Origin of the sequence: Acidovorax sp. KKS102 (genome assembly GCF_000302535.1) — a bacterium.
GTDB lineage: Bacteria > Pseudomonadota > Gammaproteobacteria > Burkholderiales > Burkholderiaceae_C > Acidovorax.
Genome location: NC_018708.1, coordinates 4,705,164 through 4,758,458, shown reverse-complemented (window position 1 = coordinate 4,758,458; position 53,295 = coordinate 4,705,164). Strand labels below are relative to the sequence as shown.

Annotated in this window: 63 protein-coding genes, 1 tRNA gene and 1 riboswitch; of the genes, 36 read left to right on the top strand and 28 right to left on the bottom strand. The window is 65.5% G+C overall.

Annotated features, from left to right (window positions below):
* Positions 1-108: 108 nt before the first annotated feature.
* From rplN to C380_RS21790, 18 genes are all read left to right on the top strand, one after another.
* The gene (rplN, locus tag C380_RS21875; RefSeq protein ID WP_007861702.1) at positions 109-477 is read left to right on the top strand and encodes a 50S ribosomal protein L14; all 369 of its coding nucleotides are present in this window, start codon (positions 109-111) and stop codon (positions 475-477) included.
* A 9-nt stretch (positions 478-486) separates the two neighbouring features.
* Positions 487-807, top strand: a complete 321-nt coding sequence (gene rplX / locus C380_RS21870; RefSeq protein ID WP_015016019.1) for a 50S ribosomal protein L24 — start codon at positions 487-489, stop codon at positions 805-807.
* Positions 808-816: 9 nt separating this feature from the next.
* A complete protein-coding gene (gene rplE / locus C380_RS21865; protein ID WP_015016018.1) occupies positions 817-1,356 on the top strand; it encodes a 50S ribosomal protein L5 in 540 nt (179 codons plus the stop codon).
* Between the two features lie 8 nt (positions 1,357-1,364).
* Positions 1,365-1,670, top strand: a complete 306-nt coding sequence (rpsN, locus tag C380_RS21860; RefSeq protein ID WP_015016017.1) for a 30S ribosomal protein S14 — start codon at positions 1,365-1,367, stop codon at positions 1,668-1,670.
* Between the two features lie 20 nt (positions 1,671-1,690).
* Positions 1,691-2,086 (top strand): 30S ribosomal protein S8, encoded by a 396-nt coding sequence (gene rpsH / locus C380_RS21855; protein WP_005793636.1) that lies wholly within the window; start codon positions 1,691-1,693, stop codon positions 2,084-2,086.
* 25 nt (positions 2,087-2,111) lie between these two features.
* Entirely contained in the window at positions 2,112-2,645 is a 534-nt protein-coding gene (gene rplF / locus C380_RS21850; RefSeq protein ID WP_015016016.1) for a 50S ribosomal protein L6, read from the top strand.
* A gap of 11 nt (positions 2,646-2,656) precedes the next feature.
* Positions 2,657-3,022, top strand: coding sequence for a 50S ribosomal protein L18 (gene rplR / locus C380_RS21845; RefSeq protein ID WP_015016015.1), 366 nt, complete (start codon positions 2,657-2,659; stop codon positions 3,020-3,022).
* A 17-nt stretch (positions 3,023-3,039) separates the two neighbouring features.
* Complete coding sequence (rpsE, locus tag C380_RS21840; RefSeq protein ID WP_015016014.1) at positions 3,040-3,558, top strand: 30S ribosomal protein S5; 519 nt, start codon at positions 3,040-3,042, stop codon at positions 3,556-3,558.
* Between the two features lie 14 nt (positions 3,559-3,572).
* The gene (rpmD, locus tag C380_RS21835) at positions 3,573-3,755 is read left to right on the top strand and encodes a 50S ribosomal protein L30 (RefSeq protein WP_005793644.1); all 183 of its coding nucleotides are present in this window, start codon (positions 3,573-3,575) and stop codon (positions 3,753-3,755) included.
* Positions 3,756-3,765: 10 nt separating this feature from the next.
* On the top strand, positions 3,766-4,197 hold the full coding sequence (rplO, locus tag C380_RS21830) for a 50S ribosomal protein L15 (protein ID WP_015016013.1): 432 nt from the start codon (positions 3,766-3,768) through the stop codon (positions 4,195-4,197).
* 24 nt (positions 4,198-4,221) lie between these two features.
* Positions 4,222-5,541 (top strand): preprotein translocase subunit SecY, encoded by a 1,320-nt coding sequence (gene secY / locus C380_RS21825; protein WP_015016012.1) that lies wholly within the window; start codon positions 4,222-4,224, stop codon positions 5,539-5,541.
* 136 nt (positions 5,542-5,677) lie between these two features.
* On the top strand, positions 5,678-5,791 hold the full coding sequence (gene rpmJ, locus C380_RS21820) for a 50S ribosomal protein L36 (protein WP_005793651.1): 114 nt from the start codon (positions 5,678-5,680) through the stop codon (positions 5,789-5,791).
* Between the two features lie 23 nt (positions 5,792-5,814).
* The gene (gene rpsM, locus C380_RS21815; protein ID WP_008906516.1) at positions 5,815-6,180 is read left to right on the top strand and encodes a 30S ribosomal protein S13; all 366 of its coding nucleotides are present in this window, start codon (positions 5,815-5,817) and stop codon (positions 6,178-6,180) included.
* Positions 6,181-6,196: 16 nt separating this feature from the next.
* Positions 6,197-6,601, top strand: a complete 405-nt coding sequence (gene rpsK / locus C380_RS21810; protein ID WP_005793662.1) for a 30S ribosomal protein S11 — start codon at positions 6,197-6,199, stop codon at positions 6,599-6,601.
* A gap of 92 nt (positions 6,602-6,693) precedes the next feature.
* Positions 6,694-7,317: a 30S ribosomal protein S4 gene (gene rpsD, locus C380_RS21805; RefSeq protein ID WP_015016011.1), complete on the top strand. Its 624-nt coding sequence runs from the start codon at positions 6,694-6,696 to the stop codon at positions 7,315-7,317.
* A gap of 117 nt (positions 7,318-7,434) precedes the next feature.
* Positions 7,435-8,427 carry a DNA-directed RNA polymerase subunit alpha gene (gene rpoA / locus C380_RS21800; RefSeq protein ID WP_005793666.1) on the top strand — a complete coding sequence of 331 codons (993 nt, stop codon included), beginning with the start codon at positions 7,435-7,437 and terminating at the stop codon, positions 8,425-8,427.
* 154 nt (positions 8,428-8,581) lie between these two features.
* On the top strand, positions 8,582-8,974 hold the full coding sequence (rplQ, locus tag C380_RS21795) for a 50S ribosomal protein L17 (RefSeq protein ID WP_008906513.1): 393 nt from the start codon (positions 8,582-8,584) through the stop codon (positions 8,972-8,974).
* A gap of 22 nt (positions 8,975-8,996) precedes the next feature.
* A tRNA-Met gene (locus C380_RS21790) sits at positions 8,997-9,073 on the top strand.
* 166 nt (positions 9,074-9,239) lie between these two features.
* On the opposite strand, the gene nhaR is transcribed toward C380_RS21790, so the two are convergent.
* Positions 9,240-10,136 (bottom strand): transcriptional activator NhaR, encoded by an 897-nt coding sequence (nhaR, locus tag C380_RS21785; protein WP_015016010.1) that lies wholly within the window; start codon positions 10,134-10,136, stop codon positions 9,240-9,242.
* Positions 10,137-10,287: 151 nt separating this feature from the next.
* Between nhaR and C380_RS21780 the strand changes: the two genes are divergently transcribed.
* Positions 10,288-10,836 (top strand): Rrf2 family transcriptional regulator, encoded by a 549-nt coding sequence (locus tag C380_RS21780; protein ID WP_015016009.1) that lies wholly within the window; start codon positions 10,288-10,290, stop codon positions 10,834-10,836.
* A gap of 96 nt (positions 10,837-10,932) precedes the next feature.
* Here the strand turns inward: C380_RS21780 and C380_RS21775 are convergent, their stop codons facing one another.
* The 5 genes from C380_RS21775 to C380_RS21755 form a co-directional block, all read right to left on the bottom strand.
* Positions 10,933-11,526, bottom strand: coding sequence for a MarC family protein (locus tag C380_RS21775; RefSeq protein ID WP_015016008.1), 594 nt, complete (start codon positions 11,524-11,526; stop codon positions 10,933-10,935).
* Positions 11,523-11,936, bottom strand: coding sequence for a VOC family protein (locus C380_RS21770; RefSeq protein WP_015016007.1), 414 nt, complete (start codon positions 11,934-11,936; stop codon positions 11,523-11,525). Before C380_RS21770 ends, C380_RS21775 begins: the two co-directional genes overlap by 4 nt.
* Before the next feature lie 51 nt (positions 11,937-11,987).
* The gene (locus C380_RS21765; RefSeq protein ID WP_015016006.1) at positions 11,988-12,362 is read right to left on the bottom strand and encodes a hypothetical protein; all 375 of its coding nucleotides are present in this window, start codon (positions 12,360-12,362) and stop codon (positions 11,988-11,990) included.
* Between the two features lie 62 nt (positions 12,363-12,424).
* Entirely contained in the window at positions 12,425-12,796 is a 372-nt protein-coding gene (locus tag C380_RS21760) for a TraR/DksA family transcriptional regulator (RefSeq protein ID WP_015016005.1), read from the bottom strand.
* Between the two features lie 123 nt (positions 12,797-12,919).
* Positions 12,920-13,567 (bottom strand): glutathione S-transferase, encoded by a 648-nt coding sequence (locus C380_RS21755; RefSeq protein WP_015016004.1) that lies wholly within the window; start codon positions 13,565-13,567, stop codon positions 12,920-12,922.
* Between the two features lie 122 nt (positions 13,568-13,689).
* Here C380_RS21755 and C380_RS21750 point away from each other — a divergent pair, with 122 nt between their 5' ends.
* The 6 genes from C380_RS21750 to C380_RS21725 all read left to right on the top strand — a co-directional run bounded on the left by C380_RS21750 (position 13,690) and on the right by C380_RS21725 (position 19,985).
* Positions 13,690-14,061 (top strand): DUF2946 family protein, encoded by a 372-nt coding sequence (locus tag C380_RS21750; protein ID WP_015016003.1) that lies wholly within the window; start codon positions 13,690-13,692, stop codon positions 14,059-14,061.
* 80 nt (positions 14,062-14,141) lie between these two features.
* Positions 14,142-16,472, top strand: a complete 2,331-nt coding sequence (locus C380_RS21745; protein WP_015016002.1) for a TonB-dependent receptor — start codon at positions 14,142-14,144, stop codon at positions 16,470-16,472.
* A gap of 14 nt (positions 16,473-16,486) precedes the next feature.
* Complete coding sequence (locus tag C380_RS21740) at positions 16,487-17,047, top strand: YcnI family protein (protein WP_015016001.1); 561 nt, start codon at positions 16,487-16,489, stop codon at positions 17,045-17,047.
* Positions 17,048-17,110: 63 nt separating this feature from the next.
* Entirely contained in the window at positions 17,111-17,596 is a 486-nt protein-coding gene (locus tag C380_RS21735; RefSeq protein WP_015016000.1) for a copper chaperone PCu(A)C, read from the top strand.
* 105 nt (positions 17,597-17,701) lie between these two features.
* Entirely contained in the window at positions 17,702-18,571 is an 870-nt protein-coding gene (locus C380_RS21730) for a PhaM family polyhydroxyalkanoate granule multifunctional regulatory protein (protein WP_015015999.1), read from the top strand.
* Between the two features lie 79 nt (positions 18,572-18,650).
* Positions 18,651-19,985 carry an FIST N-terminal domain-containing protein gene (locus C380_RS21725; protein WP_015015998.1) on the top strand — a complete coding sequence of 445 codons (1,335 nt, stop codon included), beginning with the start codon at positions 18,651-18,653 and terminating at the stop codon, positions 19,983-19,985.
* 54 nt (positions 19,986-20,039) lie between these two features.
* Here C380_RS21725 and C380_RS21720 read toward each other — a convergent pair whose 3' ends face one another.
* Positions 20,040-21,365: a hemolysin family protein gene (locus C380_RS21720; protein WP_015015997.1), complete on the bottom strand. Its 1,326-nt coding sequence runs from the start codon at positions 21,363-21,365 to the stop codon at positions 20,040-20,042.
* A gap of 81 nt (positions 21,366-21,446) precedes the next feature.
* Positions 21,447-22,622 (bottom strand): rhodanese-like domain-containing protein, encoded by a 1,176-nt coding sequence (locus tag C380_RS21715; RefSeq protein ID WP_015015996.1) that lies wholly within the window; start codon positions 22,620-22,622, stop codon positions 21,447-21,449.
* A 219-nt stretch (positions 22,623-22,841) separates the two neighbouring features.
* Between C380_RS21715 and C380_RS21710 the strand changes: the two genes are divergently transcribed.
* Together C380_RS21710 and C380_RS21705 are read left to right on the top strand one after the other, a co-directional pair.
* Complete coding sequence (locus C380_RS21710) at positions 22,842-24,056, top strand: sulfite oxidase (protein ID WP_015015995.1); 1,215 nt, start codon at positions 22,842-22,844, stop codon at positions 24,054-24,056.
* 1 nt (position 24,057) lies between these two features.
* Complete coding sequence (locus tag C380_RS21705; RefSeq protein WP_015015994.1) at positions 24,058-24,396, top strand: cytochrome c; 339 nt, start codon at positions 24,058-24,060, stop codon at positions 24,394-24,396.
* A gap of 63 nt (positions 24,397-24,459) precedes the next feature.
* Here the strand turns inward: C380_RS21705 and C380_RS21700 are convergent, their stop codons facing one another.
* Positions 24,460-25,776 carry a D-amino acid dehydrogenase gene (locus C380_RS21700; RefSeq protein ID WP_015015993.1) on the bottom strand — a complete coding sequence of 439 codons (1,317 nt, stop codon included), beginning with the start codon at positions 25,774-25,776 and terminating at the stop codon, positions 24,460-24,462.
* Between the two features lie 95 nt (positions 25,777-25,871).
* Positions 25,872-25,983: riboswitch (glycine riboswitch) on the bottom strand.
* Positions 25,984-26,214: 231 nt separating this feature from the next.
* Here C380_RS21700 and C380_RS21695 point away from each other — a divergent pair.
* Positions 26,215-26,997, top strand: a complete 783-nt coding sequence (locus tag C380_RS21695) for a 2-keto-4-pentenoate hydratase (protein ID WP_015015992.1) — start codon at positions 26,215-26,217, stop codon at positions 26,995-26,997.
* 49 nt (positions 26,998-27,046) lie between these two features.
* On the opposite strand, the gene C380_RS21690 is transcribed toward C380_RS21695, so the two are convergent.
* The 7 genes from C380_RS21690 to C380_RS21660 form a co-directional block, all read right to left on the bottom strand.
* The gene (locus C380_RS21690; RefSeq protein ID WP_015015991.1) at positions 27,047-27,505 is read right to left on the bottom strand and encodes a YXWGXW repeat-containing protein; all 459 of its coding nucleotides are present in this window, start codon (positions 27,503-27,505) and stop codon (positions 27,047-27,049) included.
* A 156-nt stretch (positions 27,506-27,661) separates the two neighbouring features.
* A complete protein-coding gene (locus C380_RS21685) occupies positions 27,662-28,114 on the bottom strand; it encodes a YXWGXW repeat-containing protein (RefSeq protein WP_015015990.1) in 453 nt (150 codons plus the stop codon).
* 203 nt (positions 28,115-28,317) lie between these two features.
* On the bottom strand, positions 28,318-28,719 hold the full coding sequence (locus C380_RS21680; RefSeq protein ID WP_015015989.1) for a hypothetical protein: 402 nt from the start codon (positions 28,717-28,719) through the stop codon (positions 28,318-28,320).
* Positions 28,716-30,047, bottom strand: coding sequence for an AarF/ABC1/UbiB kinase family protein (locus C380_RS21675; protein ID WP_015015988.1), 1,332 nt, complete (start codon positions 30,045-30,047; stop codon positions 28,716-28,718). Before C380_RS21675 ends, C380_RS21680 begins: the two co-directional genes overlap by 4 nt.
* Complete coding sequence (locus C380_RS21670) at positions 30,034-30,609, bottom strand: DUF2867 domain-containing protein (protein WP_015015987.1); 576 nt, start codon at positions 30,607-30,609, stop codon at positions 30,034-30,036. The genes C380_RS21675 and C380_RS21670 overlap by 14 nt, the downstream gene beginning before the upstream one ends.
* The gene (locus tag C380_RS21665) at positions 30,606-31,505 is read right to left on the bottom strand and encodes a TetR/AcrR family transcriptional regulator (protein ID WP_015015986.1); all 900 of its coding nucleotides are present in this window, start codon (positions 31,503-31,505) and stop codon (positions 30,606-30,608) included. Before C380_RS21665 ends, C380_RS21670 begins: the two co-directional genes overlap by 4 nt.
* 289 nt (positions 31,506-31,794) lie before the next feature.
* Positions 31,795-32,526 carry a helix-turn-helix transcriptional regulator gene (locus C380_RS21660; RefSeq protein ID WP_015015985.1) on the bottom strand — a complete coding sequence of 244 codons (732 nt, stop codon included), beginning with the start codon at positions 32,524-32,526 and terminating at the stop codon, positions 31,795-31,797.
* A 133-nt stretch (positions 32,527-32,659) separates the two neighbouring features.
* Between C380_RS21660 and C380_RS21655 the strand changes: the two genes are divergently transcribed.
* Entirely contained in the window at positions 32,660-33,547 is an 888-nt protein-coding gene (locus C380_RS21655; RefSeq protein WP_238544055.1) for a hypothetical protein, read from the top strand.
* A gap of 55 nt (positions 33,548-33,602) precedes the next feature.
* Positions 33,603-35,543 (top strand): MFS transporter, encoded by a 1,941-nt coding sequence (locus C380_RS21650; RefSeq protein ID WP_015015983.1) that lies wholly within the window; start codon positions 33,603-33,605, stop codon positions 35,541-35,543.
* A gap of 36 nt (positions 35,544-35,579) precedes the next feature.
* Here C380_RS21650 and C380_RS21645 read toward each other — a convergent pair whose 3' ends face one another.
* On the bottom strand, positions 35,580-36,578 hold the full coding sequence (locus C380_RS21645; protein WP_015015982.1) for a tripartite tricarboxylate transporter substrate binding protein: 999 nt from the start codon (positions 36,576-36,578) through the stop codon (positions 35,580-35,582).
* Positions 36,579-36,702: 124 nt separating this feature from the next.
* Complete coding sequence (locus C380_RS21640; RefSeq protein ID WP_015015981.1) at positions 36,703-37,719, bottom strand: 1-aminocyclopropane-1-carboxylate deaminase; 1,017 nt, start codon at positions 37,717-37,719, stop codon at positions 36,703-36,705.
* 161 nt (positions 37,720-37,880) lie between these two features.
* Between C380_RS21640 and C380_RS21635 the strand changes: the two genes are divergently transcribed.
* Positions 37,881-38,396: an Lrp/AsnC family transcriptional regulator gene (locus C380_RS21635; RefSeq protein ID WP_015015980.1), complete on the top strand. Its 516-nt coding sequence runs from the start codon at positions 37,881-37,883 to the stop codon at positions 38,394-38,396.
* An 18-nt stretch (positions 38,397-38,414) separates the two neighbouring features.
* Here the strand turns inward: C380_RS21635 and C380_RS21630 are convergent, their stop codons facing one another.
* Together C380_RS21630 and C380_RS21625 are read right to left on the bottom strand one after the other, a co-directional pair.
* Positions 38,415-39,329, bottom strand: coding sequence for an O-acetylserine/cysteine exporter (locus C380_RS21630; RefSeq protein WP_015015979.1), 915 nt, complete (start codon positions 39,327-39,329; stop codon positions 38,415-38,417).
* A 97-nt stretch (positions 39,330-39,426) separates the two neighbouring features.
* A complete protein-coding gene (locus tag C380_RS21625; RefSeq protein ID WP_015015978.1) occupies positions 39,427-40,608 on the bottom strand; it encodes a trans-acting enoyl reductase family protein in 1,182 nt (393 codons plus the stop codon).
* Positions 40,609-40,901: 293 nt separating this feature from the next.
* Here C380_RS21625 and C380_RS21620 point away from each other — a divergent pair, with 293 nt between their 5' ends.
* The 4 genes from C380_RS21620 (at position 40,902) to C380_RS21605 (ending at position 44,045) form a co-directional block, all read left to right on the top strand.
* The gene (locus tag C380_RS21620; RefSeq protein ID WP_043565745.1) at positions 40,902-41,390 is read left to right on the top strand and encodes a YiaA/YiaB family inner membrane protein; all 489 of its coding nucleotides are present in this window, start codon (positions 40,902-40,904) and stop codon (positions 41,388-41,390) included.
* Positions 41,391-41,522: 132 nt separating this feature from the next.
* Positions 41,523-42,008, top strand: coding sequence for a hypothetical protein (locus C380_RS21615; protein ID WP_015015976.1), 486 nt, complete (start codon positions 41,523-41,525; stop codon positions 42,006-42,008).
* 14 nt (positions 42,009-42,022) lie between these two features.
* A complete protein-coding gene (locus tag C380_RS21610) occupies positions 42,023-42,874 on the top strand; it encodes a DUF2145 domain-containing protein (protein WP_083871693.1) in 852 nt (283 codons plus the stop codon).
* A 118-nt stretch (positions 42,875-42,992) separates the two neighbouring features.
* Complete coding sequence (locus C380_RS21605; protein WP_015015974.1) at positions 42,993-44,045, top strand: zinc ribbon domain-containing protein; 1,053 nt, start codon at positions 42,993-42,995, stop codon at positions 44,043-44,045.
* A 34-nt stretch (positions 44,046-44,079) separates the two neighbouring features.
* On the opposite strand, the gene C380_RS21600 is transcribed toward C380_RS21605, so the two are convergent.
* The 4 genes from C380_RS21600 to tgt all read right to left on the bottom strand — a co-directional run bounded on the left by C380_RS21600 (position 44,080) and on the right by tgt (position 47,948).
* A complete protein-coding gene (locus C380_RS21600) occupies positions 44,080-45,489 on the bottom strand; it encodes a diguanylate cyclase (protein ID WP_015015973.1) in 1,410 nt (469 codons plus the stop codon).
* A 74-nt stretch (positions 45,490-45,563) separates the two neighbouring features.
* Complete coding sequence (locus C380_RS21595; RefSeq protein WP_015015972.1) at positions 45,564-46,133, bottom strand: PAS and helix-turn-helix domain-containing protein; 570 nt, start codon at positions 46,131-46,133, stop codon at positions 45,564-45,566.
* 51 nt (positions 46,134-46,184) lie between these two features.
* A complete protein-coding gene (locus C380_RS21590; RefSeq protein ID WP_015015971.1) occupies positions 46,185-46,583 on the bottom strand; it encodes a hypothetical protein in 399 nt (132 codons plus the stop codon).
* Positions 46,584-46,775: 192 nt separating this feature from the next.
* Entirely contained in the window at positions 46,776-47,948 is a 1,173-nt protein-coding gene (gene tgt / locus C380_RS21585) for a tRNA guanosine(34) transglycosylase Tgt (protein WP_015015970.1), read from the bottom strand.
* A 109-nt stretch (positions 47,949-48,057) separates the two neighbouring features.
* Between tgt and C380_RS21580 the strand changes: the two genes are divergently transcribed.
* On the top strand, positions 48,058-48,537 hold the full coding sequence (locus tag C380_RS21580; protein ID WP_015015969.1) for a universal stress protein: 480 nt from the start codon (positions 48,058-48,060) through the stop codon (positions 48,535-48,537).
* Positions 48,538-48,633: 96 nt separating this feature from the next.
* On the opposite strand, the gene C380_RS21575 is transcribed toward C380_RS21580, so the two are convergent.
* The 4 genes from C380_RS21575 to C380_RS21560 all read right to left on the bottom strand — a co-directional run bounded on the left by C380_RS21575 (position 48,634) and on the right by C380_RS21560 (position 53,257).
* Positions 48,634-49,020 (bottom strand): hypothetical protein, encoded by a 387-nt coding sequence (locus C380_RS21575; RefSeq protein WP_015015968.1) that lies wholly within the window; start codon positions 49,018-49,020, stop codon positions 48,634-48,636.
* 371 nt (positions 49,021-49,391) lie between these two features.
* On the bottom strand, positions 49,392-50,627 hold the full coding sequence (locus C380_RS21570) for a phospholipase A (protein WP_015015967.1): 1,236 nt from the start codon (positions 50,625-50,627) through the stop codon (positions 49,392-49,394).
* The gene (locus tag C380_RS21565) at positions 50,624-50,977 is read right to left on the bottom strand and encodes a hypothetical protein (protein ID WP_015015966.1); all 354 of its coding nucleotides are present in this window, start codon (positions 50,975-50,977) and stop codon (positions 50,624-50,626) included. The genes C380_RS21570 and C380_RS21565 overlap by 4 nt, the downstream gene beginning before the upstream one ends.
* Positions 50,978-51,157: 180 nt before the next feature.
* Positions 51,158-53,257 (bottom strand): ATP-dependent helicase, encoded by a 2,100-nt coding sequence (locus tag C380_RS21560; protein ID WP_015015965.1) that lies wholly within the window; start codon positions 53,255-53,257, stop codon positions 51,158-51,160.
* Positions 53,258-53,295 lie beyond the last annotated feature (38 nt).

Below are 53,295 nucleotides of genomic sequence, written 5' to 3'. Positions count from 1 at the left end.
CAAATGGTTTGCGGTGCGGACGACGGGCCCAAGACTGACTGGCTGATTTGCAGCCCTTGAGAAGTTCTCTGGGGCTGTTGTCTTCTGGTGCAAGTTGGGAATATTGAAATGATCCAGACAGAATCTCGGTTAGAGGTTGCCGACAATACCGGCGCCAAGTCCGTCCTTTGCATCAAGGTGCTGGGTGGCTCGAAGCGTCGCTATGCAAGCGTTGGCGACATCATCAAGGTGAGCATCAAAGAAGCCGCTCCACGTGGCCGCGTCAAAAAAGGCGAGGTTTACAGCGCAGTGGTGGTTCGCACGGCGAAGGGTATTCGTCGCGGCGACGGTTCGCTCGTCAAATTCGACGGCAATGCTGCAGTGTTGCTGAATGCAAAGTTGGAGCCTATCGGCACCCGCATCTTTGGACCCGTGACGCGTGAACTGCGTACCGAGAAGTTCATGAAGATCGTGTCCCTGGCTCCTGAAGTTCTCTAAGGACGCGCCATGAACAAGATTCGCAAGGGCGACGAAGTCATCGTGCTGACCGGCCGTGACAAGGGTAAGCGTGGCACTGTCACGCTGCGCAAGGATGATTCCCACCTCGTCATCGACGGCATCAACCTGGTCAAGAAGCATGCCAAGCCGAACCCCATGAAGGGTACGACCGGCGGCATCATCGAAAAGGCCATGCCGATTCACCAGTCCAATGTGGCCATCTTCAATGCCGCTACTGGCAAGGCTGATCGCGTGGGCATCAAGGTGCAGGCTGACGGTTCGCGCGTTCGCGTGTTCAAGTCCAGCGGCGCTGAAATCAAGGCGGCCTAAGGGGTAAACATGGCACGACTCCAAGACATTTACCGCGACAAGATCGCTCCCGAACTGACCAAGCAGTTCGGTTACACCTCGCCGATGCAGGTTCCCCGTCTGACCAAGATCACCCTGAATATGGGCGTGAGCGAAGCAGTCTCGGACAAGAAGGTGATGGATAACGCCGTGGCCGACCTGACCAAGATTGCCGGTCAGAAGCCTGTGGTGACCAAGGCCAAGAAGGCTATCGCCGGTTTCAAGATCCGCGAAGGCCAGGCCATCGGTTGCATGGTCACGCTGCGTGGCGTGCAGATGTATGAGTTCCTGGACCGTTTCGTGACCGTGGCTCTGCCCCGCGTTCGTGACTTCCGTGGTATCTCCGGTCGCGCTTTCGACGGCCGTGGCAACTACAACATCGGCGTCAAAGAACAGATCATCTTCCCTGAAATTGAGTACGACAAGGTTGACGCTTTGCGCGGTCTCAATATCAGCATCACCACGACGGCCAAGTCTGACGAAGAAGCCAAGGCGCTTCTCGCTGGTTTCCGTTTCCCGTTCAAGAACTGAGGCGAAGCATGGCTAAAGTAGCTTTGATCCAGCGCGAACTGAAGCGCGAAAAACTGGCAGCCAAGTACGCAACCAAGTATGCGGAACTGAAGGCAATCGCTGGCGATGCCAAGCGCAGCGACGAAGAGCGTGATGCAGCCCGCCTGGGCCTGCAAAAGCTCCCCCGCAATGCCAACCCCACGCGTCAGCGCAACCGTTGCGAAATCACCGGTCGTCCACGCGGCACCTTCCGTCAATTCGGTCTGGCTCGCGCCAAGATCCGCGAACTGGCTTTCAATGGCGACATCCCCGGTGTCACCAAGGCCAGCTGGTAAGCAGGCAGGAGAGATTAAACATGAGCATGAGTGATCCCATCGCTGACTTGCTGACCCGCATCCGTAATGCACAGATGGTCTCCAAGGCCACGGTTCTGGTGCCTTCTTCCAAAGTGAAGATCGCCATCGCCCAAGTGCTGAAGGACGAAGGTTATATCGACGGCTTCCAGGTCAAGACCGAAGCTGGCAAGTCCGAACTCGAAATTGCCCTGAAGTACTACGCAGGCCGTCCCGTGATTGAGCGCATCGAGCGCGTCAGCCGCCCTGGTCTGCGTGTCTACAAAGGCCGTGATTCCATTCCACAAGTCATGAACGGTCTGGGTGTGGCAATTGTCACGACGCCCAAGGGCGTGATGACCGATCGCAAGGCGCGCGCTACCGGTGTCGGTGGCGAAGTGCTCTGCTACGTGGCCTAACCCGCGGCATTGAGGAGAAACTGAAATGTCCCGAGTAGGAAAAATGCCCGTGACCATCCCCGCAGGTGTGGATGTGTCCGTGAAGAGCGACCAGATCTCCGTCAAGGGTTCTGGCGGCACCCTGTCGCTGGCGCAAAACGCGCTGGTGAAGGTGTCCAGCAATGACGGCAAGCTCAGCTTTGAGCCTGCCAATGATTCCCGCGAAGCCAATGCCATGAGCGGCACGATTCGCCAGTTGGTCAACAACATGGTGGTCGGTGTCAGCAAGGGCTTTGAAAAGAAGCTGAGCCTGGTGGGCGTGGGTTACAAGGCTGCTGCAGCCGGTTCCAAGCTCAATCTGGCCGTCGGTTATTCGCACCCGGTCAACATCGAGATGCCCGCTGGTATCACGGTTGCCACCCCCACGCCCACAGAAGTGGTGATCAAGGGTGCCGATCGTCAACGCGTCGGTCAGATCGCTGCTGAGATCCGTGCTGTTCGTCCACCCGAGCCCTACAAGGGCAAGGGCATCCGCTATGCGGACGAAAAGATCACGATCAAAGAGACCAAGAAGAAATAAGGAGCTGCAACATGTTGACCAAGAAAGAGCAGCGTCTTCGTCGTTCGCGTCAGACCCGCATCCGCATTGCACAGCAAGGCGTGGCGCGTCTCACCGTGAACCGTACGAACCTCCATATCTACGCCAGTGTGATTTCCGGCGACGGCAGCAAGGTGCTGGCAAGCGCTTCGACGGCAGAAGCCGACGTGCGCAAGTCGCTCGGCGGTTCGGGCAAGGGTGGCAACGCCGCTGCAGCCCAGGTCATCGGCAAGCGTATCGCTGAAAAGGCGAAGGCTGCAGGTGTCGAGAAGGTTGCATTTGATCGCGCAGGCTTTGCCTACCACGGTCGCGTCAAGGCTCTGGCCGACGCAGCCCGTGAAGCCGGCCTGCAGTTCTAAGCGGAGCGGAATACAAAATGGCTAAATTTCAACCCAAAGTGCAAGACGAAGGTCGTGACGACGGTCTGCGCGAAAAAATGATCGCGGTCAACCGCGTGACCAAAGTCGTGAAGGGTGGCCGTATCCTCGGTTTCGCTGCACTGACGGTGGTTGGCGACGGTGATGGCCGCGTGGGCATGGGCAAGGGCAAGTCCAAGGAAGTGCCTGCTGCTGTGCAAAAGGCGATGGAAGAAGCTCGCCGCAACATGGTCAAGGTGTCCCTGAAGAACGGCACCATCTATCACAACGTGACCGGCCACCACGGCGCGGCTGTCGTGATGATGGCTCCCGCTCCCAAGGGTACCGGTATCATCGCCGGCGGCCCGATGCGCGCAGTCTTTGAAGTGCTGGGTGTGACCGACATCGTGGCCAAGAGCCATGGTTCGTCCAATCCCTACAACATGGTCCGTGCTACCTTTGATGCGCTCGTCAATTCGACGACTCCGTCGAACGTTGCAGCCAAGCGCGGCAAGACAGTCGAAGACATCTTCGCCTGAACCGGAGCCTGAATATGACAACGCAACAAACCGTCAAGATTCAACTGGTGCGCAGCCCGATTGGCACCAAGGAATCGCACCGCGCCACCGTCCGTGGCCTGGGTCTGCGCAAGCTGAACAGCGTCAGCGAATTGAAGGATTCGCCCGAAGTTCGCGGCATGATTAACAAGATCAGCTACCTGGTCAAAATCGTCTGAGAGATAGATCATGGAACTCAATAGCATCAAGCCCGCAGACGGCGCCAAGCATGCCAAGCGCCGCGTAGGCCGTGGTATCGGCTCCGGCCTGGGCAAGACCGCTGGCCGTGGTCACAAGGGCCAAAAGTCCCGCTCCGGTGGCTACCACAAGGTGGGCTTCGAAGGCGGTCAAATGCCTCTGCAACGTCGCTTGCCCAAGCGCGGCTTCAAGTCGCACCTGCTCAAGTTCAATGCGGAAGTGACGCTGACAGCCCTGGACCAACTGGGTCTGGCTGAAGTGGACGTTCTGGCACTGAAGCAAGCTGGTCTGGTGGGCGAGCTGGCCAAGGTGGTCAAGGTCATCAAGAGCGGTTCCCTGACCAAGGCAGTCAAGCTGTCTGGCGTGGGCGCTACGGCAGGTGCCAAGGCAGCCATCGAAGCTGCTGGCGGCAGCGTCGCCTGAGTGTGGCACTGAAGGAAGGCATCTGTGGCTACTAGCGCGGCTCAAATTGCAAAGACCGGAAAATTCGGCGACCTGCGTCGGCGTCTGGTTTTTCTGTTGCTGGCGCTGGTCGTGTATCGCATCGGGGCGCATATCCCTGTGCCAGGCATCGATCCAGCCCAACTTCAGCAGCTGTTCAGTGGCCAGCAGGGCGGCATCCTGAACTTGTTCAACATGTTCTCGGGTGGCGCGCTGTCGCGTTTCACGGTGTTTGCTTTGGGGATCATGCCGTACATCTCGGCATCGATCATCATGCAGCTGATGACGTACGTGCTGCCCGCCTTCGAGCAGTTGAAGAAGGAAGGCGAAGCCGGCCGCCGGAAGATCACGCAGTACACCCGTTATGGGACCCTGGGCTTGGCCCTGTTCCAGTCGCTGGGTATTGCAGTAGCCCTTGAAAGCTCTGCAGGTCTGGTACTGAGCCCCGGTTTTGGCTTCCGCCTGACGGCAGTGGTCAGCCTGACCGCAGGAACGATGTTTCTGATGTGGCTGGGTGAGCAGATCACGGAGCGTGGTCTGGGTAACGGGATCTCGATCCTGATCTTCGGCGGTATCGCTGCCGGTCTGCCCAGCTCTATCGGTGGCCTTCTGGAACTGGTACGCACCGGTGCAATGAGCATCCTTGCAGCGATCTTCATCGTCATCGTGGTGGGTCTCGTGACTTACTTCGTGGTGTTCGTGGAGCGTGGTCAGCGCAAGATCTTGGTGAATTACGCACGACGACAAGTCGGCAACAAGGTGTATGGCGGCCAGTCGTCGCACTTGCCCTTGAAGCTGAACATGGCGGGTGTGATTCCTCCGATCTTCGCATCGTCGATCATCCTGCTGCCTGCAACCGTGGTGAACTGGTTCAGCGCTGGCGAATCGATGCGTTGGCTCAAGGACATCTCGGGTGCACTGACGCCAGGTCAGCCGATCTATGTGATGTTCTACGCTGCAGCGATCGTCTTCTTCTGCTTCTTCTACACGGCTTTGGTGTTCAACAGCCGCGAGACAGCAGACAACCTGAAGAAGAGCGGCGCGTTCATTCCGGGCATTCGTCCAGGTGAGCAAACTGCACGCTACATCGACAAGATCCTGGTTCGCCTGACGTTGGCGGGCGCGGTGTACATCACTTTTGTGTGTCTGCTGCCCGAGTTCCTGATCCTGAAGTACAACGTTCCGTTTTACTTTGGCGGAACCTCGCTGCTGATCATCGTGGTGGTGACCATGGACTTCATGGCCCAGGTTCAGAACTACATGATGTCGCAACAGTACGAATCGCTGCTCAAGAAGGCGAACTTCAAGGGCGGTGCAGGCGGTTGATGGCACCAAGGCGGCGCGCGGCGCTGTCTACAAAGAGTTGGATATCGGTTGAATTGGCGCCCCACGATTTTCGCGGGCACAAATTGTGTTCCGTGCGAAGCAGCCGGGACGGATGGAAAAGTTTTAGGAGAATGCAATGAGAGTTTCGGCTTCGGTCAAAAAAATCTGCCGCAACTGCAAGATCATCCGCCGCAAGGGTGTGGTGCGTGTGATCTGCACGGATCTGCGTCACAAGCAGCGCCAAGGTTGATTGGAAAGTATTAGAGGACGCATATGGCACGTATCGCTGGCATTAACATTCCGCCGCACAAGCACGCGGAAATCGGTTTGACCGCCATTTTTGGCATCGGTCGCACCCGCGCTCGCAAGATTTGCGAAGCAACTGGTATCGCTTACTCCAAGAAGATCAAGGATCTGACGGACGGCGATCTGGAAAAAATTCGCGAGCAAATCGAGCAGTTCACCATTGAAGGTGACCTGCGCCGCGAAACCACGATGAACATCAAGCGTTTGATGGACATCGGCTGCTATCGTGGCTTCCGCCATCGCCGCGGTCTGCCAATGCGTGGTCAGCGCACTCGTACCAATGCACGCACTCGCAAGGGTCCGCGCAAGGGTGCTGCTGCACTGAAGAAATAAAGATTGAAAGATCATCATGGCTAAGTCTCCTGCCAATAACGCAGCTCAGCGCGTCCGCAAGAAGGTCCGGAAGAACGTTTCGGACGGCATTGCCCACGTGCACGCCTCGTTCAACAACACCATCATCACGATCACCGATCGCCAGGGCAACGCTCTGTCGTGGGCTTCGTCCGGTGGCCAAGGTTTCAAGGGCTCGCGCAAGTCCACCCCCTTTGCAGCCCAGGTGGCTTCCGAAGTGGCCGGCCGCGCTGCCATCGATCAAGGTATCAAGAACCTTGATGTGGAAATCAAGGGCCCAGGTCCTGGTCGTGAGTCGTCGGTGCGCGCACTGGGCGCACTGGGCATCCGCATCACATCGATCTCCGATGTGACCCCGGTGCCTCACAACGGCTGCCGCCCTCAAAAGCGCCGTCGTATCTAATTTCTCTCTAAGCCCACCGCCGCCTGTGAACGCGCAAGCGCCTCAGGCGGCTCCCGCAATGGATTGCGGCAGATGACACAAAGGAAGCTCAAGTGGCACGTTACCTCGGCCCCAAGGCCAAACTCTCCCGCCGTGAAGGCACCGACCTGTTCCTGAAGAGCGCACGTCGCTCCATCGCAGACAAGTCCAAGTTCGACTCCAAGCCCGGCCAACACGGTCGCACTTCGGGCGCCCGCACCTCTGACTACGGTCTGCAACTGCGTGAAAAGCAGAAGGTCAAGCGCATGTACGGCGTGCTGGAAAAGCAGTTCCGCCGTTACTTCGAAGCCGCCGACGGCAAGAAGGGCAACACCGGCGCCAACCTGCTGTTCCTGCTGGAATCGCGTCTGGACAACGTCGTGTACCGCATGGGTTTCGGCTCCACCCGCGCTGAAGCGCGCCAGCTGGTGTCCCACAAGGCCATCACGGTGAACGGCAAGTCGGTGAACATCGCTTCGTACCTGGTCAAGGTGGGCGACGTGGTGGCTGTTCGCGAAAAGTCCAAGAAGCAAGCTCGCGTGGTCGAGGCTCTGCAACTGGCAGCCCAAGTGGGCATGCCTGCCTGGGTGGAAGTGAACGCCGACAAGGCTGAAGGCGTGTTCAAGAAGGTGCCTGACCGCGACGAGTTCGGCGCTGACATCAACGAATCGCTGATCGTTGAGTTGTACTCGCGTTAATCCGTAGAGTACGGAAGTATTTCAAGCAAACCGTCCCTGAACCGCGAGGCATCGCGGTTTAGGTGCTTCACCAGCCTTACCGGTGTAACGAGCTGGGGGTATTGAGAGGAAGTCTGAATGCAAACCAATTTGCTGAAACCCAAGGCGATCAATGTCGAGCAGCTTGGCCACAACCGTGCCAAGGTCGCACTGGAGCCGTTCGAGCGTGGGTACGGCCACACGCTGGGCAATGCCATCCGGCGCGTCCTGCTCTCGTCCATGGTGGGTTACGCAGCGACGGAAGTCACGATTGCAGGCGTTCTGCACGAGTATTCGTCCATCGACGGCGTTCAAGAGGACGTGGTCAACATCCTGTTGAACCTCAAGGGCGTGGTTTTCAAGCTCCACAACCGTGACGAAGTGACACTGAGCCTGCGCAAAGACGGCGAAGGTGTGGTCACTGCCCGTGATATCCAGACCCCTCACGATGTGGAAATCGTCAACCCTGATCACGTGATCGCCAACCTGTCTGCCGGCGGGAAGCTGGACATGCAGATCAAGGTGGAGAAGGGTCGCGGCTACGTGCCCGGTAACCTGCGCCGCTATGCCGACGAATCGACCAAGTCGATTGGCCGCATTGTGCTGGACGCATCGTTCTCCCCCGTGAAGCGCGTGAGCTACACCGTGGAAAGCGCCCGTGTGGAGCAGCGTACCGACCTGGACAAGCTGGTGGTCGAGATCGAAACCAACGGTGCGATCACTGCCGAAGACGCTGTGCGCGCATCGGCCAAGATTCTGGTGGAGCAGCTGGCGGTATTCGCACAGCTCGAAGGCGGCGAACTGGCTGCGTTCGATGCGCCTGCAGGCCCACGTGGCAATGCGACGTTCGATCCGATCCTGCTGCGTCCCGTGGACGAGCTGGAACTGACCGTGCGTTCTGCCAACTGCTTGAAGGCGGAGAACATCTATTACATCGGTGACCTGATCCAGCGCACCGAGAACGAGCTGCTCAAGACGCCTAATCTGGGCCGCAAGTCGCTCAACGAAATCAAGGAAGTGCTGGCATCGCGCGGCCTCACCTTGGGCATGAAGCTTGAGAACTGGCCTCCAGCAGGTCTGGACAAGCGTTAAGCCAAAGCTATAATCGAAGGCTGCCCAAAGTTTGGGCGCCCGGTTTGATGTACCCCGAAAGGGGGACTTTTCGTTCCCCATGGGGAACAGTGCCTCGGACAGTACCTGATCCGGCTGCCCGATTTAATTACATAGACAGTAGAAAGAAAGCACCATGCGCCACGGACACGGCCTTCGCAAACTCAACCGCACCAGCTCGCACCGCCTCGCGATGCTGCAGAACATGATGAACTCGCTCATCGAGCACGAAGTCATCAAGACCACCGTTCCCAAGGCCAAGGAACTGCGCCGCGTGATCGAGCCCATGATCACCCTGGCCAAGGAAGACTCCGTGGCCAACCGCCGCCTGGCTTTCAACCGTCTGCGCGACCGTGACAGCGTGACCAAGCTGTTCAACGACCTGGGCCCCCGTTTCAAGGTGCGTCCTGGCGGCTACACCCGCATCCTGAAGATGGGCTTCCGCGTGGGCGACAATGCGCCCATGGCCCTGGTCGAACTGGTCGACCGTGCTGCAGAAACCGAAAATAATTCGGCAGCAGCTGAATAATAGGGTATAATTTACTTCTTACCGCGCGATGGAGCAGTCTGGTAGCTCGTTGGGCTCATAACCCAAAGGTCGGAGGTTCAAATCCTTCTCGCGCAACCAAAATAGAGCAGTTCCTGCTAAAGCAAAACGCCCACTATCCAGTGGGCGTTTTTGTTTGTGCACCCGGTGGTTGACGCGCTGGGCGCTGCCAAGGGTGGATTGCCTTCGCGATCTCCTGCCCAGACTGCCGTGGAGGTGCCTAACTACCGCGACATTTCCGGCGGGCTCAATGCGCAAAAAAATCCGCCTTTGCGGCTTTGGTGATGGCCACCACACAAGGGTGGGTGATGCGCCTTTCGACGGAGATGGCAAAGAACTCCTCCACCAGTTCGGAGGAGCGCCCGATGACTTCGACGCCAAACTGGGCCGTGGTTTCCTCGTCCAGTACGGAGGGAGAGGTGAAGATGCCCCGGCCTTCACGTCCAAATGCATTCATCAACGCGCTGTCATCGAACTCACCGACCAGGCGGGGCTGCAGTTGGTGCTTGTTCAGCCAATGGTCGAGCTGTTGGCGCACGGACGACATTGGGCCCTGAATGAGCATGGGCGCGCCGTGCAGGCACTGTGGGAATGGTCCCTCCAGCTGCGCCCGCAAGGCAGGGGCGCACAGAAAACTCATGCCGCTGGTCCCCAGCGGGTGGTTGAAGGCCTTGACGCCAATTTTGTTGGACACCGGCTCATCGGCCAGCACCAGGTCCAGCCGATGCAGGCTCAATTGCGCAATCAGTTCGGGAAACTTGCCCTCATGGCAGGTCATGTGCACGCGCTGCGGCATCCCCAGCGCGGGCTCCAGCAGGTGGTAGGCGACTGATTTGGCAATCGAGTCGGCCACGCCCACCCGGAACTCCAGGGGCTTCTCCTGCCCGCGCGCCAGCCGGATGGACTTCTCCAACTCGTCCCCCAGTGCAAAGATCTGCTCGGCATAGCCCAGTGCCACGCGGCCCTCGCTGGTCAGCTCCAGGCCGCGCCCCCGCTTACGGAACAGGTCGTGGCCTAGCCATTCTTCCAGCTGCTTGATCTGGCCAGACAGCGTTTGCGGTGTGGTGTTCAGCTGCTCACCCGCCCGCATCACGCCGCCTGCCTTGGCCACCGTCCAGAAGTAACGCAGGTGCTTGAAATTCATGAAGACCTCAAAGCTTCGAAAAAATCGAAGAAAAAAACACGATAAAACGAATATACGCGAAGTATGAAACTCTCTACATTGACGTTTGGCAGCTTCCGTGGCGATCTGCGCCGCGGCCTAGAGCTGCCTGTGTTCACAAGGAGTAGCAACGATGCGTATCACGACCCGAGGACAGCTGGCGGTATCCGCCATGACCGACCTGGCCCTGCGCCAGAAGATGCGGCCCGTGCCCTTGTCCACCATCAGCGCGCGGCAGGGCATTTCCCTTTCATACCTGGAGCAGCTGTTCAGCGCGCTGCGCCGTGCCGGTCTCGTGGACAGCACCCGCGGACCAGGCGGCGGCTACACGCTGGCGCGGCGGGCCGAGCAGGTGTCGGTGGCAGAAATCATCCTGGCCGTAGAGAACCTCAAGAACGACGAGCTGCAGAACCTGGGCGCAGGCCAGGCTGCGCAGGTCAAATCCATGACGGGCGAGCTGTGGACCAGCTTCAACTCCCGCGTGATGGAATACCTGCAGTCGGTGACGCTGCAGGACCTGGTGGAGCAGGCCCTGAAGCAGGGCACGGTGGTGGAAGAAAAGGCCCCCGCTGCCCGGACCAAGCTGCCCCTGGCGCCCAAGCCCCGTCCGCTGATGGCGCGGGTCAATGTGCCCAACTCGGTGTTTGCGTTGGGGAGCATGCCAATCCTGCAGCGCCGCTGAGTCGGAGGAAGCACGCGGTGGTGCGAGGCGCCGGGTGCGGCGCCAAGCCCTCCGACGCTGGCGCAGGGGCAGGCTGCCCGGCGGCTGGCGACTACGCTACAACTGGTGCGCGAGCTGCTTGATGCCCCGGATCAGCATCTCGACCGAGATCGCGACCAGGATCAGACCCATCAGGCGTTCAAACGCCATCACCACGCGTTCGCCCACCAGACGCTGGATGCGTTCGGCCAGCAAGAGCACCACGGCGCACACGGCCATGGTGACGCACAGCGCGCCCACCCATTCCCATCGCCGCTCCGGCGCCTGGGCCACCAGCAGCATGACGGTGGCCAGTGCCGAAGGGCCTGCCAGCGCAGGAATGGCTAGCGGCACGATCAGCGGCTCGCCTGGCAGCTCCGCCTGCGGGCCGTCTGCCGACGGAAAGATCATGCGCAGCGCGATCAGAAACAGCACCACGGCGCCGGCAATCTGCAGCGACAGGTCGCTCAGGTTCATCACCCGCAGAAACTCCGCCCCGAAGAACAGGAACACCAGCAGCAGGGCAAACGCAATCAACACCTCCCGCAGGATCACCCGCGCCCGGCGCTCGGGCGCCACGCCCCGCAGGGCATTGGCAAAGATGGGGATGTTGCCCAGCGGATCGGTGATCAGCAGGAGCAGGATGGTGGCTGAGGCGAAGGTGTAGCTCACGTTGCGTACACCGCGTCCAGCGAGCGAAAGCCCTTGATCTCGATCGGATTGCCGCTGGGATCGTGGAAAAACATCGTCCACTGCTCGCCGGGCTGGCCTTCAAAGCGCACCTGCGGCTCCAGCACGAAGGCGGTGTCGGCGGCCTTCAACCGCGCGGCCAGTGCATGCCAGTCGGGCAGTTCCAGAATGGCGCCGAAATGCGGCATGGGGACCAGGTGGTCTCCCACATGCCCGGTGCGGGCGCTGGCAAACGGTGTGCCCAGGTGCAACGAGATCTGATGGCCAAAGAAATCGAAGTCCACCCAGGTGTCGGTGCTTCGGCCTTCCTGGCAGCCCAGCAAGCCGCCATAAAAGTGGCGGGCGGCGTCCAGGTCGGTGACGTGAAAGGCGAGGTGAAAGAGGCTGCGCATCCCGCGGAGGATAGCAGCCAGGGGCCACGCCGTGGGGGGCCGATCCGTCGGTCAGGCGACCGACGGATCGGCGGCCATGTTGTCAAACTTCTTGAAGTACTGGCGCGCCATGGCCACCAGCTGGGCGTCTGTCGGATGGTCGGCGGCCACCGAGTCCACCACCACGCTGGCCACGGCCGCATGGTGTTTGGCGGCCCAGTCGCGGAACTGATTGCGCACCAGGCCTGGGCCGGCCAGCAGCACCTCGCGGGTGTGGCCCAGGGCCTGGGCCACTTCGGCAAAAAACGGCGCGAGGTCCTCGGCCTTGCCCTGGTGCTTGTGGTGGCTGCGGGACTTGATGCGCTGGGCTTCGGCGTGTTCGCGGTCGAACATCACCACATGGGCTTCGGATTGGTCCATCCAGACAACGGCGTGAAAAGTGCTCATGAATCGGCTTTCTTGAAGTGATGACAAAACGGGAAGGAAGAGGGCGGAGCGGGCGAACCTGCTCACGCATCACGCGGGTGTTGCTCGGCCTTTTCCTGGCAATGCACGCAGCGCGCTGCCTCGGGTTGGGCGTGCAGGCGTGCAGCCGTGATGTGGGCGCCGCAGTCCGTGCACTCGCCATAGGTGCCCGCTTCGATGCGGGCGAGGGCGGCTTCGACAGCGGCCAGGTGCGCGGTTTCGCGTTCGCCCAGGGCAAATTCCAGTTCGCGCTCGGTGGCCACCTGGGCGCGTGGGTCTTCCGGTTGCCCAAAGTGTTCAGCGGCCACTTCGGCGCGCCCGATGACGCCGCCGCGCTGTGCGGCCAGCTGGGCCAGCAACTCGGACTGCTGGGTCAGCAACTGCTGGCGAAATGGGGCGGCTTGGGTCTTGTCCATGCGGGGTCTCCTCGGGGTGATCGGATACCTGCATGGTGCGCCTGTGCCCGCCGCGATGGGTTGACCAAGGTCAAGGGATGGCGCGCGGTGTCACTGCCCGGTTGACACCGCTGCGGAGCGGGCTCAGCGCTTGGGCGGGCGCGCCAGCATTTCGGCGGTGTTGGTCTTGCGGTCCACGTTCACGCGCTGCACATGGGGGCGCTCGGCCATGCGGGCCAGGTAGTCGCGCACGGGCAGGTCGGCCAGGTAGTCCTTGCCGTAGATGATCTTGGTGGCCGAGCTGACCAGCGGCAGGTGCACGATGGCCGCGCAGTCGGCCATGGTGAAGGTGTCGCCGCCCACGTAGGGGCTGAACTGGGCCAGCTGGCCGAAGGCGGCAATGTTCTTCTGCAGCTGTGCGCCGACCTTTTCCTTGGCCGTCTCGCTCACGGTGCCGCCAAAGAAGGCCTGGGGATACAGGTTGCGCGCGACCAGCTCCAGGTGCAGTTCCAGGAATGTGATCAGCTCGCGCACCTTGGCGGCTTGGTAGGGGTCGGCCGGGATCAGCGGGTGCTCGGGATGGGCGGCTTCGATGTAGTCGGCCATCACGGCAGACTCACACAGCGGTCCCTGCGGCGTGCGCAGGTAGGGCACCTTGCCCAGCGGGCTGGCGCTGCGGTCGGTTTCGCCCACCCAGGCCAGCTCTTCGGTGAACGGCAGGCCCTTTTCGAGCAGGGCCAGCTTGACCTTGTTGTAGTAGTTGCTGGCCGAAAAGCCGCAGAGTGTGAGCATGGTGTGTCTCCGATGTGTTGTAGGGGCAAACGCACATCCTAGGCCCGCACCTGGTGCGGGGCGGTCACGCAGATGACCCGTGCGCTGGCTGGCGCGGACTGCGCACCTACAATGGCGCCTCCATGTCGTTGCCGTCCCTCCAAACCATCCGCAGCCTTCGCTGGCTCGCCCGCTGTGTGCTGGCGTGGTTTGTGTTGTCGATCGGCGTGGCCGTTGCGTCGCCGCTGGTGCACCCGCAGGCCATGGAGCTGATCTGCTCAGGCTCGGGGGCGATCAAGGTGCTGGTCAAGACCGACGACGGCGCCAAGGAGCTGCCCAGCCACACGCTGGACTGCCCGCTGTGCGCGCATGTGGGCGCTCCCCCTCCCGCATCGCAGGCCCAGCTGCCTGTGGTTCACCCGCTGGCGCATGCCCTGCGCCCCATCCCTGCCGCGCACATTGCAGCGCGCACCGCCGCGCCCCTGCCGCCGCGCGGGCCCCCATCGCTCTCCTGAAATCGCTATTGATTCGATAGCTGCTGGCGCATGATTCACTTGCGCTTGCGGCCTATTTGGTTTGATTTTCAGGAGTTTCCATGCGCAACAGCCGCATGGCGCTGGCCGTGGCCAGTGCCTTTCCCCTCGCCCTTGGCATCGCGTCCGCTGGGGCTTCATCCGCTTTCGCCCAGACCGCTGACAGCACCAGCACCACCAGCCATGCCCCGGTCAAGGAACTGGGCGTGGTCACCATCACCGGCGGCCAGCCCACCTCGCTGCCCACGCAGATCCCCACCACCATCGAGGGCGTGACGCGCGAGCAGATCGAGCACTCGATCAACGCCACCGACAGCGAAGACGCCCTCAAGTACCTGCCCAGTCTGCTGGTGCGCAAGCGCTATATCGGCGACTACAACCACGCCGTGCTGTCCACCCGCGCCTCGGGCACGGGCAACCCGGCGCGGTCCATGGTGTTTGCCGATGGCATTTTGCTGAGCAACTACCTGGGCAACGGCCCCACCAACGCGCCACGCTGGATGCTGGTCACGCCCGAAGAGATCGAGCGCGTGGACGTGCTCTACGGCCCGTTTTCGGCCGCCTACGCAGGCAACTCGGTGGGCGCGGTGGTGGACTACGTCACGCGCATGCCGACGAAGTTTGAGGCGCACGGGCAGGTCAGCACCCAGCACCAGCCGTTTGACCTGTACAACACCAACGGCACCTACGGCGGCAAGCAGGTGAGCGCCTCGGTGGGCAACAAGAACGGCGACTGGTCCTGGTTCCTGAACTTCAACAAGACCGATAGCGAAGGCCAGCCGCTCACCTTCCCCACGCGCCTGGTGTCCGCTGGCACCGTGGGTAACGCGGGCACACCCGTGACGGGCGCCGTGCTGGGCAACAACCGCAGCAACCAGCCCTGGTACCTGCTGGGCACGGCCACGCAGTACCACACCCAGCAAGACCACCTCAAGGCCAAGATCGCCTATGACTTCTCGCCCACGGTGCGGGCCGCCTACACCTTTGGCTGGTGGCACAACGAGTCAGAAGGCCGGCCCACCAGCTACCTGCGCGACGCCAATGGCAATGCGGTCTACAGCGGCACCGTGAACATCAACGGACGCTCTTTTGCGCTCACGCCGACGGATTTCAACGTGTCCAACGAAGACCTCACGCATTTCATGCACGGTCTGTCGGTCAAGAGCCGCACGCAAGGCGTTTTTGACTGGGAGGTGGCCGCCAGCGTGTACGACTACCAGACCGACACCTTGCGCGCCGCCACCGTCGCACTGCCTGCGGCGCTGAACGGCGGGGCAGGGCGTATCGTCAACAGCAAGGGCACGGGCTGGAACACGCTGGCTGCCAAGGGCACCTGGCGGCCTGATGGCATGCAGGGCGCGCACATTGTGGACTTTGGTTTGCAGCGCGACAGCTACCAGTTGCGCACGGTGGAGAACGCTACGACGAACTGGATCAGCGGCGATGCAGGTGCCCGCAACCAGGCCTTCAACGGCGACACTCAACTGCTGGGCCTGTGGGCGCAAGACACCTGGAAGATCGCCCCCCAGTGGAAGGCCGTGCTGGGTGCCCGCGCCGAGCGCTGGAGCGCCAGCAATGGTCAGACGGGCAACGCCACCACGATCGTGAGCCACCCCGAGCGCAACGAGACCTACCTCTCACCCAAGGCGGCCGTGGCCTACCAAGCCAATGATCTGTGGGTGCTGAAGGCATCGACCGGCCGCGCCGTGCGCATGCCCACGGTGGCCGAGCTGTACCAGGGTGGCATCAGCGGCAGCGGCACGCTCATCAACAACGACCCCAACCTCAAGCCCGAAAAGAGCTGGACCACCGAGCTGACGGCCGAGCGGGACCTAGGCAACGGGCTGCTGCGCCTGACCGCATTCTTCGAGCGCACCAAGGACGCGCTGTACTCGCAGACCAATGTGCTCGTCACGCCCAACGTGACCAATGTGCAGAACGTGGACGCCATCCGTACCAAGGGCCTGGAGCTGTCGTACCAGGGCTCCAACGTCTTCGTGCGCGGGCTGGAGCTGGGCAGCAGCCTGACTTGGACAGACTCCAAGATCACGCGCAACGACAAGTTTCCGGCCAGCGTGGGCAAATGGCAGCCGCGCATCCCCGAGTGGCGCGCTACGGCCGTGGCCACTTACCGGCCCGATGCCACCTGGTCATACACCCTGGGCGCGCGCTACAGCGGCAAACAGTACAGCACGCTCGACAACACCGACCCCAACGGCTTTGCCTACCAGGGTGCCAGTCGCTACTTCACCACCGATGTGCGCGTGCGCTACCAGATCACCAAAGCGGTCAGCGCCGCCGTGGGCATCGACAACTTGAACAACTACCAGTTCTGGAACTTCCATCCCTACCCGCAGCGCAGCTACATGGCTGAGTTGAAGGTCTCCCTCTGAAAGGAATACGCTCCATGTCGTTGATTACTATGAAAAAGATAGCTGCTGCCGCATGTTTGACTGGCGCTACCGCCCTGTTCGGCACTGCATCGGCCCATGTGGTGCTTGAATACCAGGTCGCTCCGGCCGGCGCCAGCTACAAGGCCGCGTTCAAGGTGGGCCACGGCTGCGGCGCATCGCCCACGCGGCAGGTGGTGGTGGACATTCCCGCAGGCATGCGCGGCGCGCGCCCCATGCCCAAGCCGGGCTGGACGCTCGACGTGCAGCGCGACAAGCTGGCCCAGCCCTACACCAGCCACGGCCGCAGCATCACCGAAGACGTGGTGCGCATCACCTGGACGGCCAAGACGCCGGACGACATGTTGCAGAGCGCGCACTACGACGAGTTTGTGCTGGTGGCCCAGGCGCCGGAGCAGGCGGGCACCGTGTACTGGCCGGTGCGCCAGGTCTGCACCGAGGGCCGCAACGATTGGACCGAGGTGCCCAAGGCGGGCCAGCAGCTGTCGGACCTGAAGTCCCCTGCCGCTGCGCTGGAGATTCTGCCCACCGGTGGCTCCGCTGCCCACAATCACTGACAGTCGGGCCCAGAGCCTGTTGCTGCTTCCCTTTCTTCTCTCGCAAACCGAAAGACATTCACCATGAAAAAACTGTTTCACACCGCTGCCGTCTTTGCCGCACTGCTGAGTGCCCCTGCATGGGCCCAGACCGCCGCCGTCAAGGTCGAAGGCGCCTGGGCGCGTGCCAGCGTGCAGGGCCAGAAGGCCACGGGCGCATTCATGCGCCTGACCGCCAAGGACGGTGCTCGCCTGGTACGTGCCGAGTCGCCCGCTGCCGGCCTTGCCGAGGTGCACGAGATGAAGATGGAAGGCGACATCATGAAGATGCGTGCGGTGCCTACGCTGGACCTGCCCGCAGGCAAGACAGTGGAACTCAAGCCCGGGGGCTACCACATCATGCTGCTGGACCTGAAGGCGCCCCTGGCCAAGGACAGCGCGGTGCCCATCACCCTGGTGTTCCAGGACGCCAAAGGCGTGGAAAGCAAGCTCAACCTCACGCTGCCCGTGGGCACGGCTGCGCCCGGTGGCGCCACGGCGGGCAGCATGATGGATGGGCATAAACACTGAGGTGACAGCCGCCGCAGCGCCTTCGCGGGCGCAACGCATTGGAGTAAGCTGTGACTCCTCAGAACCTTCAGCAGGTTCTCACGACCCACCTCTTGCGGAGCGGCCATGAGCGACACATCCAACTTCGGTTTCGGCAAATTCGTCCCCGGTTTTGATTTTCTGCAAAGCCTTGCCAAAGGGGCGTCCAGCAGCATTCCGCAGTTGCCCAACCTCAGCAATTGGGTGGCGCCCACCATCAGCGTCGAAGAGCTGGAAAAGCGCATCGACGAGCTCAAGGCCGTGCAGTTCTGGCTGGAGCAGAACTCGCGCGCGCTGGCCGCCACCATCCAGGCGCTGGAGGTGCAGAAGATGACCCTGGCCACGCTCAAGGGCATGAACTTCAGCATGGGCGATGTGGCCAACGCCTTCAAGCTCAAGACCGCCGACACGGTGATGAGTGGCGTGCAAAAGGCCGCCGACACCGTGACTGGCGCCGCCGAGGCCGTGGCTGGCGCGGCGGCCCGCGTCACAGGCCGCGCCGCCGCTGAAGAGGAAACCCCGGACGAGGCCGACGCCGAGCCTGCACCGGCTGCCAAGGCCAAGCCCAAAGCCAAGGGCAAGACTGCGGCTGCGGCCGAGCCCGCCGTGGTGGACCCGATGCAGTGGTGGGGTGCGCTCACCAGCCAGTTTCAGCAGATCGCGGCCAACGCCATGAAGGACGCGGCCAAGCAGACTGCCATCGACACCACCAAGAACATGGCCACCGGCCTGGCCAAGGAAGCCCTCAAGACAGCCACCGGCATGGCCAGCCAGTTTGCCGCCAAGGGCATGCAGACCATGCAGGGCGGTGCCAAGCGCGCGGCGGCATCATCCGCAGGCGCCGAAAAAAAGACAGCTGCGGCCAAGAAACCCGCAGCCCGCAAAACCACTACGAAGCCCGCCGCCAAGAAGGCCGGCGGCACCCGCAGCCCGGCTGCCCGCAAGCGAGCGGGCTGACGCCAACGCGGGCGGGTGCGGCAGCACGCGGGTGGTGCCACGTTGCATCACCTCCCGCCCCGGCACGGAGACCCTCACCATGAAACTCTTTCCCACCGGCCACGCCACCCACCCCCAGTGGCGCATGGCCGCTGCGCTGGTGCTGGCGCAGCTGCGCGCCCAGATGGCGCTGCCCGACTACGCATCGGCCCCCACCCTGGGCCTGCTCTACATCACCGACCACTACGCCAACGAAGCCCAGGCGCTGCTCGACTACCTGAGCGGCGAGCTGCCGGAAGTGACCGACTGGAGCGGCACTGTGGGTGTGGGCGTGTCGGCCAACAATGCCGAATACTTTGACGAGCCCGCGCTCTCGGTCATGCTGCTGGATGTGCCGGCCGACCAGTACCGCGTGTTCTCGGGTGTGGCGCCGCTGCCTGCCCATGCGCCGCACCCCGGCACGGGCTTTGTGGCCCACACCGCGCTGGTGCATGCCGACGGCCACACGCCGGACCTCACCGAACTGCTGGCCGAGATGGCTGCGCGGACCGACACAGGCTATCTGTTTGGCGGCCTGAGCGCCAGCCGCACCGCCAGCGTGCAGTTTGCCGTGGGCGGCGACGGCAACATGGCCGGGCAAGGCGGTGCCAGTGGGGTGTTTGATGGCGGTCTCTCGGGTGTGGCGTTTGGCGCGGGCGTGTCGCTGGTGTCGCGTGTCACGCAGGGCTGCCAGCCCGTGGGCCCGCTGCACACCATCACGGCCGCGCAGGACAACGTGGTGCTCGCGCTCGACGGCGAGCCCGCGCTGGATGTGCTGCTTGACACGCTACAGGTCTCGCTCGATGGGGGCGACCCGCAGCCCGCGCTGCGCAAGGTGCGCGCGACACTGGCAGGGCTGGTCAACGCCGGTGAACAACCGCAGGGACAGCGCCGCACGGGCCACTTTGGCGCCGACACGCGCGTGCGCCATATCCTGGGGCTGGATGGTTCTCGCCGGGGCGTGGCGCTGGCCGACCGTGTGGAGCCGGGCATGCATCTGGCGTTCTGCCAGCGCAACGTGGCGGCGGCGCGTGCCGACCTCATGCGCATCTGCGCCGAAATCCGGGAGGAGCTATCGCCCGAGGAACTGGAGCCCGCGCCGATGCTGTCGTCCGACGCCCCCGGCGGCCTCGATGCTGCGCCGGGAGCCGCAACGCCCGCTGGCGCTCAACCGCCCGTTGGGCGGCGCATTTGCGGCGCGATTTATGTGAGCTGCTCGGGCCGGGGCGGCCCGCATTTTGGCGGGCCCAGCGCCGAGCTGCAGATCGTGCGCCACGCGCTGGGCGATGTGCCCCTGGCGGGGTTCTTTGCGGGGGGCGAGATCGCCCACCACCATCTGTACGGCTACACCGGCGTGTTGACGGTGTTTGTGGACGGCGAGCCCTCACAGTCCTGATGTAGAAGAGGAAAGAGGGGGCTTGCCGGCAAGCAGTCCCCCCGGCGGGTTCGGTCAGCCCGCGCCGTTCTCGTCGGACTCGGCTTTTTCCTCGGGCGTCAGCCGCGTGGCCAGGATCTTGTCGATGGTCTTGCCATCCATGTCCACCACTTCCAGCTTCCAGTCCTCCCACTGCACCGTGTCGGTCACCTTGGGCAGGCGGCCGGTCAGCAGCATGATCATGCCGCTGAGCGTGTGGTAGCGGCCGCGTTCTTCTTCGGGCACGGCGTCCAGGTTCAGACGGTCTTTCAGCTCGGGCACGGGGATATGGCCGTCCAGCAGCCAGCTGCCGTCCTCACGCTGCAGTGCCCACGAGGTCTCGGGGTCGCGCGGCTGAAACTCGCCGGTGATGGCTTCGATCAGGTCCTGCAGCGTGACGATGCCCTGCACCTCGCCGTATTCGTCGATCACAAACGCCATGTGCACGTCCGACAGGCGGAAGTTGTCCAGCAGCTCCATGCCCGTGATGGTCTCGGGCACATACAGCGCCGTCTGCAGCGGCTGGTCGGCCAGGCCGCCGCGCGCCTTGTCGCGCAGGGTGCGCGACAACCATTGGCGCGCATTGATCACGCCCAGGATGTTGTCCATGCCACCGCGCACCACCGGGAAGCGCGCGTGGTCGGACTCTTCGATGCATTTGAGGTTGTCTTCAAACGGAGCATCGATGTCCAGGCACACCACATCACCACGCGGCACCATCAGTGAGCCGATCTGGCGGTCGTCCAGGCGGAACACGTTGCGCACCATGGTGTGCTCGTGCGACTCGATCACACCGGCCGTCGTGCCTTCGACCAGCATGGCGTGGATCTCTTCTTCGGTCACCGGGCTGCCGCTGGTTTCCTTCACGCCCAGCAGGCGCAGCAGGGTGCGCGTGGACGTGGACAGCAGCAGCACAAACGGCTTGGTGGCAAGTGCCAGAAAGTTGATGGGCCGCGCCACCAGGCGCGCAAAGGTCTCGGGGTACGACTGGCCGATGCGCTTGGGCACCAGCTCGCCCACCACGATGGAGAAGTACGTGATCAGCACCACCACCAACCCGGTGGCCGCGTAGCCGCCGTAGGGCAGCGGCACGCCCAGGCGCTCCAGCCACGATGCCAGCGGCGCTGCCAGGGCAGCCTCGCCCACGATACCGTTCAGCACGCCAATGGACGTGATGCCGATCTGGATGGTGGAGAGAAAACGCGTGGGGTCTTCGCCCAGCTTCACGGCAGCGGCGGCACCGCTATCGCCCTCATCAATCAGCTTTTGCAACCGCACCTTGCGGGCCGTGACCAGAGCGATCTCTGACATGGCAAACAGGCCGTTGAGGAAGATGAGGGCGAACAGTATTGCTATTTCCATACAAAGGGCGCCTTGCGCGCCCTTGGGTGTTGATAAGCAACCCATTGTAAGGACAGGGGCCCGGAGGCCCCGCGCAGGTTCCTAACCACCCTCTGTGGGCAAGCCGGTCTCGTCCCATTCGGGCAGCCCCCCGCGCAGCCAGTACACCGACTGGAATCCCTTGGTGGTGGCCACTTTGGCGGCTTTGTAGGACTTCCAGCACTCGGCGCCATTGCAGGCAAAAATCACCGGCTTGGCCTTGTCCAGCCCTGGTAGCTTGTCCAGCGCCTGGAAGTCGTCCTGCGCCGCATTGAAAGCCACGTCCTTCAGGCTCTTTTCCACATAGGCGGCGAACACGGCGCCACGGATGCGCTTGGTCTTGAATTCCTTCTCGGTGCGCGTGTCCACCAGGGTGGCGCCCTGTGCGAGCAGGGTCTGCGCTTCGCGCGCGGTGATGCGGCTCACCCCAGGCAGGCTGGTGGGGGTGAACAGCCCCAGCTCGGCCACGCGGCGGTATTCCATAGCCTCCGGGCGCACCGAGACCAGCGGCAGGCCGCTGGCCGAGGACGATGTGCTGAACCACTGGGCCAGCTTGCTGCGTGCATCCGCAGGCAGGTCTTTCTTGACCACGATGGAGAACCCGCCCGGCACGGGCTGCGACGTGGCCAGCACCCGCGCGATGCCGGGGTGTGCCGCCGACCATTCGGCCCAGTCGTCCTCACGCACCACGGTGGCATCGGCCGTGCCCAGGGTCAGGGCCGTGAGGCCCGCCTGGGGGAATTTTTCGTACTGCACGGCCCGCAGATCCTGGAACGACAGCCCCGCCTCATTGAGCATGCCGCGCGCCATGTAGGTGTAGACCGAGTCCTGCTGGGGCAGGTACAGCCGCCGGCCTTTCATGGCGGGCACGGCGGCGATGGGCTGTAGCCCGACCAGCAGGTACTTGTCCGATTTGTGCGTGGCGCCCACCAGTTCGTAGCCGCGTTGCAGTGCAGATGCCGCCACCTGGGCTGGCGCAATGAAGATGTCATAGCCCGCGCTGCGGGTGGCGCGCATCACGTCGGCCAGGTCGTCGCTGGTGGTCAGCGCCACAGGCTGGCCCGCCGCCTTCGACAGGCCCGACTCGGCCGAGGTGCGCAGGATGGAATGCGCAGCCTTGCGGGCCGTGGGCTCCACGACCACGATGGCCGTCAGCTGGGCCAGCGCGGTGCTGCAACCCAGGCCCCAGAGCAGGAGCAGCCCGAGTGGTCGCCAGGATCGATTTTTGATGATGTTCATAGCGCTTTTCCTCTCCCACAACAAAGCGCCAATATGCCCACGGCCTCCGCACCTGCGTACGAATGTTTCCGATGTTTTGTTTTTGTTACTTCTGCTAACGACGCCGCACGTGCGGTGCGAGGGGCGGCCGCACAGAATGCGGGCTGGCCCGATGTACTGCGCTTGCGAGGGGAATCGGGGGCGAAAGGTTTTGTTCACCCACTCTTTGGAGACGTTCACATGAAAGATTCGATGACCCTGCCGCGCCGCCACATGCTGGCCGGAAGTGCTGCCGCCTTGAGCGCGCTGGGCCTGGCCGGATGGACGGGCAGTGCGCGCGCCCAGCAGGCCGCCGCCCCCGCAGCCAAGCCGCTGCCTGCCTATGCAGGGTGGAAGTCGCCGGATGCGCTGATCGTGCACAGCAGCAGCACCCTGGAAACGCGGCGCTCCGCGTTTGGCACCAGCGTCATCACGCCGTCCAACCAGCTGTACGTGCGCAACAACCTGCCCGCGCCCGACGCGGCCATCCTGGACAACCGCGACGCGTGGACGGTGTCCATCGAAGGGGTCAAAAGCCCGCGCAGCCTAACTCTGGCTGAGCTCAAGACGCTGGGCGTGGAAACCGTGGCCACCGTGTTGCAGTGCTCGGGCAATGGCCGGGGCTTTTTCCCCAGCAAGCCCAGCGGCACCCCCTGGTCGGTGGGGGCTGCGGGCTGTGTGGTCTGGAGCGGTGTGCCGCTGCGCAACGTGGTGGCGGCTCTGGGCGGGCTGGCCGACGGCGCGGTCTACCTGACCGGCACGGGCGGCGAGAAGCTGCCCGAGGGGGTGGACCCGCTGTCGGTGCTGGTGGAGCGCTCGGTGCCCGTGAAGGCGATGGACGACGCGCTGCTGGCCTGGGAGATGAATGGCGAGCCGCTGTCGCTGGCGCATGGCGGCCCGCTGCGGCTGGTGGTGCCCGGCTACCAGGGCGTGAACAACATCAAGTACGTCAAGCGCGTGGCCTTCACCAGCGCGCAGTCGCAGGCACGCATCATGTCGCACGGCTACCGCATGTCGCCACCCGGCAGCAAGGCCAGCCCCGACCAGCCTTCGGTGTGGGAGATGGGCGTGAAGTCCTGGATCAACGGCCCCTTGGCCGACAAGGGCCCCCTCAAGCCCGGCCAGGTGCAGGTGCATGGCGTGGCCTTTGGCGGCACGCGCGGCATCAAGGGCGTGGAGGTGTCGGCCGATGGCGGCAAGACCTGGCAGGTGGCCAAGCTCATCGGCCCCGACCTGGGCCCCTTTGCCTGGCGGCAGTTTGCGCTGCCCGTGCGCCTGGAGGCGGGCACCCATGTGCTGACCAGCCGCGCCACCGACACGGCAGGCAATGTGCAGGCCGAGCAGCGTGAGGAAAACCTGGGCGGCTACAACAACGCCAGCTGGCGCGACCACGCTGTCACCGTGACCGTGGCCTGAGATGGGTGGGAGCAACCGAGCGCGCCGCCTTGCAGCGGCGCTGTGGGCCGCTGGCGCCTGTGCGTCGGCTGCGGCCGCCGACCCGGCCGAACTGGCGCGCGGCAAGGAGCTGTTCACCAAGATCCAGCCCGCCTGCGCCGTGTGCCACACGCTGCAGGCTGCGGGTGCTGAAGGTCAGGTCGGACCGGTGCTGGATGAGTTGAAGCCCGACGCGGGCCGCGTGTTGCGCGCGCTCAAGGCGGGCATCGGTGTAATGCCCTCGTATGCCGAGCGCATGAGCGAGAAGGACATGTTGGCCGTGGCGCAGTTTGTGGCGCACGCCACGGGCGCGGCCAAGTAGGCGCAGCCTTTCGCACCGGTTGCAGCGTGGCCTCGCTGCAACCGCCTGCAACCGCGCGCTGCCTCAGGCCGCCGTGCGCGACGGCACCAGCGCCGCCCCGGCTGCGCGCCCTTGCAGCCCCTGGAACGCAAAGTCCACCTCGGGCACGCGGCCACTCACGATGTCGGCCAGTGCCTTGCCCGAACCGCAGGCGTGCGTCCAGCCCAGCGTGCCATGGCCGGTGTTGAGGAACAGGTTGCCCACTTTCGTCTTGCCGATCAGTGGCACGTTGCTGGGCGTGGCGGGGCGCAGGCCGCTCCAGAACTGCGCCTGAGTGGTGTCGCCCGCTCCGGGGAAGAGCTGCTCCACCCGCCGCACGATGGCCGCGCAGCGGACCTGGTTCAGGTGGCGGTCGTAGCCATTCAATTCCGCCGTGCCCGCAATGCGCAGGCGGTCGCCCCGCTCGCTGGTGTAGCGTGAGAACACGAGCTTGAACTCGTCGTCCGTCAGGCTCACCTGGTGCGCCTTGGACGCGTCCTTGACCGGCATCGTCACCGAGTAGCCCTTGGCCGGGTAGATAGGCAGCTGGATGCCCAGCGGCTGCGCCAGCAGCGGGCTGAACGAGCCCATGGCCAGCACAAACGCATCGCCGCGCACGCGCTCGAAGCGGCCTTCGGCATTGGTCACTTCGACATGGTCGATGCGGCCGCCCACCTCGCGCAGTGCGGTGATGTGGTGGCCCACGCGGAACTGCACGCCCGCCGCCTCGCACAGCTTGGCCAGCTCGCGCGTGAACTGGTTGGCGTCGCCGGATTCATCTTCGGCCGTGAAGGTGGCGCCCGCCAGCTGCGGGCGGATGTGGGCCAAAGCAGGCTCGATGCGCACGGCCTCGTCAGCGCTGATGACCTGGCGCTCGCAGCCCAGCGCGCGCATCTGCTCGGCCGGGGCCAGCGCGCCGTCAAACTCCTTTTGGTTGGTATAGAAGTGCAGGATGCCCTGCGTGCGCTGGTCGTACTGGATGCCGGTGGCCGCGCGCAGCTGCTGCAGCGTGTCGCGGCTGTAGGTGCCCAGGCGCACGATCTGCTCGATGTTGTGCCGCGTGCGCGCGGGTGTGCAGTTGCGCAGGAAGGACAGGCCCCACAGCCACTGCCGCATGTCGGCGCGCAGGCGGAACAGCAATGGCGCGTCCTCTTTGCCCAGCCACTGCAGCACCTTGAGCGGGGCGCTCGGGTTGGCCCAGGGCTCGGCGTGGCTCACCGAGATCTGCCCGCCGTTGGCAAAGCTGGTCTCGGCACCGGGTGTGCCCTGGCGGTCGATGACGGTCACTTCGTGACCCAGTTGCGAGAGGAAATAAGCCGAAGTCACGCCGAGCAAGCCGGCGCCCAAAACGATCACGCGCATGATTTTCAAAGCCTTTCTGGGCTCTGGCGCTAGAAAAACATGCGCTGGCAGCTATGAATTCAATAGCGTGCAGCTGGCGCATGAATGCCCTAGCTGCCGCTCCCCCTGTCCTTGGTACCTGAGAGATTCACCGCCACCCACCCGGGCTGCGGCTTGCTCCTTCGGTGCGCTTCGCGTTGCGCGAGGCGGCTCTCCAGACGGCTTTGATGAATGGTGCAGTACGGGACCTGAGCGTGTATGGGAGTTTGCGCCTTCGGTGCAGCGGTGGCCTGTGCCTGCCGTGCTCTCCTGCGAGGCCGATTCTAGGGGGCAAGCCTGTGCGCCGGATCAACTCCGGCGGCTAATGGGGCGCAATCGTTGCTGATGCAGCGGGGCGGGATCGATGGGGGAAGGTGCCGATAATCCCGCCGACCCCTTGCTCTACGGAGAGTTTTTGCCATGTCCCCCATCGCTTTGGACCCTGTCGCCAGCGCCGCCGTCATCACCCTGGCCCGGGAAGGGCGCACGCCCCGCCCGTTGGACTTTCCCGCAGGGCTGCGCCCGCGGGATGCCTCCGAGGCCTATGCCGTGCAAGACGTGGTGGTGCGTGCACGCGGGCACATCGCTGGCTGGAAGGTGGGGGCTGCGTCGCCCCAGGCGCAACCGGCACGCGCCGCGCTGACCCGGGATTCGGTGTGGGTGGCTGCAGCGGGCGAGCCCGTGTTGCTGGCTGCATCTGGTTTTGCCGTGATGGGGGTGGAGGCGGAATGGGTCTACGAACTGGGGGCCGACCTGCCCGCCCGCGCCACCCCCTACAGCGCCGCCGAAGTGCTGGCGGCCGTGGCGTCGGTGCGGGCCGCCATCGAGGTGTGCGACACCCGCTTTGCTGCCTGGGCGCAGCAGGGCGAGTGGAGCCGCCTGGCCGACCAGGCATGCCACGGAGCGCTGGTTGTGGGGACTGGCACCGACGAAGTGGCCACCGCACAGCCCCTGGCGCAAGCGGTGACCTTGTCGGTGAACGGGGCCGTGGCCGTGCAACATGCCACCTGGGGCAACCCGGCGGGCGACCCGCTGCGCCTGCTGGTGTGGCTCGCCAACGAAGGCGCGCGCAGCCTGGGCGGACTGCGCGCGGGGCACTGGGTCACCACCGGGTCATGCACCGGCACCGTGCTGGTGGCGCCGGGGGCCGAGGTGGTGGCCGACTTTCCAGGGCTGGGGCAGGCGGTGTTGCGCCTGCGATAAATGCACAGGGCCTGGCGCCCTGGCCAGCCAGCGGAGCGTCGATCAACGATCAGTTGCGGCGCGGGTTGTCCGGCTGGTGGTCGCGGCGGTTGGGCACGCCGTCGCCGTCACGGTCGCGGTCATTGCGGTTGGCAATGCCGTCGCCATCGCGGTCCCAGCCGCCCCGGTGCAGCTCCCAGCGCCCGTCGCGCTGCTCCCACTGGGGGGTGCGATAGCGGTAGCCTGGCCGCACCTTTTCAAAGTGGCCTGCCACCCACACATGGCGGTGGCCTCGCCAGTCCCAGTAGCCAGGCACCCACACCTGTCCCTTGCGGGCGTGCGGAACGGCTTCGCGGCGGGGTGGTGGGGGTGCCGGGATGACGATGCCCTGCTGCGGGCCCGACTGCACGATGACAGTGGCTTGCGTGGCGGCCTGGGCTGGTGTGATGGCCCCTGTCAGCGCCGTCAGCGCTGTCACGGACAGGGCCGCTGCGGTGAAGATGTTGCGCAAGAAAGTGGCGTGGGTCATGGTGAACTCCTTGTCGTGTCTGGCCCGACGCAGGCAGTGCCTGCGTCGGGCCGGGTGTTGCGTCTGCGGCCTCATCGTGGCCTGTGGGTGGTGGGGCGTCTGTCAGCCGGGCTGCCCATTGCCTGTCGGCCCGCGCAGCGGTCCCACCAAGGGGGATCAGCGGCGGTAGGGGTTGTCCGGGCGCTGGTCGTAGCGGTTGGGCACGCCGTCTCCGTCACGGTCCCGGTCGCGGCGGTTGGGGATGCCATCGCCATCACGGTCCCAGCCGCCGGGCTGCATGTTCCAGCGGCCGCCGTGTTCCACCCAGCGGGGCTCGCGGTAGTGGTAGCCGGGGCGGGCCTTCACCCAGTAGCCCTGCATCCACACGTGGCGGTGGCCACGCCATTCCCAGTGGCCGGGCACCCACACCATGCCGCGGCGCGGGTGCGGCGCCACCTCGTAGCGGGGTGGGGGCGGCGCCTGGTACTGCACGCGCACCGGGGCGGGTTGCTGGTAGACAGGCGTACCTGCCTGGATGACAACGGTGGCGCTGGTCTGCGCCTGCGCCGCGCTCGCGGCGCCCAGCGACAGCAGGGCGATGGACACAGCGGCAAGTGCTTTGCGGGCCATAAGGTTCTCCTCAGATGTGATTCCTTGCGGAACCGGAGACTTCATGGTGCGCACGCTGCGTCAAGCCGGTGTAGGCCAATTGCGAAGCTTTGTGAAGTTGTGTTGCCGACTTCGGAGGCAAACGGTTGCCGTGTGATTTTTGTCACGCCTGCCAAGGCATCCGGCGTCGGCGTTCCCCATCCTCCCGCCCGCGATGGCTTGCTTCAGCGCCACCACACCAGCGTTGCAATCACCAGCAACGCGCACCACGCCGGGTGTCTGCCGTGCGTGGCAAAGAACACCAGCATGCCACTGGCCAGGGTGGCAATGCCCACCGCGTCAGCGGCCCAGGCGCCCAGGGCCGCGTCCCAAGGTGCGGTGCCCAGGCGCCAGAGCAGTGCGCTCAACGCCCAGCACAGTACCGAGGCCACATGCCAGGTGCCCCACAGAATGCGCAGGTGCGGGGTGTGCAGCACCTGTTGCGCGGTGCCAGCCTCCGCGCGCCCCGTCGTCTGGCGGCCCCGCGTGCGCAGCCTGCGAAACAGCAGAAGCTCTCCCAGCACCGAGTGCGCCACACCCACCAGGGCCAGCCCGGCAGAAGCCAGGGTCAGCGCCGTGTTGGTCATGGGTGAACGGCCAGCGCCTTGTGGGCGCGGGTGTGCACCCGGGCACCCAGCTGCGTCAGCAGGTGCATCAGCCCCATCCACATGCGCTCGAACGCGGGCATCTCGCCGGGGATCTGGGCGAGGTGCCGGCCCAGCACGCGCTGGTGCTGGCTGGGGGTGATGGGCGGCGGTGTTTTGGTGCCAAAGTCAAATACCTGGCGGGTGAAGGGCTCGATCTGCCAGGCTTGCATCTCGGCGAGGGCGGGGGCGAGTTCGGTGGTGTAGACCTGCACGGTCAGGTCCTTGTGCAAGAGCCCCAGCGCCTGGTAGGCCTGCAGCACCTGTGCATTGCGCAAAGGGTCGGTGGGGTCGCGCAGCAGGGCAGACCACGCCTGCACCACCTGCGCACGGAATGCGCTGGGCAGGGCGCGCGTGCAGCCAAAGTCCAGCACACCCACCGTGCCATCGGGCGCGAACAGAAAGTTGCCCGGGTGCGGGTCGGCATGTACCCGCCCCAGCACAAAGATGCAGTGCATGAACCAGTCCCACAGGTGCTGCCCGGCCTGGTCGCGCAGTGCCTGCGGTGGCTGTGTGGCCAGCCAGGCTTGCAACGGCAGCCCGGGCACAAACTGCTGCGTGAGCACCTGGACGCGCGTGTGCGAGAGGACGGGCTGCGCCATCACAACGCCCGGCTGCGCGGCATGCTGGGCAAACCATTGCAGCTGTTCGGCCTCTTGCAGGTAGTCCACCTCGCGCAGCAGGGTGGCCTCGATCTCGGTCATCACGCTGTCCAGCACGGCATCGGTGGGCAGCGGCATGTCGGTGTGGGCCAATGCGCGCAGCGCGGCGCGCATCAGCTGCATGTCGCTGGCAATGGTGGCGGCAATGCCGGGGTACTGCACCTTCACGGCCACCGTGCCGTGGCCTGCGAGCTGCGCGCGGTGCACCTGGCCCAGGCTGGCTGCGGCAAATGCGGTGGGCTCGAAGTGCTCGAACAGCGCCTCGGGCTCTTGCCCGAACGCCTGGCGGAACACGCGGCCGACCAGCGCGCGGTTGAGCGGCGGAGCCTGGTGGTGGGCGCGGGCCAGCTCGCGCCGCACGCCCTCGGGCAGCAGCTGCGGGTGCATGCTGAGCAACTGCGACACCTTGAGCGCCGAACCCCGCAACTGCCCCAGCGCGCCAAACAGGATGCGGCCCAGCGCGGCCTCGTGCTCGGCCTGCGCCTGGGCCGAGCGCTTGCGCGTGCGGTGCGAAAGCTCGGCCATGCCGATGCGTGCCGCTGCCAGCCCGGTGATGGCGCTGCGCGCCAGCTTGCCGGTGCGCGGGGCCTCCGCTTTAGCTTTGGCCATGGTCTGCCAGGCGCTGCGCCGTGCCGCGTGCAATGACGCGGTGGATCGGCGTGATCACCGCCATGTAGGCATGGCCCAGTGTGTTGTGGATGTGCACCACCGTGCTCAGCACCACCCGGGGCGCGGCGCCGGGCGCGGCGGGCTGTTTGCAGATGGACACCTGCACGTCCAGGTGCTTGTCGTCCTGGCCCATCACCACCTCGGTGTCGCTCAGGTGTCGGATGCGGAAGATGCCCACGCGGTCGCCCACGCGGTAACTGCGCGCGTCGCGCAGGGATCGGCCGCTGGCGGGCGGGTGGCCGTCGTCCAGCTGGCCCAGGTCCTTCAGGCCCACCAGGCGCACGGCCTTGTTGCGCACGAACATGAGGGCGCGCGTCCACGCCGGGGTGCGGGCCGCCACGTCCAGCCACGACTGCAGGGCCGAGCGCGCGGGGTGCCGGTCGGCCACTTCGTAGGCATCAAAAAAATCGGCCCCGGGCAGCGTGGCGTGGATGGCCGTGCCGGGCGGCACCTGGGTTGCGCGCGCGGTGGTGGGGGCGGCGAGGGCAGAGGACGCATTCATGGGGCGCTCTTTCTTTTGCGGGGCGTGGCGGGGCGCGGGGCGGTGGGGGCCTCCGTGGGGCCGGTGGCCGCCCGGGGTTTGCGTGGTGCGCGCGCAGGCCGCGATGTTTTCGGGGCGAGGCCTTCGGCCGCTGCCTTACCGGCAGGGGGTTGCGATGCCCTTGCTGCGGGCGCGCTGGCCATGGCCTGCTGGGCCATGTGCAGCATGCCCATCAGGCTGCTGCCGTGTTGCACCGTGCGGGCCATCTGGCTGCGCAGCACAAAGCCGCCCAGTTGCAGCACACGGTTGACCAGCCCGCCGCGCAGCGCCTGCACCAGCACGCCCAGCGACAGGTCCACCAGCTGCGTGGTGTCGGCAAATTCGTCGGAGGTGTCGGCCAGCCAGTACGTCACCACGCCTGCGAGGTAGTCGGTGTAAAGGCTGCCTGCCAGGCCCTTGAAGTCGCAGGGCTCAATCTCGCCGCTGGCCTCGGCCGCTTCCAGAAAGCTCGCCACCGCCTCGCGCAGGCTCTGGCGCGCGGCCAGCGGCTCGGCCAGCATCGACAGCGGCGAGCGCCGCGCCAGACCGCGCACCTGGGCCACAAACTCGCGGTCGGCCAGCAGGCGCTCCAGCACGGCGTCGGTCAGGCGCTGCAGCTTTTCTTGCAGGCCGTAGCCCGCAAAGCCCGGTGTCTGCAGCGTGTCGGCCAGCGCCTGGTGTGCCACATCGTCCAGGTAGCCCAGCACGATGCGGTCCTTGGTGGGGAAGTATTTGTAGATCGTGGCGTCGCCAATGCCGGCGGCGCGTGCGATGTCTTTCATCGTTGTGCCGTCAAAGCCCTGGCGGGTCATGAGGTCCACCGCGCTGGCCACGATCTGGCGGCGCGTGGCGTCTTGCTGCTGGCGGGTGGTTTTCATTTGACTATTCTTAAATTGATTGATTTTTCAATTTAAAGAATAGTTATTTCTTTTTATGGCGTCAAGCCACCTCTTGGCAGGCGCAAGCAGGTGTTTTGAGGCGTTATTAACCTCAAGCGCAGGTATTCCATGCGCTGATAGCTATCAAAAATATAGTAAATGGAGGCTGATTCGTGGCGCTGCGGCCTGTCCCTGCACCAGTCAGGCGGCCGCTGCGCTCAACCAAGGGCAGGAGTTGGCTTGCAGCGACGGCCGTCGATTGCGGGTAACTGCGAAATCGGCGGGAGGCTTACCGGCGCATGCTGGCAAACGCCTCGAACTCCCAGCTGCGCATCGCCAGCAGCAGGGTGTAGCCCTCGCGCTCGCGGTCGGGCAGCTTCTGGTCGGCCAGGTGCTGCTGGGCAAAGTCCTGCGCCACGCGCTGCATGCGCTCCATGAACGCGGGCGCCAGGCTGCGGCTGATGTTGCCGTGCACCAGCAGCACGCCTTCGCCTGGGCCATCAAAGCCGCCTGCAAAGTAGTCCAGCAGCGCGTGGTCGCGGAAGTAGTTCATCACCGGGCCATGTGGGCGCCAGCGGAAGGTCTTGGCCAGCTTGAGGCGGTAGCGGTTGAGCGGCCGCAGCTCGATGATGCCGATGCGGTCCAGCTGCGCCAGGTACTTGATGCCTTCGGCGTCCGTCAGGCGGTAGTAGCCGGTCACCTGCTCCAGCGTCCACTGGCTCAGCACACAGATCGCCATCAGCAGCAGCTTCTTGTCGGCCACCACGGCTTTTTCCTGCTCGTGGGTCAGCTCTTTCAGCAAGGGCTGCTCGTCGGCCACGCGCCGGGCCAGGTCGGCAAAGTCCAGCGCCAGTGCGCGGCAGATGGCGTCGATGCGCGATAGCGGCATGTCGCCCCTGGCCAGCATGCGCTTGACGCTGGACTCGGCCATGCCCAGCGCCTGCGCCAGATCGGCGTAGGTCATCTGCGCGGTCTTGAGTTCCTTTTTCAGGGCGGTGACGAGGTCGGCGGTCGTGCTCATGGTGGGGGGACTCCTAGGTATCGATTATCAATACCCGAAGGTGCGTGGGTAGCCCCTTGCGCGACTTTTTGAGGCCGCCGATGACGCCGCTGCCCACACTGCACGGCATCGTTCACTTTCTACGGTGTGTGTGATGTCTTCTTCCCCTGTGACTCCCCTGCGTGCGCGCGGCCTGGCAACGCTGTCGCGACTGTCGGGTGCCGAAACCGGCCTGTTGCTGGGCGCGGCTGCGCTGCTCGCCCTGGCGTTGTTCGGCCCCGTGCTGCCCGCCAGTGCGCACCAGCATGACTTTGCCGACCTGCGCACGCTGTGGGGCATTCCCTGCGCGTTGGATGTGTTGAGCAACTTGGCCTTTGCCTTGGCAGGTGCATGGGGTTGGTGGGTGCTGCGCCGCGTGCCGTCGGCCGCGCTGGACGCCATCTCCCGTGCGCTGGCTGCCCTGTTCTTTGGCGGGCTGCTGTGCACCGCCGCAGGCTCTGCTCTGTACCACTGGCAGCCGCAGGACGCGGGCCTGCTGTGGGACCGCCTGGGCATGGTGCTGCCTTTTGCGGGGCTGCTTGGGCTGGCGGCGGCCAGCCGGGTGAGCGCGCGGGCGGGCGTGGCCGCTGCAAGTGCCGTGCTGCTGGCGGGGCCACTGGCCGTGTGGGCCTGGGTGCACACCGGCAACCTGCTGCCGTGGGCCGTGGTGCAACTGGGCGGTCTGCTAATGGTGCTGGCGCTGGCATGCCTGCCACGCCGCGTCGGCGGACTGGCGCTGCACCTGGGCGTGGTGGTGGTGCTGTACGCCCTGGCCAAGCTGCTGGAGGCGGCAGACCATTCGGTGTTCGAGGCCACAGGCGGATGGGTGTCGGGCCACAGCCTCAAGCATGTGCTGGCGGCGGGCGCCGCCTGGCCCGTGATGACGGCATTGGGATCGCTGGTGGCTTTGCGCCACAGTGACGCGGCGGTGATGCCGCGGGTCATGCCGTCCGGGCAGAATGGCGCCCACGCCGTGGGTGTCGCCCGCAGATCCGGCGCATGAAGCGCAGGTCCGGAAAATTCCAACAAGCCAACCCATCGGAAACGAGGAGAAACGCATGAGCCCCGACACCGCCTCCACCAGCGTGGCCCCCGCACCCACGCACGAGGACCCGAACCAGTTTGCCCTGCTGCGCCAGCGGCGGTTTGCCCCCTTCTTCTGGACGCAGTTCTCCGGCGCGGCCAACGACAACCTCTTCAAGTTCGCCTTCACGGTGATGGTGACCTACCAGCTCAGTGTGGACTGGCTGCCGCCCGCGATGGCGGGGCTGGTGATTGGCGCGCTGTTCATCCTGCCGTTCCTGCTGTTCTCGGCCACATCGGGCCAGCTGACCGACAAGTACGACAAGACGAAGATGATCCGCTTTGTGAAGAACCTGGAGATCGCCATCATGCTGGTGGCGGCCGTGGGCTTCATCGCGGGCAACATCCCCATCCTGCTGCTGTGCACCTTCTTGATGGGCGTGCACTCCACGCTGTTTGGCCCGGTCAAGTTTGCGTACATGCCCCAGGTGCTCAACGAGCGCGAGCTGACGGGCGGCAATGGCATGGTCGAGATGGGCACGTTTGTGGCCATCTTGCTGGGCAATGTGGCCGGTGGGTTGCTGGTGGCGTTGCCCGGCATCGGTCACACCACCGTGGCCGTGGCCTGTGTGGTGGCGGCCCTGGCGGGACGCGCGGTGGCGCAGTTCATTCCCTCGGTGCCTGCCACCGACCCGGGCCTCACCATCAACTGGAACCCCTTCACCGAAACCTGGCGCAACCTCAAGCTGGCGCACGAGAACATCGTGGTGTTCCGCTCGCTGCTGGGCATCAGCTGGATGTGGTTCTTCGGCGCGGTGTTTCTGAGCCAGTTCCCCAGCCTGGCCAAGAACGTGCTGCACGGCAACGAGCAGGTGGCTTCGCTGCTGCTGGTGGTGTTCTCCATCGGCATTGGTGTGGGCTCGCTGCTGTGCGAGGTGCTCTCTCGCCGCCATGTCGAGATCGGCCTGGTGCCGCTGGGCGCCATCGGCATGAGCGTCTTTTCCATCGACCTGTATTTCGCGTCGCGCAGCCTGCCACCTTCCGAGATCATGGGCCTGGCTGCCTTCATGGCCCAGGGCGCCCACTGGCGCGTGATGCTGGACCTGGCGCTGCTCAGCCTGTTTGCGGGCCTGTACAGCGTGCCCATGTACGCGCTGATCCAGATGCGCAGCCAGCCCACACACCGCGCCCGCATCATTGCGGCCAACAACATCCTGAACGCGCTGTTCATGATCGGCAGCTCGCTCATCGCCGGCGCCCTGCTGGGCGCGGGCTTCACGGTGCCGCAGATCTTCCTGTTCACCGGCCTGGCCAACGCCGTGGTGGCGTTCTACATCTTCATGCTGGTGCCCGAGTACCTGCTGCGCTTCATCGCGTGGGTGTCGTCGCGGTTCGTGTACCGCTTCAAGGTGCAGGGCGATGAAAACCTGCCGTCCACCGGCGCGGCCATCCTGGCGTGCAACCACGTGAGCTTTGTGGATGCCGTGCTGCTCATGGCCGCCAGCCCGCGCCCCATCTACTTCGTGATGGACCACCGCATCTTCCGCGTGCCCGTGCTGGGCTGGCTGTTCCGCCTGGCCAAGGCGATCCCGATTGCGCCCTACAAGGAAGACCCCAAGACCTATGAAGCGGCTTTCGACCGTGCTGCCCAGGTGCTGCGAGAGGGCGACCTGCTCGCCATCTTCCCCGAGGGTGGCATCACCAAGGACGGGCAGCTGCAGGAGTTCAAGGGCGGCATCATGAAGATCATCGAACGGGCGAAGGCCGAGGGTGTCGAGGCCCCGGTGATCCCCATGGCGCTGACCAACCTGTGGGGCTCGTACTTCAGCCGCATCGAAAAGGGCGGTGCCATGGTGCGGCCGTTCCGCCGGGGCTTCTACAGCCGCGTGGGGCTGAATGTGGGCTCTGCCGTCGCGCCGACCGAGGTGCAGCCCACGCTGCTGCGCGAGCGGGTGCAAAAGCTGCTGACGGCCTGACCGAGGGGCGTGCAAGCCGCCCGTGGCTGGGCGGGCTCAGTCCGCCCGGATCTGTGCGCGCTGGGCAATGGCACGCATGCGTGGCAACTCGTCTTCGATCTGCGCCAGCACGGCATCGCCCGTGGCGTAAGACGGCTCCAGCCCTGCGGCGATGAGCTTGCTGCGGATCTCGGCGTCCGCCATCGTCTCGGCCAGTGCCTTGTGCAGCTTGGCCCTGGCCTCGGCGGGCAGGCCACGCGGCGCGACCACGGCCAGCCAGGAATCGGCCGAGAAGCCGGTAAAGCCACTTTCTGCCACGGTGGGCACGTCGGGCAGCTGCGTGGCCCGCGTGGCGCCCTTCACCGCAATGGCCTTGATCTTGCCCGCCTTGAGCTGTGGCAGCGCTGCCGCCACGGTGTCGATGGTGAAGGGAATCTGCCCGCCCATCAGGTCGGCCATGGCTGGGGCGCTGCCCCGGTAGGGCACATGCATCAGCTTGATGCCGGCCGCCGACCAGGTCAGTTCGGCGGCAAAGTGCCCCGTGGTGCCGTTGCCGAACGAGCCGTAGGAGAACTTGTCGGGCGTGCGCTGCACGGCGGCGATCAGCTGCCGGAGGTTGTTGACCGGCACATCGCGGTGGGCCAGCAGAATCAGGGGCACTCGCGCGACCAGGCCGACGGGCTCGTAGCTTTTGACGGGGTCGTAGGGCAGCTTGGGGTTCAGCGCGGGGTTCACGGTGAAGGTGGAGCCGGAGCTGATCAGCAGCGTGTAGCCATCGGCAGGCGCGTTGGCCACATACGCTGCCCCCACCACGGTACCAGCGCCCGCCTTGTTCTCCACCACGATGGGCTGGCCCAGCCGGTCGCCCAGCTTATTGCTGATGGTGCGGCCCACGATGTCTACAGCGCCCCCGGACGGAAAGGGCACGACAAGCTGCACGGGTTTGGCGGGATACCCGTCAGCGTGCGCCAGTCGCAAGGGGCCCATTCCCAGTCCCGCAAGGGCCACCCCCACGAGGATCACGCTACGCCGTCTGACAAGCTGCATGCACTTCATGGGGGCTCCTTGGATCGAGGGAACGGGCGGGGCCCTTGCCTGGCGGTCAGGGGCCCTTTGAACAGGTGCTCAGATCAACGACAGCCCGGCCAGCTGTGCCAGCCGTCGCTGCTCGCTGGACGCATCAGCCGTTGCGAAAAAGAAAGCTGTAGGCGTTCAACGCCGGCACCCCTCCCAGGTGCGCATACAGCACGCGGGAGCCTTCGGGGAATTCGCCCTTGCGCACCATGTCGATCATTCCGTGCATGGACTTGCCTTCGTACACCGGGTCAGTCAGCATCCCTTCCTGGCGCGCGCACAGGCGGATGGCCTCCAGCGTGCCCTCGTTGGGCAGGCCGTATTCAGGGCCGCCGTAGCGGGTGTCCAGCACCACGTCTTCGGCCGTGATCTCCTGGCCCAGCTCGACGAGCTTGGCGGTGTTCTGGGCGATGCGCAGGATCTGCGCGTGCGTCTTCTCGGGCTTGGCCGAGGCGTCGATGCCGATCACCTTGCGCGCGCGGCCATCGGCCGCAAAGCCCACCACCATGCCCGCCTGCGTGCTGCCCGTGACCGAGCACACGACGATGTAGTCGAACTGAAAGCCCAGTTCCTTTTCCTGCTGCCGAACTTCTTCGGCAAAGCCCACAAAGCCCAGGCCGCCGTAGGGGTGCTCAGAACAACCTGCGGGAATCGGGAAGGGCTTGCCGCCCGCCTTCTTCACGTCGTCCATGGCCTGCTCCCAGCTGGGGCGGATGCCGATGTCAAAGCCCGCAGCGTCCAGGCGCACGTCGGCGCCCATGATGCGGCTCATCTCGATGTTGCCCACGCGGTCGTACACCGCGTCGGAGTAGTTGACCCAGTTCTCTTGCACCAACACGCACTTCATGCCCAGGTGCGCGGCCACGGCGGCCACTTGGCGCGTCTGGTTGGACTGGATGCCGCCAATCGACACCAGCGTGTCGTAGCCGCCGGCAATGGCTTCGGGGATGAGGTATTCGAGCTTGCGCGTCTTGTTGCCGCCAAAGGCGAGGCCCGAGTTGCAGTCCTCGCGCTTGGCATACAGGTGCACCTTGCCGCCCAGGTGCGCCGACAGGCGGTTGAGTGGCGTGATCGGCGAAGGGCCGAAGGTGAGCGGGTGGCGGGCAAATTTCTGCAGGTTCATGGCGGTGTTCCGGTCGGTGAAGAGGAGTCGCAAGCGGGGGGCTTGCAGTGCCTTCATCGTAGAAAAACACGCGCATCAAGTGGTTGCAAAAATTGTCAAAATTTCGGCGTTTCAGTTTTCTGAAAGAGAATGCAATCAGAAAATATTTCTTCAGATTGTTTATGTGCGCAACAAAAGTTCGTGCCAAGAATGCACCACAGGCCGATGTCTCTGCCGAGCTGGACCGTACCGACAAAGCCATCCTGCGGCAGCTGCAGCGTGATGCGTCGCTGTCCAATGTCGCGCTGGCCGACAAGGTGCATCTGAGCCCGCCCGCCTGTCTGCGCCGGGTGGAGCGCCTGCGGCGCCTGGGGCTCATCGACAAGGTGGTGGCGCTGCTCAACCCCCAGGCCGTGGGGGCGGGCATGCTGGTGATGATTGGCGTGGTGCTGGACCGCTCCACGCCCGAGTCGTTCGCCGAGTTCGAGAAGGCTGCCGCCAAGGTGTCCGGCTGCATGGAATGCCATGTGGTCACCGGCGAATTCGACTACTTCATGCTGGTGCGCACGCGCGACAACGACAGCTTCAACCGCTTGCACGCAGAGCAGTTGCTCTACCTGCCCGGGGTGCGGCAGGTGCGCTCGTTCATGGTGCTGCGCAACGTGCTCTCGACCACCGAGCTGCCGCTGGCGGTGTAGCGGTCTGCCTCTCTCCGGTTACTGGGCGCCGCGCAGCCGGCCCATCATGGCCGCCCAGGCCGGCCCGCCAAACACGTTGACCACCAGCCCCGCCATCAAGAGCCCGGCGCCCGCAAAGTGCACGGGCAGCAACTGCTCGCCAAACACCACCCAGCCTGTGGTCAGGCCCACCACGGGAACCAGCAGCGTGAAGGGCGCCACGCGGTTTACGGGGTAACGCGACATGAGGTAGGTCCACAGCCCGAAGCCCAGCAGGGTCGATATCCATGCGATGTAAGCGACGGCGGCCATGGATTGGAAGGACAGATTCTGCACGGCCGTCCACACCGTGGCGGGCCCGTCCAGCCACAGCGAAAGCGCCACAAACGGCAGTGGCGCCACCACGCTGGACCAGACGATGAAGGCAAACTGGTTCATCGGCCCATACCGCCCCACAGCGCGGGTGACGATATTGCCGCAGCCCCACATGGCGGCTGCCGCCACCGTGAGCGCAAACCCTGCCAGGGGCATGGAGGCGCCATGCGCGCTGCCGATCAGCACTAGCCCGCAGCCCGCCAGCGCCAGGCCTGCCACCTGGTTGCCCTGCCATTTTTCGCGCAGCCACCACGCGGCCAGCAGCAGGGTGAAGAACGACTGCGACTGCAGCACCAGCGACGCCAGCCCCGAGGGCATGCCGATGTGGATGGCAGTGAACAGCAGCGCGAACTGGCCCACGGCCATGGTCATGCCGTACAGCAGGTACAGCCTCAGCGGCACGTTGGGCGGCTTGACGAACAGCAGTGCTGGGAAGGCCGCGAGCAGATAGCGCAGCGCCCCCAGCAGCAGGGGCGGCACCCCGGCCACCCCCACTTTGATGACAGCGAAGTTGAGGCCCCAGACCACGATGACAAGCAGGGCCAGGGCGAGGTCGCGGGGGCGCAGGGAATTGTTCATGCCCTGCATTCTCTGGGATCGGGGAGGCCGCTAGCCGATCGTTTCAGGACTGGCAAGGTGCAAAAACGGACCAGACCGTGAAGAAGTTCAGAGGGCGTTATGTCGACTCGACCGCGAAGCTCAGCCCTGCATTCGCTTGCAGCCGCGCGATGAGCCGGTCGCCCATCGCCGGAGCGGTGGTCCAGATGCCGCCAGGCGTTTCCGTGGCTTCCTGCAGCAAGCACACGGCCGCTTCGGTGATCATCTTGGAGGTGGAGCCGTAGCCCGGGTCGCGGTCGCCCTTCACGCCCACGCGCAGGCTGTGGCCTGCGTCGTCGGTGCCCAAAAACAGCACGTCGTAGAAGCCGTTCTCGCGCTCCTCGCGCGAAGGGCCTTCGCCCGGCTTGGGGCCTTTGTCCGAACCCAGCGACTTGTCGCCCGCCACCGCATTGGCGATGGCCTCGCCCTTTTCGCCAGGGCCGGTGATGAGCATTTCGTCGTAGACAAAGTCGGTGCCGTAGGCGTGCTGCAGCAGGAAGTTGGAGCGGTGTACGTTGCGCGTGTTGATGGCGGCCATCACGAAAGGTGCGATCCACACCCCATCGCCCAATGCTTCGTCCACCATGGGCTTGTTGCCCGAGGGCTGGCGTGGGCCTTCAAAACCGGGGGTCAGCGAGAAGGGGTTTTTCAGCAGGTCCAGCACGCCGGGCTGGCTGGCGGCTGCGGCCATGGTGGCCTTGAGGCTCGCGGCCGTGCCGCCCGAGAAGGTGCCCTTCATCTTGCGCACCCGGCCGCGCACGCGCGGGGCGGGGTGGCCGAAGCGGTGGCGGAACTCCTTTTGCAGCAGGAACACGCCCAGGTCGAACGGAATGGAGTCAAACCCGCACGAGAACACGACGCGCGCGCCGCTGGCTTTGGCGGCGGCTTCGTGCGCGTCGATCATCTGGCGCATCCAGGCAGGCTCGCCGCACAGGTCCACATAGTCCACCCCGGACTTGGCGCAGGCGGCCACCAGTTCGTTGCCATACAACTGGTAGGGGCCCACGGTGGTCAGCACCAGGCGCGTGGTGTCCATCAGCGCCTGCAGGCTGGCGGGGTTGCTGGTGTCGGTCACGACCAGCGGGGTGTCGGCCGGGGCGCCCACTTCGTCGCGCACGGCGGCGAGTTTGTCGGCATTGCGGCCTCCCATGGCCCAGCGCAGGCCGCTGCCGGCGGGGTAGCGTTGCAGCAGGTACTCGACCACCAGGCGGCCGGTGAAGCCGGTGGCGCCGTGGACGAGGAGGTCAAAAGGTTTGGTCATGGTGGGGGCTCCGTCCGTCAAAAGTGCAAGGTCCGGGGGCAGGCAGAAGCTGCCTTGCCCGGAGAGGCCGCCATTCTCTGTGGCCCTGCCTGCTGCCTCTGTCGCGCAGGTGCATGGCGAGGGGCGCGTAGGGCCTGAACAACGGCTTGCTCCTTATTTTCTGAGAAAAAGTATCGCAAAACGATACCGGTTGGCCTGCCGGTGGCCACTGTTACGGTTCAATGCAGACACGCAAGTTACGTCTGGGCACCATTCGTTCCGTGTTCAACCAACGCCCTCCGGGCACCACAGCAATGTCTTCTTCTCCCATCGTTGTTCAGCGTGACACCAAGGCCTGGCAGCTGCAGGTGTGGGTCTCGTTCGGCATCGCGGTTTTTCTGTGCGCCGTGGGTCTGGCATGGTTGCCCGGCGAGCAACTGGAGCAGGCGTTCATGGTGATGGGCTACGTGTTCTGCCTCTCGGCCGCGTTTGTGCTGGCCAAGTTTGTGCGGGACAACGAAAGCGCCTCGCGCCGCGGCGGTGGCGACACCCCCATGTGGAAGCTGGTGGTGTGGGGTGGCTTTGCCGTGGCCATGGGCCTGACGGGCTGGGGCCTGCTGAGCATGGACATCAACGTGACCTACAAGGCGTTTCTGGGCGTGAGCTGGCTGTACCTGATCACCACCGCCTTCACGCTGGCCAAGATGCTGCGCGACCGCCATGAGGCCGACCTGCTCGAAGCCCGCCTGCAAGGACGCCGCGAAGCGGCCCAGGCCGCTGCCCAGAACAGCAGCGTGAACTGATCGCACCCGGTGTGCGCAGGCGGTAACCCGCTGCCCTTCTGGACGAGTTTCTTTCTGGTTCTTTCTGGTCTTTCGACCCGGTCTGTCCCGCACCTGGGGTGTGTGGGCGGGCCGTACCCTGAGGAGTGAATGATGATGAATGCCGTGTTTTCTTCGTGGGGCTCTGCGGCGCGCCTGCCCCGCGCCCTGCTGGCGGCCGGTGTGGTGTGTGTGGCCCTGGTGGCCGCTGCACCGGCCCGTGCGCAGAGCGAGGCTTCTGCCGCGCTGTCGATGTTGCCGGTGGCCTCGGTGGTGGGCACGGCGTCGGTGGCCTCGGCGGCCGCCGGTGCGGTGGTGACAGTGCCGGCGGCGCTGTCGGTGGGCGGCGCGGTGCTGACGGTGCGGGCGGTGGAGGCCTCGGCCGTGGGCACGGTGTATTTGCTGGAGCGCGCCTCGGACGGCGCCCAGGTCAGTGTGGAGGTGGTCGGCCGTGGTGTGGCGGGCTCGGCCTACGCGGTGGGCACGGTGGTCACCTGCAGCGTGATCGGTACGGGCGTGATCCTGTCGGCGGCGGGTGAGGCGATTGCTTTTGTGCCCAATGCCATCGGCCGCGCTTTGTTGCACAACGAGCGGCTGTGAGGAGCAGCGCGATGATGAAAGCCCTGAACCTTGGCCGCGACCCCGCGCAGCGCATCCCTGCGGTGGTGGGCATGGTGTTCTTCGCAGGGGCCGCGCTGCTGGCAGCCACCCCGGCCCACGCAGGCCGCTCCTGCGAATCGCGCAAGCCCGTGCCGCCGCAGGTGATCGAGCGCGGCATGAAGCTGGCCGAGCAGACGTCGGCCGCGCTCGATGCCGAGCACGCCAAGTCGGGCGTGCAGGTGGTGGCTTTGGCCCGCGCGGGGCAGGACCTTTCCAAGTACGGCCTGCGCTATTCACACTTTGGCTGGGCCTACAAGACGGCCGAAGGCCCGTGGCGCGTGGCGCACAAGCTCAACGAATGTGGCACGGCCGTGGGCCACCTGTACCGCCAGGGCCTGGGCGAGTTCTTTCTGGACGACCTCTGGCGCTACGAGGCCGTGTACGCAGTGCCCACGCCCGAGGTGCAGCAGCGCCTGCTGGCCGTGCTGCAGGACAAGGGCCGCACCAAGACGCTGCAGCACCTGCCCTACAGCATGGTCAGCTACGCGTGGGGCCGCAAATACCAGCAGTCCAACCAGTGGGCGCTGGAGACCCTGGCGATGGCCATGGAGCCCGCCACCGTGCGCTCGCGCGACCAGGCGCAGGCTTGGCTGCAGTTCAAGGGCTACGAGCCCACGACTCTCAGGCTGGGGCCGCTCACGCGCATGGGCGGGCGGGTCGGGTCGGCCAACATTGCGTTTGACGACCATCCGAACGAAAAGCGGTTCTCGGACCGCATCGAGACCGTGACCGTCGACTCGGTGCTGGCCTGGATGCAGCGCACCCAGCTGGCAGCCGCACCGGTGGTGCTGGCGATCAAAAATTGAATCAAAATGCCAGCAAGCGCAATCAATACATGCGCTGGCAGCTATAAAAAGAAGAGCATTCGCCGGTGCGCTACCGCGCGCACCCAACCCGGCGCACAGCGCCACCGAGGAGAAGAACATGAGCAAGTCCCTGAGACTGTCCGAAAAATGGTTCCGTCGTGGCCTGTGGCTGGTAGCGCTGGTGTTTGCCAGCTTCCTCATCGGGCTGGGCGGCACCATCGTGGGCGATCTGCCCAAGGTCGAGACCCCGCTGCGGGTGGACGACTTTCTGGACAAGGCCGCTGCCGACAAGCTGCGCGCCGAGGTCAAAACGGCGCGCCAGGCCGAGCAGGACGCGCAGACCGCGCTGGAGCAGGCCCAGCTGCAGCGCAGCAAGGTGCGCAGCGAGGTGCAGGCTGAGCGGGAGAGCTTCAACAACTGGCTGTCCACGCGCAGCGCCACGCAGCGGGCGGACCGGGACCCCGAGGTGATCGCGCGCACCCAGGCGCTCGATGCCCTCAAGCTGGTGGAGCGCAAGGCCCAGCAGGCGGTGGAGACGCAGCAGCAGGCCGCCCTTGATGCCCGGCAGGCGGCAGCCGCCCGGCAGGAGCAGCTCAACCAGATGGAGTCTGACGGCTATGTGAAGCTCGCCGCCGAGCGCCGCAAGGTCGAGCTGCGCGTGTTCCTGTACCGCCTGGCCCTCACGCTGCCGCTGCTGGCCGCCGCCGGCTGGCTGTTCGTCAAGAAGCGCAAGAGCACCTACTGGCCGTTTGTGTGGGGCTTCATCTTCTTTGCGCTGTTTGCCTTCTTTGTGGAGCTGGTGCCCTACCTGCCCAGCTATGGCGGCTACGTGCGCTACGTGGTGGGCATTGCCGTGACGGCCGTGGTGGGGCGCTACGCCATCCAGGCGCTCAACCGCTACCTGGAGCGCCAGAAGCTGGCCGAGGCCCTGCCCGACCAGGAGCGCCGCAAGGAGCTGAGCTATGACGTGGCCCTGGCCCGCCTGGCCAAAAGCGTGTGCCCCGGCTGCGAGCGGCCCGTGGACCTGAAGAACGAGAAGATCGACTTTTGTCCGCACTGCGGCATCGGCCTGTTCGACCACTGCGGCCACTGCAACACCCGCAAGAGCGCGTTTGCACGGTTCTGCCACGCCTGCGGCACCGGGGCGGGCGTGAAGCTGGCGCAGGAGTGAGGCAGGCCGCGGTGCGGCCAATGCGGGGCTTGGCCTAGCCCACCATCACCCGGTTGCGCCCCTCGGCCTTCGCGCGGTACAGCGCCGTGTCGGCGGCCAGCAGCAGGGTGTCCATGTCGGCCTCTGCGCCCAGTGTGGCGCTGTGCACAAGGCCAATGCTGACGGTGGCCCGCTGGGGGCCGCCCTGCGTCGCATCCAGCGCCTGCCGTTCCACGGCGCTGCGCACCCGTTCGGCAATGGCCTGGGCCTCGGTGGGGGACACGCCGGGCAGCACGGCGGCAAACTCTTCGCCCCCCATGCGGCCCAGCACGTCGTCGGCGCGCAGTGCGCGCGCCATGGTCTGCGCAATGCTGACCAGCAGTCGGTCGCCCGCGCCGTGTCCGTGCTGGTCGTTCACCTGTTTGAAGTGGTCCACGTCCACCATCATCACCGCCAGCCCGCTGGATTCGCGCTGGTAGCGCTCCAGCAGGCGATCACCCTGTTTGAGCAGTGCGCGGCGGGCCAGCACACCCGTCAGGTCGTCATGGCGCACGGCATGGTGCAGGCGCCGCAGGGCCTCGGCGCGTGCCGCGCTGGCACAGGCCACGGCCAGGGGGCCCAGGGCCAGCAGCGTGACGCCCACACGCAGCGAGAACACATCGCCCGCATGGGCCGGCGTGAAATTGAGCACACCTGTGGCCACACCCGCCATGGTCCACAGGCACACCACCAGCGACAGCAGGCTGGAGGTGAAGGCGCTGTAGCTCAGCGCACACCACAGCAACCCGGGCACGACAAAAGCCAGCATGCCGGGCCCGCCGATGAGTGTGCGGATGCCCTCGGCCAGCACCAGCGAACTGACGGGTGCGACGCGCCAGAACAGGGGGGTGTCCTGGGTGTGCGAGGGCGGGTCTGCCGCGCGCGGCGCAGCCAGCACCACGGGCACGATGAGCATGTAGTTCATCAGCTCGGTGCTGAACCACAGCGACAGCAGGTCCGTCCACGGGGAGTCGAAATACACCGGTGCCGCGCCACAGCCTGCCAGCGCACCCACCGCGCTGGCCGCCAGTGCTGCCAGCAGCAGATACAGCGCCGCCGCCGTGCGCTGCAGCCGCAGGATGCGCTCGTCCAGCCCCCGCAGCACCAGCCAACCGGCGGTGGCGCCCAGCAGGTTGGCGGCATTGAGCCACAGGGCCATGCCCCAGGCACTGCCGGTGACCAGGTCGGCTGCCACATAGCCCACTGCGGCCGCCACCCAGGCGGGCGGCCGCGCCAGATGCGGGTAGCGCACCAGCAGCCCCAGCAGCAGTGCATTGGCCGGCCAGAACGCCGATAAAAAGCCGATGGGCCGCGCAAAGATGCCCACCAGGCAGGCGGCAAAGATCAGCAGTGCCAGGCCTGCCCAGGCCACGGGCGGTGGGACGGTCCGGGCAGGGGCAAAAAGGCGGGGCAGGGCGGGCGGCATGTGGGCAGCGGATGCGTGCGAGGGGGCGTGCAGGGGCGTGGGCGGGGGCGTATGGCCCCCGATTGTCCCCGGTGTCAGGGCATGCCCAGCAGCAGGGCCACCAATTCGCCGGTGCTGGTGGCGCCCAGCTTGCGCATCAGCCGCCCCCGGTGGGCCTCCACCGTGCGGTGGCTGATGTTCAGGTGGCGTGCAATCTGTTTGCTGGTGGCGCCGGTCACGATGTGCTGGGCCACCTCGCGCTCGCGCACCGTGAGTGGGGTGCTGACCACGCGGCGGTGCGAGATGTCTTCAAACATCCACACCGCCCGCGCAAACGGTTGGGCGCGGTCCAGCGCGCGGCCCACCACATGGCACCAGAACAGGGTGCCGTCGCGGCGTCGCATGACGCGCTCGTCGCTGTAGCTGCCGGTGTCCATCATCGCGGGCAGGCCCAGGTTGCCGGTGTGGGTGAATTCGTCCAGCGACGGATACAGCGGCGCCAGCGGCTGGTCCAGCAGCTCGGCCTGTTCATAGCCAAACATGCGGGCAAAGGCTTCGTTGCAGATCTCGATGTGGCGCTCGCGCGTGACGCACATGCCCACGGGGGCGAGGTTGAAGGCCAGTTCCAGCGCTTCATTCAGGGGAGCGGGCGGGGTCGCAGGCATGGGGCGGATTTTGCAGCAGCCCCTGCGGGCCACCGGGGCAGGGCCAGGTGGTCAGCGCCTGCGCCAGCGCAGCCGCCACTGCCGCTGGATCACCCGCGCCATGCGCCAGGCCCACGACGCGCGGGCCCGCTCCAGCACGGCGTGCTTGAGCTGCATCCAGTGCGCGTGGGTCCAGGCAAACCAGCGCAGTTGCATGAGCGCTGGCTGGGTGAGGGTGAACAGCCGCGCCACCACCGCTGTACCCACCACCTTGGCCAGCACGATCACCAGCATGCCCAGCACCACATGCCCGCGCCCGATGGCCCAGAGCGCCAGCAGCTTGATGGGCAGCAATAGCGCCGTGGGCAGCGCAAACAGGGCCACCGCCGCCCAGGGCGGGAGGGAGCGCACCCAGCCCTCGATCCAGCGCAGGCCCGGCCAGCGGCCGATGCGCGCCAGCAGGCGCTGCAATGGCTCCCAGCCCCATTCCTCGAACAGGATCAGCAGGGCGAGCAGGCCGCTGCCCAGGCCCGTGAGGGCCCGCAGGGGCCAGTGCAGCAGATGGCGCAGGAGTTTTGGAATGATTTGGGCCCGATGCGCTAGTGGATCATGCCTGAGGTGCTATGTAAAACATAGCAATCTGGCGGGAGGCATCTCCGCAGCTCACACGCCGCGCGCCCGGTCGGCCTTGAACTGCGCGCGGAACTGGGCGAAGGTGCCGGCCTCCAGCGACTCGCGCACCTCGCGCATCAGGTTCAGGTAGTAGTGCAGGTTGTGTACGGTGGTGAGCATGGGGCCAAGCATTTCGCCGCAGCGGTCCAGGTGGTGCAGGTAGGCACGACTGAAGCCTTCGCGCCCGCCGTCGTCCCACGACACACCCGAGCTGCCCGCGCAGGCGTAGCAGGTGCAGCTGGTGTCCATGGGTCGGTGGTCGGCCTTGTGGCGGGCGTTGCGGATCTTCAGGTCGCCAAAGCGCGTGAACATCGTGCCGTTGCGTGCGTTGCGGGTGGGCATCACGCAGTCGAACATGTCCACACCGTCGGCCACGCCCTGCACCAGGTCTTCGGGCGTGCCCACGCCCATCAGGTAGCGGGGCTTGTGCGCGGGCAGGCGGTGGGGCGTGTGGGCCATGATGTCCAGCATCTCGTCCTTGGGCTCGCCCACGCTCACGCCGCCCACGGCGTAGCCAGGGAAGTCCATCTCGACCAGGCGCTCCAGAGACTCCTGGCGCAGGTTTTTGAACATGCCGCCCTGCACGATGCCAAAGAGGGCGTTCGGATTGTTCAGCCGGTGGAACTCGTCCTGGCTGCGCTTGGCCCAGCGCAGGCTCATCTCCATGCTCTTGCGCGCCTCGGCCTCGGTGGTCTTGTGGCCCTTGGTTTCGTAGGGTGTGCACTCGTCGAGCTGCATCACGATGTCGGAGTTGAGCGTGGTCTGGATCTGCATGCTCACCTCGGGCGACATGAAGAGCTTGTCGCCGTTGACGGGGCTGGCAAAGGTCACGCCCTCTTCGGTGATCTTGCGCATGGCGCCCAGGCTCCAGACCTGGAAGCCGCCGGAGTCGGTGAGGATGGGCTTGTCCCACTTTTCAAAGCCGTGCAGGCCGCCAAAGCTCTGCATCACATCGAGGCCCGGGCGCATCCACAGGTGAAAGGTGTTGCCCAGGATGATCTGTGCGCCCATGTCGTGCAGGCTGCGCGGCATCACGCCCTTGACGGTGCCATAGGTGCCCACGGGCATGAAGATGGGGGTCTGCACCACGCCGTGGTTGAGCGTGAGCTGGCCACGGCGTGCGTGGCTGGAGGGGTCGGTTTTGAGGAGGTCGAACTGCAGCATGATGGGGCGCATTGTCCCAGACGGGCCGGGCTGACCTGCCGCAAGGGATTGGACTGGCGCTGGTCGATGGCGTCGCTACACTGGTCTGTACTCACTCAAGGAGAACCCCATGCTCAAGATCCTCATCGCCGTGGACGGCTCCGAACTCTCCCTGGATGGCGTGCACCACGCGCTGGCGCTGGTGCGCCAGGGGCTCCAGGCCACGATGGTGCTGGCCAACGTGCAGGAGCCCGCCACGCTGTACGAACTGGTGACCACCCGTGACCCCGACCTGATCGCCGCCGCCAGCCTGGAGGCGGGCCAGCATTTGATGGCGCCAGCGCGCGCGCTGCTCGATGCCGCCGGGGTGGCCTACGAAACCGATGTGGGGGTGGGTGATGTGGCGCACACGCTGGTGGACATGATCGAGCGCTCGGGCTGCGACATGGTCATCATCGGCGCCAAGGGGCAGGGCGCCATCACCAGCGCGCTGCTCGGGTCGGTGTCGCAGGAGGTGGCCCATGCCAGTCCGGTGCCGGTGACCATCGTCAAGCATGCCGAGGTGCTGGAGGGGGTGGACAGCGACGCGGTCGAGGACGCCGAGGCCTGACCCCTTTGGCGCCCGCCCTGATAGAAAAAGACAGGACAAAGGAAAAGGGCCGCTGTGCGCGGCCCCGATCGGAATGTGTGGGAGAGGTTGCCCGGATCAGGCCGCCTTGCGAAACGGCTCCGAGGGCCGCTGCAGCTTGCCATGGGGCAGCGTGGCCAGGCGCGAGAACATGCGGCGCACGTAGCCGCGTACCCACAGGCACTTGTTGAGTTCATCCACGGGCAGCGGGCCCGACACCACCACGATGTCGTTGGCCACGTCCTGCGCCCCGGCCGCACGCAGGCGGCGGCGCGTGTTGTTGGCCCACGACTGGATGCGCGTGGGGCTGCCATGCTGGTGCACCTCGCCCGTGTGCTTGTCGAACGCAATGGCCACGGTGTCGGTCTTGAGCTTGAAGCGGCGTTCACCCGTGACGGCGCTGGGCGCCTCGCGCATGTCATACAGGTAATAGCTGCCTGCCTTGAGCTGGTATTGCATGTCCATGGGTGTGTTCCTCTTTGTCGGCATTGTCGAGGGGCACGCTGCAGGCAATGGCAGGTAAAACGGTGGGAAAGGGGCTCTTTTTGAACGCCTCTCACTGGGGGCCACGCCGGTTTCAGTGCGCGTGCCATTGTGGCCGCACGTCGGCGCCATCCGGAGAAACTTGAGGAGGATGTCGTAACGAGTTGTGAGCAGACTCGCACGGCCCCTGGTAGCGTTGGTCTTTGTCCTGTCTCGGGCCTGTGCAGCGGGCACGGCCCACCTCAGGGCCACCGCGCAAGGGCCGCCCCGCCGCGCTGGTGGCGTCCCCTTCCCGACTCGCGCAGCGAGGCGAGAGAAGGGGGAAGCGGCGCAGCCGCTCAGGGGGATGGCCTCTAGAAGTCCACCAGACTCAACCCCACGCTGAACACAGTGCGCTTGCGGTTGTAGTCGATCATGCTGTCGCCATAGCCGCTGAACAGCGAGGTGTGCAGGCGCAGGTTGCTCTTGCTGCCAAACAGGCCGGTGCCCAGGGCCTGTAGCCACTCCACGCGCACCGAGCCCCGGTCGCTGCTGGCCAGCGTGTGGCGCACGGTGGCGCCCAGGGTGTTGTCCTTGTTCACGTTCCACAGCAGCGACAGCTCGCCCCGGCCGATGTAGTCGCTGATGCCCGGGTTGTCGTCGCTGCCCGCGCTTTCGGGGATGCGCTTCCAGATACGGGCGTTCACGCTGAAGCGGTTGTCCAACTCGATGCCGGTCATCAGGTACGCGCGGTTCCAGCTGCGCGACAGGGGTTTGCTCTGGCCGTTGGACTGGTGCACCAGGCCGATGCCGCTGTAGCGCCACTTCCAGCCAAACGGCAGCTGCGCCGTGGTGGGGTACACGTACATCAGCTCGGGCTCGTGGTCCGTGGCGCGGAAGGGGCGCGAGATCTCGGGCGTGAACAGCTGCCAGTACGACTGCTGTGTGTAGCCAAACCACAGCGAATCCTTGAGCGTGGGGTGGCCCTGGGTCAGCATGCCCTGGGCGATCTTGGTACGCACGGACAGCTGGATGCGGTTTTCAGTGCGGCGGTACGGCGTGGAGTCGGTGGCCGAGTTGCCGTCGGCATCCGACGTGGGCTGGCGGTTCACGCTGCTCGATGCCACCACCGACACCGTGATCGGGCGGTAGCCGCGGAAGCTGAACGTGCCGCAGTCGGTGCCCGTCTCCAGCTCCCAGAAGCGGGAGAGGTCGCTGTACTGTGGGTCGCGGCAGCCTTCAGTGCGCGCCACGTCGATGATGCGCGTGGCGGGCAGCGTGGCGTCCACCGGTGGTGGCACGGCCGACGAAGACGTTACTCCGCTGGCGTTGGCTGATGCCGCGGGGGCTTGCCACGCCTGCCCACCCGCAGGAGCCGCCTGCGCCTGCTCGGCCGCCCAGGCATCAAAGCAGGCCAGGCGCGCCTGGTTGTCGCTGGACAGAGCGGTGCAGCGGCGCAAGGCTGCGTCGGTCCCTGTTGCGGCGCCGGTGGCTGCGGCTGGGGCTGATTGCGCCAGTGCCGCGCCGGCCGGGGCCAGGGCGACCGCCAGCAGCAGGGCCAGAGAGCGGTGCCGATGGGGCGCAGCGGGCACGTGCGTTATGGCGCTCATTGCCAGGCCGCCTGTTTGCGCAGCACAAACGGTGCCGACGGCGTGGTGGGGGTGGGGTGGGCGTTGTTCCATGTTCCGCGTATTTCCTTGCCGCAACTTCCATCGACCACCTGGCCAGTCCAGGTGGCGCTGATGTTGGTGCCGTTGATCGATTCTTCCAGGGTCAGGTCGCCGCCATCGACGTCACCACTGACCTGGGCCGTGGTGCCGCCGCGCACCACGGTGCCACGCACGCTCTGTGCCAGCTCGGGGTGCGGGCCCAGTTGCAGCGTGGCCGTGGTGGGCTTGTCTCCAGGTGCCGGGGCCTGCAGCTCGGCGCGCCACTGGCCCTGCAGGTGTTGGTGGTCCATGTCTGCCGCCGTCGGGCATGCCGACGTGGATTGTGGGCCTTTTTGGCCGATGGCGCTTGTAGGACAAGCGCTGATAGCTATCAAAAGCGCAGCAATGCTCCAGGCGCCGCGGCCACGAGGCAGGGTCGAGCATGGATGGGGATACGTGCTGGGGTGTTTTGCCATGGTGCGTGTGCGCTCTCAGGCGGTGGGCGCCGGGTTGGCGGCCGCAGCGGCGTTGGCCGCCGTGGTGGCCTGTGCCTTGGCTGCAAACTCGGCGCGCAGGGCCTTGAGCTTTTCGCGCGGGTCTTCGCGGGCGGTGGTCTTGTCCAGGCCCATTTCGGCGATGAAGCGGCTGGGCTGTGCGGCCACCATTTCGCGGCCCTTCTTGCGGCGCTTGGTCCAGCTCACGGCCAGGGTACGCTGGGCGCGGGTGATGCCCACATACATCAGGCGGCGCTCCTCCTGCAGGCGCTGCAGCACGTCGTCGGTCACCTTCTGCTGGCGGCCTTCGTCGTCGTCGAGCTTGAAGGGCAGCATGCCCTCGGTCACACCTACCAGCACCACATGCGGCCACTCCAGCCCCTTACTGGCGTGCAGGGTGGAGAGCGTGACCATGTCCTGCTCCTGCTCGCGCTCGCTGATGGTGGAGAGCAGCGCAATGGTCTGCGACACCTCCAGCAGGCTCTTGGTCTCCTTGGCCACCACGGCGCCTGCGGTGTCGTCAATCTGCCCGCCCGCGCGCTGGGCCATCCAGTCGCAGAACTCCATCACGTTGCTCCAGCGGGCGGCGGCCACCTTCTCGCTGTCTTCGTTGTCGTACAGGTGCTGCTCGTAGCCGATTTCCTTGAGCCATTCGTTCAGAAAGGCGCGGGCGTCTTCGGCGCCGACGGTACGGCGGGCGCTGTACTCCAAATAGTTGATGTAGCGGCCAAACTCATGCAGACCGTCCATGGCGCGCTTGGGCACGGCGGCCGGCAGCATGCCGTTGAACAGCGCACCGAACATGCTCTGCTTGTGCTGCGTGGCAAACGCGCCCAGCGCTGCGAGCGTGGTGTGGCCAATGCCGCGCTTGGGTGTGGTGATGGCGCGCAGGAACGCCGGATCGTCGTCGTTGTTGATCCACAGACGGAACCAGGCGCACAGGTCCTTGATTTCCGCCCGGTCAAAAAAGCTGGTGCCGCCCGAGACCTTGTAGGGGATGTTGGCCTTGCGTAGCGCCTTTTCAAACGGCTTGGCCTGGTGGTTGGCGCGGTACAGGATGGCGAAGCTCTTCCAGTCCGGCGGCGGGTTGCTGGCCGCGCGCAGGCTCTGGATGCGGGCCACGGCGCGCTCGGCTTCGTGCTCCTCGTTGTCGGCATCGACCACCCGCACAGGCTCGCCTTCGCCCAGCTCGCTGAACAGCGTTTTGGGGAACAGCTTGGGGTTGGGGCCGATCACGTTGTTGGCGGCGCGCAGGATGGCGCTGGTGGAGCGGTAGTTCTGCTCCAGCTTGATGACCTTGAGGTGGGGGTAGTCCACCGGCAGTTTCTTGAGGTTGTCCAGCGTGGCGCCACGCCAGCCGTAGATGGACTGGTCATCGTCGCCCACGGCCGTGAAGTGCCCCTTTTCGCCCACCAGCAGCTTGAGCAGCTCGTACTGCGTGGCGTTGGTGTCCTGGTATTCGTCCACCAGCACATGGCCCAGCGCGGCCTGCCACTTGGCGCGCACTTCGGGGAAGTCGCGCAGCAGGCGCAGCGGCATGCCGATCAGGTCGTCAAAGTCCACGCTCTGGTAGGCCGCCAGGCGTTCTTCATAGCGCGCCATCAGCGTGGCGATGATGCGTTCGTTGTCGTCCGCCGCCTGGGCCAGCGCCTGCTCCGAGGTCAGGCCCATGTTCTTCCACTTGCTGATCACCCACTGCCATTGGCGCGCCGTGGCCATGTCGGTGGTGCCGCCCGAGGCTTCCTTCAGGATGCCCGTCACATCGTCGGCGTCCAGGATGCTGAACTGGGGCTTGAGGCCCAGCACATGGCCGTCCTCGCGCACCATGCGCACGCCCAGCGCGTGGAAGGTGCAGATCAGCACGTCCTTGGCGCGCCGGCCGATCAGGTGCCCGGCGCGCTCGCGCATTTCAGACGCCGCCTTGTTCGTGAAGGTGATGGCCGCAATGCGCTTGGGGTCCATCCCTTTTTCGATCATGTGGGCGATCTTCATGGTGATCACCCGCGTCTTGCCCGAGCCAGCCCCTGCCAGGACGAGGCAGGCCCCGTCGGTGTAGTGAACGGCCTGGAGCTGGGCGAGATTGAGACCGGCAGACATGGAGGAAAAGGAACGTGCAGAAAGGGCGAAGGGGGAAC

Bases quoted from the DNA above. Each gene is read 5' to 3' on its own strand.
- rplN (WP_007861702.1), top strand. From the start codon at position 109: ATGATCCAGACAGAATCTCGGTTAGAGGTTGCCGACAATACCGGCGCC.
- rplX (WP_015016019.1), top strand. From the start codon at position 487: ATGAACAAGATTCGCAAGGGCGACGAAGTCATCGTGCTGACCGGCCGT.
- rplE (WP_015016018.1), top strand. From the start codon at position 817: ATGGCACGACTCCAAGACATTTACCGCGACAAGATCGCTCCCGAACTG.
- rpsN (WP_015016017.1), top strand. From the start codon at position 1,365: ATGGCTAAAGTAGCTTTGATCCAGCGCGAACTGAAGCGCGAAAAACTG.
- rpsH (WP_005793636.1), top strand. From the start codon at position 1,691: ATGAGCATGAGTGATCCCATCGCTGACTTGCTGACCCGCATCCGTAAT.
- rplF (WP_015016016.1), top strand. From the start codon at position 2,112: ATGTCCCGAGTAGGAAAAATGCCCGTGACCATCCCCGCAGGTGTGGAT.
- rplR (WP_015016015.1), top strand. From the start codon at position 2,657: ATGTTGACCAAGAAAGAGCAGCGTCTTCGTCGTTCGCGTCAGACCCGC.
- rpsE (WP_015016014.1), top strand. From the start codon at position 3,040: ATGGCTAAATTTCAACCCAAAGTGCAAGACGAAGGTCGTGACGACGGT.
- rpmD (WP_005793644.1), top strand. From the start codon at position 3,573: ATGACAACGCAACAAACCGTCAAGATTCAACTGGTGCGCAGCCCGATT.
- rplO (WP_015016013.1), top strand. From the start codon at position 3,766: ATGGAACTCAATAGCATCAAGCCCGCAGACGGCGCCAAGCATGCCAAG.
- rpmJ (WP_005793651.1), top strand. From the start codon at position 5,678: ATGAGAGTTTCGGCTTCGGTCAAAAAAATCTGCCGCAACTGCAAGATC.
- rpsM (WP_008906516.1), top strand. From the start codon at position 5,815: ATGGCACGTATCGCTGGCATTAACATTCCGCCGCACAAGCACGCGGAA.
- rpsK (WP_005793662.1), top strand. From the start codon at position 6,197: ATGGCTAAGTCTCCTGCCAATAACGCAGCTCAGCGCGTCCGCAAGAAG.
- rpoA (WP_005793666.1), top strand. From the start codon at position 7,435: ATGCAAACCAATTTGCTGAAACCCAAGGCGATCAATGTCGAGCAGCTT.
- rplQ (WP_008906513.1), top strand. From the start codon at position 8,582: ATGCGCCACGGACACGGCCTTCGCAAACTCAACCGCACCAGCTCGCAC.
- nhaR (WP_015016010.1), bottom strand. From the start codon at position 10,136: ATGAATTTCAAGCACCTGCGTTACTTCTGGACGGTGGCCAAGGCAGGC.
- C380_RS21780 (WP_015016009.1), top strand. From the start codon at position 10,288: ATGCGTATCACGACCCGAGGACAGCTGGCGGTATCCGCCATGACCGAC.
- C380_RS21770 (WP_015016007.1), bottom strand. From the start codon at position 11,936: ATGCGCAGCCTCTTTCACCTCGCCTTTCACGTCACCGACCTGGACGCC.
- C380_RS21765 (WP_015016006.1), bottom strand. From the start codon at position 12,362: ATGAGCACTTTTCACGCCGTTGTCTGGATGGACCAATCCGAAGCCCAT.
- C380_RS21760 (WP_015016005.1), bottom strand. From the start codon at position 12,796: ATGGACAAGACCCAAGCCGCCCCATTTCGCCAGCAGTTGCTGACCCAG.
- C380_RS21755 (WP_015016004.1), bottom strand. From the start codon at position 13,567: ATGCTCACACTCTGCGGCTTTTCGGCCAGCAACTACTACAACAAGGTC.
- C380_RS21750 (WP_015016003.1), top strand. From the start codon at position 13,690: ATGTCGTTGCCGTCCCTCCAAACCATCCGCAGCCTTCGCTGGCTCGCC.
- C380_RS21745 (WP_015016002.1), top strand. From the start codon at position 14,142: ATGCGCAACAGCCGCATGGCGCTGGCCGTGGCCAGTGCCTTTCCCCTC.
- C380_RS21740 (WP_015016001.1), top strand. From the start codon at position 16,487: ATGTCGTTGATTACTATGAAAAAGATAGCTGCTGCCGCATGTTTGACT.
- C380_RS21735 (WP_015016000.1), top strand. From the start codon at position 17,111: ATGAAAAAACTGTTTCACACCGCTGCCGTCTTTGCCGCACTGCTGAGT.
- C380_RS21730 (WP_015015999.1), top strand. From the start codon at position 17,702: ATGAGCGACACATCCAACTTCGGTTTCGGCAAATTCGTCCCCGGTTTT.
- C380_RS21725 (WP_015015998.1), top strand. From the start codon at position 18,651: ATGAAACTCTTTCCCACCGGCCACGCCACCCACCCCCAGTGGCGCATG.
- C380_RS21720 (WP_015015997.1), bottom strand. From the start codon at position 21,365: ATGGAAATAGCAATACTGTTCGCCCTCATCTTCCTCAACGGCCTGTTT.
- C380_RS21715 (WP_015015996.1), bottom strand. From the start codon at position 22,622: ATGAACATCATCAAAAATCGATCCTGGCGACCACTCGGGCTGCTCCTG.
- C380_RS21710 (WP_015015995.1), top strand. From the start codon at position 22,842: ATGAAAGATTCGATGACCCTGCCGCGCCGCCACATGCTGGCCGGAAGT.
- C380_RS21705 (WP_015015994.1), top strand. From the start codon at position 24,058: ATGGGTGGGAGCAACCGAGCGCGCCGCCTTGCAGCGGCGCTGTGGGCC.
- C380_RS21700 (WP_015015993.1), bottom strand. From the start codon at position 25,776: ATGCGCGTGATCGTTTTGGGCGCCGGCTTGCTCGGCGTGACTTCGGCT.
- C380_RS21695 (WP_015015992.1), top strand. From the start codon at position 26,215: ATGTCCCCCATCGCTTTGGACCCTGTCGCCAGCGCCGCCGTCATCACC.
- C380_RS21690 (WP_015015991.1), bottom strand. From the start codon at position 27,505: ATGACCCACGCCACTTTCTTGCGCAACATCTTCACCGCAGCGGCCCTG.
- C380_RS21685 (WP_015015990.1), bottom strand. From the start codon at position 28,114: ATGGCCCGCAAAGCACTTGCCGCTGTGTCCATCGCCCTGCTGTCGCTG.
- C380_RS21680 (WP_015015989.1), bottom strand. From the start codon at position 28,719: ATGACCAACACGGCGCTGACCCTGGCTTCTGCCGGGCTGGCCCTGGTG.
- C380_RS21675 (WP_015015988.1), bottom strand. From the start codon at position 30,047: ATGGCCAAAGCTAAAGCGGAGGCCCCGCGCACCGGCAAGCTGGCGCGC.
- C380_RS21670 (WP_015015987.1), bottom strand. From the start codon at position 30,609: ATGAATGCGTCCTCTGCCCTCGCCGCCCCCACCACCGCGCGCGCAACC.
- C380_RS21665 (WP_015015986.1), bottom strand. From the start codon at position 31,505: ATGAAAACCACCCGCCAGCAGCAAGACGCCACGCGCCGCCAGATCGTG.
- C380_RS21660 (WP_015015985.1), bottom strand. From the start codon at position 32,526: ATGAGCACGACCGCCGACCTCGTCACCGCCCTGAAAAAGGAACTCAAG.
- C380_RS21655 (WP_238544055.1), top strand. From the start codon at position 32,660: ATGTCTTCTTCCCCTGTGACTCCCCTGCGTGCGCGCGGCCTGGCAACG.
- C380_RS21650 (WP_015015983.1), top strand. From the start codon at position 33,603: ATGAGCCCCGACACCGCCTCCACCAGCGTGGCCCCCGCACCCACGCAC.
- C380_RS21645 (WP_015015982.1), bottom strand. From the start codon at position 36,578: ATGAAGTGCATGCAGCTTGTCAGACGGCGTAGCGTGATCCTCGTGGGG.
- C380_RS21640 (WP_015015981.1), bottom strand. From the start codon at position 37,719: ATGAACCTGCAGAAATTTGCCCGCCACCCGCTCACCTTCGGCCCTTCG.
- C380_RS21635 (WP_015015980.1), top strand. From the start codon at position 37,881: ATGTGCGCAACAAAAGTTCGTGCCAAGAATGCACCACAGGCCGATGTC.
- C380_RS21630 (WP_015015979.1), bottom strand. From the start codon at position 39,329: ATGAACAATTCCCTGCGCCCCCGCGACCTCGCCCTGGCCCTGCTTGTC.
- C380_RS21625 (WP_015015978.1), bottom strand. From the start codon at position 40,608: ATGACCAAACCTTTTGACCTCCTCGTCCACGGCGCCACCGGCTTCACC.
- C380_RS21620 (WP_043565745.1), top strand. From the start codon at position 40,902: ATGTCTTCTTCTCCCATCGTTGTTCAGCGTGACACCAAGGCCTGGCAG.
- C380_RS21615 (WP_015015976.1), top strand. From the start codon at position 41,523: ATGATGAATGCCGTGTTTTCTTCGTGGGGCTCTGCGGCGCGCCTGCCC.
- C380_RS21610 (WP_083871693.1), top strand. From the start codon at position 42,023: ATGAAAGCCCTGAACCTTGGCCGCGACCCCGCGCAGCGCATCCCTGCG.
- C380_RS21605 (WP_015015974.1), top strand. From the start codon at position 42,993: ATGAGCAAGTCCCTGAGACTGTCCGAAAAATGGTTCCGTCGTGGCCTG.
- C380_RS21600 (WP_015015973.1), bottom strand. From the start codon at position 45,489: ATGCCGCCCGCCCTGCCCCGCCTTTTTGCCCCTGCCCGGACCGTCCCA.
- C380_RS21595 (WP_015015972.1), bottom strand. From the start codon at position 46,133: ATGCCTGCGACCCCGCCCGCTCCCCTGAATGAAGCGCTGGAACTGGCC.
- tgt (WP_015015970.1), bottom strand. From the start codon at position 47,948: ATGCTGCAGTTCGACCTCCTCAAAACCGACCCCTCCAGCCACGCACGC.
- C380_RS21580 (WP_015015969.1), top strand. From the start codon at position 48,058: ATGCTCAAGATCCTCATCGCCGTGGACGGCTCCGAACTCTCCCTGGAT.
- C380_RS21575 (WP_015015968.1), bottom strand. From the start codon at position 49,020: ATGGACATGCAATACCAGCTCAAGGCAGGCAGCTATTACCTGTATGAC.
- C380_RS21570 (WP_015015967.1), bottom strand. From the start codon at position 50,627: ATGAGCGCCATAACGCACGTGCCCGCTGCGCCCCATCGGCACCGCTCT.
- C380_RS21565 (WP_015015966.1), bottom strand. From the start codon at position 50,977: ATGGACCACCAACACCTGCAGGGCCAGTGGCGCGCCGAGCTGCAGGCC.
- C380_RS21560 (WP_015015965.1), bottom strand. From the start codon at position 53,257: ATGTCTGCCGGTCTCAATCTCGCCCAGCTCCAGGCCGTTCACTACACC.